At 57.1% G+C, this 57671-nt stretch carries 55 protein-coding genes and 2 tRNA genes (2 of these 57 cut by a window edge); 32 read left to right on the forward strand and 25 right to left on the reverse strand.

Going from position 1 to position 57671, the window contains the following annotated elements; translation table 11 throughout:
• Nucleotides 1–134, forward strand: the 3' portion of a protein-coding gene (gene apaG, locus DSM25558_RS13555) for a Co2+/Mg2+ efflux protein ApaG (protein WP_077105295.1). 259 nt of this gene lie to the left of the window's left edge; the window shows 134 of its 393 coding nt (coding positions 260–393); its start codon lies off the left edge, out of view; its stop codon occupies nt 132–134.
• 31 nt (nt 135–165) lie between these two features.
• Here the strand turns inward: apaG and DSM25558_RS13560 are convergent, their stop codons facing one another.
• The 3 genes from DSM25558_RS13560 to DSM25558_RS13570 all read right to left on the reverse strand — a co-directional run bounded on the left by DSM25558_RS13560 (nt 166) and on the right by DSM25558_RS13570 (nt 3602).
• The gene (locus tag DSM25558_RS13560; RefSeq protein WP_077105359.1) at nt 166–1158 is read right to left on the reverse strand and encodes an Hsp33 family molecular chaperone; all 993 of its coding nucleotides are present in this window, start codon (nt 1156–1158) and stop codon (nt 166–168) included.
• Between the two features lie 272 nt (nt 1159–1430).
• Nucleotides 1431–2348, reverse strand: a complete 918-nt coding sequence (argF, locus tag DSM25558_RS13565; RefSeq protein ID WP_077105296.1) for an ornithine carbamoyltransferase — start codon at nt 2346–2348, stop codon at nt 1431–1433.
• A gap of 57 nt (nt 2349–2405) precedes the next feature.
• On the reverse strand, nt 2406–3602 hold the full coding sequence (locus DSM25558_RS13570; RefSeq protein ID WP_077105297.1) for an aspartate aminotransferase family protein: 1197 nt from the start codon (nt 3600–3602) through the stop codon (nt 2406–2408).
• A 433-nt stretch (nt 3603–4035) separates the two neighbouring features.
• Between DSM25558_RS13570 and DSM25558_RS13575 the strand changes: the two genes are divergently transcribed.
• Entirely contained in the window at nt 4036–4569 is a 534-nt protein-coding gene (locus DSM25558_RS13575; protein WP_077105298.1) for a GcrA family cell cycle regulator, read from the forward strand.
• A gap of 682 nt (nt 4570–5251) precedes the next feature.
• On the opposite strand, the gene DSM25558_RS13585 is transcribed toward DSM25558_RS13575, so the two are convergent.
• The 10 genes from DSM25558_RS13585 to phoR form a co-directional block, all read right to left on the reverse strand.
• On the reverse strand, nt 5252–5641 hold the full coding sequence (locus DSM25558_RS13585; RefSeq protein WP_077105300.1) for a DUF6481 family protein: 390 nt from the start codon (nt 5639–5641) through the stop codon (nt 5252–5254).
• A 37-nt stretch (nt 5642–5678) separates the two neighbouring features.
• Nucleotides 5679–5900, reverse strand: coding sequence for a hypothetical protein (locus tag DSM25558_RS13590; protein ID WP_077105301.1), 222 nt, complete (start codon nt 5898–5900; stop codon nt 5679–5681).
• A 230-nt stretch (nt 5901–6130) separates the two neighbouring features.
• Nucleotides 6131–6340 carry a cold-shock protein gene (locus tag DSM25558_RS13595; RefSeq protein WP_067648892.1) on the reverse strand — a complete coding sequence of 70 codons (210 nt, stop codon included), beginning with the start codon at nt 6338–6340 and terminating at the stop codon, nt 6131–6133.
• Between the two features lie 380 nt (nt 6341–6720).
• Nucleotides 6721–7404 (reverse strand): phosphate regulon transcriptional regulator PhoB, encoded by a 684-nt coding sequence (phoB, locus tag DSM25558_RS13600; protein WP_045229896.1) that lies wholly within the window; start codon nt 7402–7404, stop codon nt 6721–6723.
• Between the two features lie 31 nt (nt 7405–7435).
• The gene (gene phoU / locus DSM25558_RS13605; protein WP_077105302.1) at nt 7436–8152 is read right to left on the reverse strand and encodes a phosphate signaling complex protein PhoU; all 717 of its coding nucleotides are present in this window, start codon (nt 8150–8152) and stop codon (nt 7436–7438) included.
• A 94-nt stretch (nt 8153–8246) separates the two neighbouring features.
• On the reverse strand, nt 8247–9062 hold the full coding sequence (gene pstB, locus DSM25558_RS13610; RefSeq protein WP_077105303.1) for a phosphate ABC transporter ATP-binding protein PstB: 816 nt from the start codon (nt 9060–9062) through the stop codon (nt 8247–8249).
• Nucleotides 9063–9076: 14 nt separating this feature from the next.
• Nucleotides 9077–10399 carry a phosphate ABC transporter permease PstA gene (gene pstA / locus DSM25558_RS13615; RefSeq protein WP_077105304.1) on the reverse strand — a complete coding sequence of 441 codons (1323 nt, stop codon included), beginning with the start codon at nt 10397–10399 and terminating at the stop codon, nt 9077–9079.
• On the reverse strand, nt 10396–11880 hold the full coding sequence (gene pstC, locus DSM25558_RS13620) for a phosphate ABC transporter permease subunit PstC (RefSeq protein ID WP_077105305.1): 1485 nt from the start codon (nt 11878–11880) through the stop codon (nt 10396–10398). Before pstC ends, pstA begins: the two co-directional genes overlap by 4 nt.
• A 270-nt stretch (nt 11881–12150) precedes the next feature.
• Nucleotides 12151–13185 (reverse strand): substrate-binding domain-containing protein, encoded by a 1035-nt coding sequence (locus DSM25558_RS13625; RefSeq protein WP_077105306.1) that lies wholly within the window; start codon nt 13183–13185, stop codon nt 12151–12153.
• Nucleotides 13186–13397: 212 nt separating this feature from the next.
• On the reverse strand, nt 13398–14669 hold the full coding sequence (phoR, locus tag DSM25558_RS13630) for a phosphate regulon sensor histidine kinase PhoR (protein ID WP_077105307.1): 1272 nt from the start codon (nt 14667–14669) through the stop codon (nt 13398–13400).
• 151 nt (nt 14670–14820) lie between these two features.
• Between phoR and ppk2 the strand changes: the two genes are divergently transcribed.
• Nucleotides 14821–15702, forward strand: coding sequence for a polyphosphate kinase 2 (gene ppk2, locus DSM25558_RS13635; protein WP_077105308.1), 882 nt, complete (start codon nt 14821–14823; stop codon nt 15700–15702).
• Nucleotides 15703–15807: 105 nt separating this feature from the next.
• Here ppk2 and DSM25558_RS13640 read toward each other — a convergent pair whose 3' ends face one another.
• Nucleotides 15808–16971 (reverse strand): hypothetical protein, encoded by a 1164-nt coding sequence (locus DSM25558_RS13640; protein ID WP_077105360.1) that lies wholly within the window; start codon nt 16969–16971, stop codon nt 15808–15810.
• Between the two features lie 287 nt (nt 16972–17258).
• Between DSM25558_RS13640 and DSM25558_RS13645 the strand changes: the two genes are divergently transcribed.
• From DSM25558_RS13645 to DSM25558_RS13655, 3 genes are all read left to right on the forward strand, one after another.
• The gene (locus tag DSM25558_RS13645) at nt 17259–18215 is read left to right on the forward strand and encodes an NAD(P)H-dependent flavin oxidoreductase (RefSeq protein ID WP_077105309.1); all 957 of its coding nucleotides are present in this window, start codon (nt 17259–17261) and stop codon (nt 18213–18215) included.
• Nucleotides 18216–18334: 119 nt separating this feature from the next.
• Nucleotides 18335–18410, forward strand: a tRNA-Thr gene (locus tag DSM25558_RS13650).
• Between the two features lie 245 nt (nt 18411–18655).
• Nucleotides 18656–18937, forward strand: coding sequence for a hypothetical protein (locus DSM25558_RS13655; protein ID WP_077105310.1), 282 nt, complete (start codon nt 18656–18658; stop codon nt 18935–18937).
• 387 nt (nt 18938–19324) lie between these two features.
• Here the strand turns inward: DSM25558_RS13655 and DSM25558_RS28995 are convergent, their stop codons facing one another.
• Both DSM25558_RS28995 and rhaI read right to left on the reverse strand, forming a co-directional pair.
• Entirely contained in the window at nt 19325–19489 is a 165-nt protein-coding gene (locus DSM25558_RS28995) for a hypothetical protein (protein ID WP_200800755.1), read from the reverse strand.
• Nucleotides 19490–19633: 144 nt separating this feature from the next.
• On the reverse strand, nt 19634–20926 hold the full coding sequence (rhaI, locus tag DSM25558_RS13660; protein ID WP_077105311.1) for an L-rhamnose catabolism isomerase: 1293 nt from the start codon (nt 20924–20926) through the stop codon (nt 19634–19636).
• A gap of 91 nt (nt 20927–21017) precedes the next feature.
• On the opposite strand from rhaI, the gene DSM25558_RS13665 reads away from it, so the two are divergent.
• Entirely contained in the window at nt 21018–21176 is a 159-nt protein-coding gene (locus DSM25558_RS13665; RefSeq protein ID WP_077105361.1) for a YqaE/Pmp3 family membrane protein, read from the forward strand.
• Nucleotides 21177–21261: 85 nt separating this feature from the next.
• Here the strand turns inward: DSM25558_RS13665 and DSM25558_RS13670 are convergent, their stop codons facing one another.
• Nucleotides 21262–23355, reverse strand: coding sequence for a bifunctional rhamnulose-1-phosphate aldolase/short-chain dehydrogenase (locus DSM25558_RS13670; RefSeq protein WP_077105312.1), 2094 nt, complete (start codon nt 23353–23355; stop codon nt 21262–21264).
• A gap of 203 nt (nt 23356–23558) precedes the next feature.
• On the opposite strand from DSM25558_RS13670, the gene DSM25558_RS13675 reads away from it, so the two are divergent.
• From DSM25558_RS13675 to DSM25558_RS13710, 7 genes are all read left to right on the forward strand, one after another.
• On the forward strand, nt 23559–24389 hold the full coding sequence (locus DSM25558_RS13675) for a DeoR/GlpR family DNA-binding transcription regulator (RefSeq protein WP_077105313.1): 831 nt from the start codon (nt 23559–23561) through the stop codon (nt 24387–24389).
• Between the two features lie 45 nt (nt 24390–24434).
• Nucleotides 24435–25445 carry a rhamnose ABC transporter substrate-binding protein gene (rhaS, locus tag DSM25558_RS13680; RefSeq protein ID WP_077105314.1) on the forward strand — a complete coding sequence of 337 codons (1011 nt, stop codon included), beginning with the start codon at nt 24435–24437 and terminating at the stop codon, nt 25443–25445.
• A gap of 222 nt (nt 25446–25667) precedes the next feature.
• Nucleotides 25668–27203 carry a sugar ABC transporter ATP-binding protein gene (locus DSM25558_RS13690; protein WP_077105316.1) on the forward strand — a complete coding sequence of 512 codons (1536 nt, stop codon included), beginning with the start codon at nt 25668–25670 and terminating at the stop codon, nt 27201–27203.
• Between the two features lie 28 nt (nt 27204–27231).
• On the forward strand, nt 27232–28233 hold the full coding sequence (locus DSM25558_RS13695) for an ABC transporter permease (RefSeq protein ID WP_077105317.1): 1002 nt from the start codon (nt 27232–27234) through the stop codon (nt 28231–28233).
• Nucleotides 28230–29237: an ABC transporter permease gene (locus DSM25558_RS13700; protein ID WP_077105318.1), complete on the forward strand. Its 1008-nt coding sequence runs from the start codon at nt 28230–28232 to the stop codon at nt 29235–29237. The genes DSM25558_RS13695 and DSM25558_RS13700 overlap by 4 nt, the downstream gene beginning before the upstream one ends.
• 3 nt (nt 29238–29240) lie before the next feature.
• The gene (rhaM, locus tag DSM25558_RS13705; RefSeq protein ID WP_077105319.1) at nt 29241–29564 is read left to right on the forward strand and encodes an L-rhamnose mutarotase; all 324 of its coding nucleotides are present in this window, start codon (nt 29241–29243) and stop codon (nt 29562–29564) included.
• A complete protein-coding gene (locus DSM25558_RS13710) occupies nt 29561–30946 on the forward strand; it encodes an FGGY-family carbohydrate kinase (RefSeq protein ID WP_077105320.1) in 1386 nt (461 codons plus the stop codon). Before rhaM ends, DSM25558_RS13710 begins: the two co-directional genes overlap by 4 nt.
• Here DSM25558_RS13710 and DSM25558_RS13715 read toward each other — a convergent pair.
• Genes DSM25558_RS13715 through DSM25558_RS13725 form a run of 3 tightly spaced genes read right to left on the reverse strand, consistent with a single transcriptional unit; the run spans nt 30931 to nt 32673 of the window.
• Nucleotides 30931–31326: a DUF2177 family protein gene (locus tag DSM25558_RS13715; RefSeq protein ID WP_077105321.1), complete on the reverse strand. Its 396-nt coding sequence runs from the start codon at nt 31324–31326 to the stop codon at nt 30931–30933. The two genes, DSM25558_RS13710 and DSM25558_RS13715, sit on opposite strands and share 16 nt — an antisense overlap.
• A gap of 13 nt (nt 31327–31339) precedes the next feature.
• On the reverse strand, nt 31340–31999 hold the full coding sequence (locus DSM25558_RS13720) for a ChrR family anti-sigma-E factor (RefSeq protein ID WP_077105322.1): 660 nt from the start codon (nt 31997–31999) through the stop codon (nt 31340–31342).
• Entirely contained in the window at nt 31996–32673 is a 678-nt protein-coding gene (locus DSM25558_RS13725) for a sigma-70 family RNA polymerase sigma factor (RefSeq protein WP_083716450.1), read from the reverse strand. Before DSM25558_RS13725 ends, DSM25558_RS13720 begins: the two co-directional genes overlap by 4 nt.
• 119 nt (nt 32674–32792) lie before the next feature.
• On the opposite strand from DSM25558_RS13725, the gene DSM25558_RS13730 reads away from it, so the two are divergent.
• The 4 genes from DSM25558_RS13730 to DSM25558_RS13745 all read left to right on the forward strand — a co-directional run bounded on the left by DSM25558_RS13730 (nt 32793) and on the right by DSM25558_RS13745 (nt 36763).
• The gene (locus DSM25558_RS13730) at nt 32793–34154 is read left to right on the forward strand and encodes an NAD(P)/FAD-dependent oxidoreductase (protein ID WP_077105323.1); all 1362 of its coding nucleotides are present in this window, start codon (nt 32793–32795) and stop codon (nt 34152–34154) included.
• Complete coding sequence (locus tag DSM25558_RS13735) at nt 34151–34969, forward strand: DUF1365 domain-containing protein (RefSeq protein WP_077105324.1); 819 nt, start codon at nt 34151–34153, stop codon at nt 34967–34969. Before DSM25558_RS13730 ends, DSM25558_RS13735 begins: the two co-directional genes overlap by 4 nt.
• Nucleotides 34956–36173 (forward strand): SAM-dependent methyltransferase, encoded by a 1218-nt coding sequence (locus tag DSM25558_RS13740; RefSeq protein WP_077105325.1) that lies wholly within the window; start codon nt 34956–34958, stop codon nt 36171–36173. Before DSM25558_RS13735 ends, DSM25558_RS13740 begins: the two co-directional genes overlap by 14 nt.
• A gap of 344 nt (nt 36174–36517) precedes the next feature.
• Complete coding sequence (locus tag DSM25558_RS13745; protein ID WP_077105326.1) at nt 36518–36763, forward strand: DUF982 domain-containing protein; 246 nt, start codon at nt 36518–36520, stop codon at nt 36761–36763.
• Nucleotides 36764–36926: 163 nt separating this feature from the next.
• Here the strand turns inward: DSM25558_RS13745 and DSM25558_RS13750 are convergent, their stop codons facing one another.
• The 5 genes from DSM25558_RS13750 to DSM25558_RS13770 form a co-directional block, all read right to left on the reverse strand.
• On the reverse strand, nt 36927–37319 hold the full coding sequence (locus tag DSM25558_RS13750; protein WP_077105327.1) for a PRC-barrel domain-containing protein: 393 nt from the start codon (nt 37317–37319) through the stop codon (nt 36927–36929).
• A gap of 123 nt (nt 37320–37442) precedes the next feature.
• Nucleotides 37443–37724, reverse strand: a complete 282-nt coding sequence (locus tag DSM25558_RS13755) for a DUF2218 domain-containing protein (protein WP_077105363.1) — start codon at nt 37722–37724, stop codon at nt 37443–37445.
• Nucleotides 37725–37820: 96 nt separating this feature from the next.
• A complete protein-coding gene (locus tag DSM25558_RS13760; RefSeq protein ID WP_083716452.1) occupies nt 37821–39497 on the reverse strand; it encodes an ABC transporter permease in 1677 nt (558 codons plus the stop codon).
• A 262-nt stretch (nt 39498–39759) separates the two neighbouring features.
• A complete protein-coding gene (locus tag DSM25558_RS13765) occupies nt 39760–40767 on the reverse strand; it encodes a Fe(3+) ABC transporter substrate-binding protein (protein ID WP_077105328.1) in 1008 nt (335 codons plus the stop codon).
• A gap of 148 nt (nt 40768–40915) precedes the next feature.
• The gene (locus DSM25558_RS13770; RefSeq protein ID WP_077105329.1) at nt 40916–41968 is read right to left on the reverse strand and encodes an ABC transporter ATP-binding protein; all 1053 of its coding nucleotides are present in this window, start codon (nt 41966–41968) and stop codon (nt 40916–40918) included.
• A gap of 290 nt (nt 41969–42258) precedes the next feature.
• Between DSM25558_RS13770 and DSM25558_RS13775 the strand changes: the two genes are divergently transcribed.
• From DSM25558_RS13775 to DSM25558_RS13840, 14 genes are all read left to right on the forward strand, one after another.
• Entirely contained in the window at nt 42259–43962 is a 1704-nt protein-coding gene (locus tag DSM25558_RS13775) for a long-chain-fatty-acid--CoA ligase (RefSeq protein ID WP_371479977.1), read from the forward strand.
• A 106-nt stretch (nt 43963–44068) separates the two neighbouring features.
• Nucleotides 44069–45700: a glucose-6-phosphate isomerase gene (gene pgi / locus DSM25558_RS13780; protein WP_077105331.1), complete on the forward strand. Its 1632-nt coding sequence runs from the start codon at nt 44069–44071 to the stop codon at nt 45698–45700.
• A 152-nt stretch (nt 45701–45852) separates the two neighbouring features.
• On the forward strand, nt 45853–47373 hold the full coding sequence (locus tag DSM25558_RS13785; RefSeq protein WP_083716456.1) for a sensor histidine kinase: 1521 nt from the start codon (nt 45853–45855) through the stop codon (nt 47371–47373).
• Nucleotides 47374–47542: 169 nt separating this feature from the next.
• Nucleotides 47543–47619 (forward strand) — tRNA-Arg (locus tag DSM25558_RS13790).
• 682 nt (nt 47620–48301) lie between these two features.
• Nucleotides 48302–48868 (forward strand): PI-PLC domain-containing protein, encoded by a 567-nt coding sequence (locus DSM25558_RS13795; protein WP_200800756.1) that lies wholly within the window; start codon nt 48302–48304, stop codon nt 48866–48868.
• Nucleotides 48865–49566, forward strand: a complete 702-nt coding sequence (locus tag DSM25558_RS13800) for an HAD family hydrolase (RefSeq protein WP_077105333.1) — start codon at nt 48865–48867, stop codon at nt 49564–49566. The genes DSM25558_RS13795 and DSM25558_RS13800 overlap by 4 nt, the downstream gene beginning before the upstream one ends.
• A gap of 18 nt (nt 49567–49584) precedes the next feature.
• Nucleotides 49585–51111 (forward strand): glycosyltransferase family 2 protein, encoded by a 1527-nt coding sequence (locus DSM25558_RS13805; protein ID WP_077105334.1) that lies wholly within the window; start codon nt 49585–49587, stop codon nt 51109–51111.
• 5 nt (nt 51112–51116) lie between these two features.
• Complete coding sequence (locus tag DSM25558_RS13810) at nt 51117–51827, forward strand: glycosyltransferase family protein (protein WP_077105335.1); 711 nt, start codon at nt 51117–51119, stop codon at nt 51825–51827.
• Between the two features lie 105 nt (nt 51828–51932).
• Entirely contained in the window at nt 51933–52640 is a 708-nt protein-coding gene (locus DSM25558_RS13815; protein WP_143240106.1) for a hypothetical protein, read from the forward strand.
• A gap of 191 nt (nt 52641–52831) precedes the next feature.
• The gene (locus tag DSM25558_RS13820; protein ID WP_077105337.1) at nt 52832–54163 is read left to right on the forward strand and encodes an alpha/beta hydrolase; all 1332 of its coding nucleotides are present in this window, start codon (nt 52832–52834) and stop codon (nt 54161–54163) included.
• A gap of 71 nt (nt 54164–54234) precedes the next feature.
• Nucleotides 54235–55272, forward strand: a complete 1038-nt coding sequence (locus DSM25558_RS13825; protein ID WP_077105338.1) for a 4-hydroxyproline epimerase — start codon at nt 54235–54237, stop codon at nt 55270–55272.
• Between the two features lie 96 nt (nt 55273–55368).
• The gene (gene pyrC, locus DSM25558_RS13830; protein ID WP_077105339.1) at nt 55369–56406 is read left to right on the forward strand and encodes a dihydroorotase; all 1038 of its coding nucleotides are present in this window, start codon (nt 55369–55371) and stop codon (nt 56404–56406) included.
• Between the two features lie 70 nt (nt 56407–56476).
• A complete protein-coding gene (locus DSM25558_RS13835; RefSeq protein WP_067648999.1) occupies nt 56477–57175 on the forward strand; it encodes an orotate phosphoribosyltransferase in 699 nt (232 codons plus the stop codon).
• Between the two features lie 95 nt (nt 57176–57270).
• On the forward strand, nt 57271–57671 hold the start of the coding sequence (locus tag DSM25558_RS13840; RefSeq protein WP_077105340.1) for a carbohydrate kinase family protein. 526 nt of this gene lie beyond the right edge of the window; 401 of the gene's 927 nt are visible here — the first part of the coding sequence; the start codon lies at nt 57271–57273; its stop codon lies beyond the right edge, outside the window.

The raw sequence follows: 57671 nt of genomic DNA on the forward strand, positions 1-57671 counted from the left end.
GCTGCCCGCTGGACACGCCCTCGGGCCTGATGTTCGGCCATTATGAGATGCAGGCTGAGACAGGCGAAGTCTTCACCGTGGCGATCCCGGCGTTTTCGCTCGATAGTCCGGGGCTGATGCGGGTTTTGAACTAAAAAAAGGCGGGATCTTACCCCGCCCTCGAGATCACCCTTCGACTGGTAGTTCTTCCACCTGATAGTGATAGGTCGTCGAGCAGAATTCGCAAGTCACGGAAATGACGCCGTCCTCCTGGCTGTCGCGGATTTCATCGGCGGAAAAGCCCGATAATACGCCTTTGATCTTATCACGTGAGCAATTGCAGCGGTCCAAGATCAACTGCGGTTCGTAGACCCGCACGCCCTGTTCGTGGAACAGACGGTAGAGCAGCTTTTCGGACGGCACCTGCGGATCGGTCAGTTCATCCGTATCGACGGTATCGACCAAGGCCACGGCTTCGTTCCATGCGTCGTCATCCGCATAGTCGACATTACCCCCGTCACCATCACCGCCGTGCAAGTCCCGTTGGCGAAGGCGCTCCGGTGCCTGTGGCAGAAACTGCGCAATAAGCCCACCGGCACGCCAGCCGTGGCGTGGCTTGCCTTCCTCATCCCGATCAAACAGTTCGGCAACGCCAAGCCTTACCCGCGTTGGTAGTTGCTCCGACTGGCGGAAATAGACGCCTGCGATCTCTTCCAGCGTAGAGCCGTCCAGCGGGACGATGCCCTGATAGGGCTGCATTCCGACGCCCTGATCGATGGTGAAGGCGAGGATACCAGCACCGAGAAGCTGCTCTGGCGAGGTATTGCCGGCAGTTGTTGCTTCCGCAAGACGCTCTTCATCGAACCGGGCATAGGCACGCATGTTTTCAGGGGCGGTGAAATCCGCGACCAGCAGATCCACAGGGCCATCGCTCTTGGTCTGAAGCGTCAACTTACCGGAGAATTTCAGCGACGTGCCGATCAACGCTGTCAGGACCACAGCTTCCGCCAGAAGACGGGCGACGACCGGCGGATATTCATGCCGTTCCAGAATGGAGTTCAAAAGCGGTCCGACCTGCACGGCGCGGCCGCGCACATCCAGCCCTTCCACCTGAAAGGGAATGACCTTGTCGTCGCCTGCAAATTCTAGAGTGTCCAGATCTACCGTCACATCTGCCATGTCATAAACTCCTTGATGCCCGTCTGGCGCGCAGCCGCACCAGACAATCGACACCGCAAGCAGCATCGATCAACGGGCCTGATATTCGTTCTCGCATAGATAAACCGGCGGAGCGGAAAACGGAACCACGTCCGGGCGGGTATTGCGGCGAACAATTGATGAAAAGCCGCCGTCACGAAATCTGGCAGCATCGACTTGGGCTACAGATGGGAAGCCATGCCGGAAATTCAAGCATCCCGGCACGGCGCATCGCCTCGATAGCGTTTGTCAAATCAGATAACGCCCATGCACCAGGCGATGATGGCTTTTTGCGCATGCAAACGGTTTTCCGCTTCGTCAAAGACAACGGATTGCGGGCCATCGATGACCTCATCCGTCACCTCTTCTCCGCGATGCGCCGGCAGGCAGTGCATGAACAGCGCGTCCTTGTTCGCCTTGCCCATCAAGCCGGCATTGACCTGGTAGGGCTGAAAGACGTTGTGGCCACGTGCCTTGTGCTCCTGGTTCATGGATACCCAAGTATCCGTTACGACACAATCGGCACCTTCGACGGCACGTTCCGCATCGTGATACAGCATGACCTCGCCGCCATTGTTGCGCGCCCAGTTCATGAACCGATCATGCGGCTCAGACCCCATCGGCACCGCCATGTTCATGCGGTAACCGAAGCGCGCCGAGCCCTCGACCAGCGAATGCAGCACGTTGTTACCATCACCCGTCCAGGCAATGGTCTTGCCCTTGATCGGGCCGCGATGCTCTTCGAAGGTCAGGATATCAGCCATGATCTGGCAGGGATGCGTATCATCCGTCAGACCATTGATCACAGGCACAGTCGCGTGTTCGGCAAGCTCCAGCAGGCGAGAATGGTCGGTGGTGCGGATCATGATCGCGTCCACGTAACGCGACAGAACCTTTGCTGTATCGCCGATGGTTTCGGCGCGGCCGAGCTGCATTTCCGTACCGGACAGGAACAGCGTCTCGCCGCCCAGCTGGCGCATGCCGACATCGAAGGAGACACGGGTACGCGTGGAGGGCTTTTCGAAAATCATGGCCAGCATCTTGCCGGCCAGAGGCTTTTCCGCCGTTCCGTTCTTGGTCGCGATTTTGCGCGTGCGGGCGTCATCCATAATAACCCGCAGGTCTTCCGAACCGACGGCCGAAAGGTCTAGAAAATGCTTTGCTGATGCCATTTCAATAAAGTCCCATCAATGCAGGCCGCGCCACGCGCTTGCCTGAACAGTGCGCGTTTAAGCGCTTTTTGCCATTTTCGTGGTGAGTGCATCCGCAGCGCGTTCAAGTCGTGCCAAGCCTTCGCGCGCCTCTTCCACCGTCACGACCAGAGGCGGCAGCAAACGGATGACGTTATCGCCTGCGGGGACACCCAGAAGATGCTCGGCGCGGATGGCATGCAGCAGATCAGACGACGGAACCTTCGCCTTGACGCCGATCAGCAGCCCCTCGCCGCGAATTTCCTCGATCACATCGGGATAGCGATCCTTCAGCGAGGCAAGTCCCTGGCGGAACACCAGCGTGACATCGCGCACCTGCTGGAGAAAGCCATCAGCCAGAACGATATCCAGCACGGCGTTACCGCAGGCCATGGCCAGCGGATTGCCGCCATAGGTCGTGCCGTGAACGCCAGCCGTCATGCCGGATGCCGCCTCTGCCGTAGCAAGGCAGGCACCGAACGGGAAGCCACCGCCGATGCCCTTGGCAATAGCCATGATATCCGGCGTGACGCCCGACCACTCATAGGCAAAGAACTTGCCTGTGCGGCCGACACCCGTCTGCACTTCGTCAAAGATCAGCAACAGGCCGTGCTCTTCGCACAGTGCGCGCAATTCCCGCAGAAACTCCGGCGCAACGGGACGAACGCCGCCCTCACCCTGAATAGGCTCGATCAGCAACGCCGCGGTTTCCGGAACGATCGCTGCTTTCAGCGCTTCCAGATCGTTGAACGGCACCTGATCGAAGCCTTCGACCTTCGGGCCGAAACCTTCGATGTATTTCGGCTGACCGCCGGCGGCGATGGTCGCCAATGTGCGCCCGTGGAACGCACCTTCGAAGGTGATGATGCGGAACTTCTCGGGATTACCGTGGGTATAATGGTAACGACGCGCGGTCTTGATTGCGCATTCCAGCGCCTCTGCACCCGAATTGGTGAAGAAGACCTTGTCCGCAAAAGTTGCATCCGTCAGCCGCTTGGCCAATGTTTCCTGGCCCGGAACCTCATAAAGATTGGACAGGTGCCAGACCTTCTCGGCCTGCCCCTTCAGCGCATCCACCATATGCGGATGGCTGTGACCGACCGACGTGACCGCGACGCCCGCGCCGAAATCCAGATATCGCTCGCCGCTCTCGGTCACGAGCCACACGCCCTCGCCGCGCTCGAAGCGCAAAGGGGCTCTGGAAAACGTATCGAACAATGGCGTGGTGTCGGCCATGGCTGCAGCACTCCCTGCGCAAAAGCGCTATCAATAGGGCTTATCGGTCATCCCGTGCCTGAAAATCAAAAATGCCGCCTCGCGGCGGCTTGGGGTATTCTTGTACGTCGCGCGCACTATTGTCACTTCCCCTGCCGATGTCAACAAATGTCCGCCTATTGCGGCCTTCTCAAGCCATGGTAGAGCCGAATTTGGCACCCACAAGGTGTTGCTTTTCTGACTCACGGATGAAGCAAGTTGGGGAAAACCGGAAAATCGATTCCAGATGATTCTCCCGACTCTTGTCACGGAGTCTGCCGACGATTAGGTTAACTCTCAATTACTAGAACGCAAGCGGCGGAACTAGTCACCTAAAATCTGGCGGATGCTCTGCGCGTGGTTTGCTCCATGGCATAGAGCAGGATTCTGCCTGCGCGACGAGCGGAGAAGCGGTATGAACTGGACTGATGAACGAGTCGAAAGACTGAAGCGCCTGTGGTCCGAAGGACTGAGCGCCAGCCAAATCGCAGCGCAACTCGGCGGTGTCAGCCGCAACGCCGTCATCGGTAAAGTGCACCGCTTGAACCTGCCGGGCCGGGCGAAAGCCGGCGGCACGGTTGCAACGACACGTCCCGCCGCCAAGCGTCCCGCAGCCGCTGCCGCCGCACCGCGCGCAACGAACTTCCAGGCGCGCCCCGCTGCGGCCCGTCCGACCATCCGCACCGCAGGCGCAACGGCACTGAAGGACGAGATGGGCGTCAATACGGCCCAGGTTCTGGAATATGTTCCCGTCAGCAACGCATCGCTGCCGACATCTCTTCGCCTGACGCTGACCGAATTGACCGAACGCACCTGCAAATGGCCGGTCGGCGACCCGCTGAAGGACGACTTCCACTTCTGCGGCTGCGAATCCCACGAGTCCTCGCCTTACTGCAAATTCCACGCGAAGATGGCCTACCAGCCTGTCAGCGAACGCCGTAGAGCCTAAAGATTACAACATTTTAAGAGGAGAGCGGGTCATTGGCCCGCTTTTTTAATGCCTGGAATTTGCCGTGTGCTTTTGATGGCGCAGGCAAGCTTTGCTCAGCGCATCAATGACCCCGCTATCTCTGTGATAAGCCAAGATATCACGCCACTCGTGCACGTCTTGCGCCGTGATAAGCTCCGGCAGGCGGCTTCGCACCTCGTCGTCTTCAGCCAAATGCTCGATAAAGCCGACGGTGACGGCAGTGTTGATCTCGTTATGCGGTGCTGCGAGACAATAGCGTGCGTAATCCAGGATAAGTCGGGGTTTTCTGTGTCTCCGCTTTTCACAGAGTCTTCAAACAACACGCGCAGCTCTATCCACGCCGCCATCGGCGACCAAGCCTGCTCAATATGTTTACGGATATCGGGTGCGGCCTCGATAGCCTTCCGACGCCATGTATTCATGTCATCCATCCAGCACTGTGTCTCACAGTCACATAGCTATTATATTTTGTGAGAGAATGTCACGGCAGATGGAGAGGCATTTCGTTGGAAACGTCCTCGACGATTTCTGCAAGGTGCAAGGCCTGCCTGCGGCATAAGCCGCAGGGCGCAACGTGCTTCAGCAGCACGGCGATGAGATGATCCAACCCGCCGGATCGCAGCCCTTCGCATGAACGGCTGCTGGATCCCGGGTGAATGCTTCAGCCCTGGCGGGCCTTGCGGTTGGCGTAACGACGGTCGCGTTCTGCCTTGCGGGCCGCTTCGTCTTCAACGACGCGGGCGATACGATTTTTTTCAGCCGCCTTGCGGGCGTCTTCTTCAGCGTTTGCTGCAGCTGCAAGCTCGGCTTCGCGTTCTGCGGCCTCTGCCTCAAGGCGACGTTTTTCCTCGCGCTTCTGCGCGTCTCGTTCAGCCTGACGCGCTCTGCGTGCTTCGGCAACAGCAATCTGCTCCGCCTGCTTTGCTTCGAGCGTCGGTGCGGCAGCTTCCTTGGCTTCGCGATAGGCCTTCAACAGAGCGGCCTTGGCTTCCGCGGCAGCGCCGCGACGTTCGGAAACTTCGTTGTTCTTGATATTTCTAGTGTTTCTCAAATCTCTATTCCAGTTGATGCGTCACGCCGACCGGGGGTCAGGATTTTTTGGCGCGTTTCGTTGGGATGATTGCGGGCTTCATGCTGTCGTCCAGTTCTTTCGCAAGCCGCGCTTCGCGCAACCGGATGGTCTTTTCGTCGCGAGCCTGGGCAATGGAGTTGAGTTCATCAACGGCACGGCCGCGCGCAAAAAACTGCGATTGCGTGGCACCGAAGGCGATTTCAGCCTGCTTGCGAGATTTGCTGTGAGCGTCAGACATGGATTTCCCTTCTTACCGCATCGCACTGAAAATCGGAATCGATTTTTTAAAAAGAACGATACGCAGATTTAGTCCCTGAAGCGTATTCGTGCATCTCGACGATGCAATACCTTCAAGCGCTTGGCCGCCGAGCGGCACAAAAAAAGGCCAGGCAACCTGCCTGACCTCGATTGGTCTCATGCTTTCAACAGTGCCAGTACATCCGTGGTCAATGGAAAGCAGATTCCGTATTATACAGCCTGCAGGTTGCAAGCAGACATTTTGCCCGACTTGTTGTCGCGCTCAAGGTCGTAGCTCAACTTCTGGCCTTCAACGATTTCGCGCATACCTGCACGCTCTACAGCGGAGATGTGTACGAATGCGTCTGTGCCGCCGTTGTCAGGCTGAATGAAGCCGAAGCCCTTGGTGGAGTTAAACCATTTTACTGTGCCTGTGGTCATAATGAACCCTTTCAAAGCATATGTTATAGATCGCAGGACAGAAGCCCTACGTGCGAGTACAGCGATTTTTTTGAAAGGAAGGGTTAGTTCAAAGCGCGGTGCTAATCGCGCGGTAACCAAAGCTCAGCAAGCAAAAGATCGATGAGCCATTGATAGACGGTTATCGCCCTATAGTCAAACCTATAATTCCGAAATTTTCAATTTAGGGTTTGACGGGCTTTTCATATCGATCCCAAAAGCCCGACCCGAAAGGGCTTTGTGGTACTTTCACGGGACAAGATAACGCAAGACACCGCCCCTTTCGGAGCGGTGTTATATTTAGATTAGCATGACGTATCTCGGTTTTCTGGTGGGAGCAAACCAATGCTCCCTGCCCCATATCAGGCTTCCATGGAATAACCCGCGCCGCGTACGGTACGGATGACATCCTGCATGTTGGAGAAGTTGAGCGCCTTGCGCAGGCGGCCGACATGGACGTCTACAGTGCGTTCATCCACATAGATATCGTGACCCCATACGCCATCAAGCAGTTGGGAGCGCGAGAAAACTCGACCGGGAGACACCATCAGGAATTCCAGCAGACGGAATTCGGTTGGTCCGAGCCGCACTTCACGGGTCTTGCGGTGAACGCGGTGGGTTTCGCGATCCAGCTCGATGTCACCGCATTTCAGAACCGAAGACAGAACCTCCGGGCGGGCGCGGCGCAACATGGCCTTGACGCGCGCCATCAGTTCCGGCGTGGAGAAGGGCTTGACCACGTAGTCGTCGGCACCGGTGGCCAGACCGCGCACCCGCTCGCTTTCCTCACCGCGTGCCGTCAACATGATGATCGGAAGCCGTTCGGTTTCAGGACGCATTCTCAGACGGCGGCAAAGCTCGATGCCGGAAACGCCCGGCAGCATCCAATCCAGGATCAAAAGATCCGGTGTGCGTTCCTGCAAGCGGATTTCCGCCTCGTCACCACGCGGTATAGTATCCACGTCGTAACCTTCGGATTCCAGATTGTATCGAAGAAGAACGCTCAACGCCTCTTCATCTTCGACAACTGCGATTTTCGGCACCATGGCTAGGGACTCCGCCAGTCTTATAAGGAATTCACTCGGTGACTGCGCCGAGCGTGTTGGAACTATCGTCCTTTGGACGTTCGCCTTCCGGCTGGCTGCCGGTGGCCATGTAGTAGATGGTTTCGGCGATGTTGGTGGCGTGGTCACCGATGCGCTCGATGTTCTTGGCGCAGAAGAGAAGATGCGTGCAGGTGGTGATGTTGCGCGGGTCTTCCATCATATAGGTCAACAGTTCGCGAAACAGCGATGTGTACATCGCGTCGATTTCTTCGTCGCGTTCACGGATGGCCTGGGCCTTTTCTACGGAGCGGGTCGAGTAAACGTCGAGGACTTCCTTGAGCTGGACCAGAGCCAGCTCCGAGAGATGCTCGATGCCACGCGCCAGCTTGCGCGGAACGCCGGTGCCGGAAACGGCCAGAACACGCTTGGCGGTGTTCTTGCCAAGATCGCCCACGCGTTCGAGATCGGCTGCGATGCGCAGCGTCCCGATGACTTCACGCAAGTCTGCGGCCATTGGCTGGCGCTTTGCGATGGTGACAATCGCCTTGTCGCCGATTTCGCGTTCGGCATGGTCCAGAATGGTGTCGTCCGAGATCACCTTCTGCGCCAGGGCGGAGTCCGAATTGACGAGCGCACGCACGGCGTCGGCGCACATCTGTTCGGCAAGGCCACCCATTTCGGCGATCCGGCGGGTGAGGAACTTCAGCTCGTCATCATAGGCGGACATGATGTGGGAATGTGTCGGCATGGTCGAATTCTCCAGTTTCGTGACGCCGCCCCGCAAGCCTGACCAGGCTCAAGCGGGTTGGCGTGGATGTCTCATCACACAACAGACAATGGGATCAGCCGAAGCGACCCATGATGTAGTCCTGCGTGCGCTGATCATCCGGGTTGGTGAACATCTTGTCGGTATCGTTCTCTTCGACCAGATGGCCGAGGTGGAACATGGCGGTACGCTGAGACACGCGGGCCGCCTGCTGCATGGAGTGGGTGACGATGACGATGGTATAGTTTGCGCGCAGTTCGTGGATCAGCTCCTCGACCTTGGCAGTCGCAATCGGGTCCAGCGCCGAGCAAGGCTCATCCATGAGGATGACTTCAGGCGAAACGGCAATGGCGCGGGCGATGCAAAGACGCTGCTGCTGACCGCCGGACAGACCGGTACCGGATTCGTGCAGCCGATCCTTCGCTTCGTTCCAAAGGCCGGCCTTCTGCAGGCTGGCTTCTACGATCTGGTCCATATCCGCCTTGTTGCGGGCGAGACCGTGGATGCGCGGACCATAGGCGATGTTTTCATAGATCGTCTTCGGGAACGGGTTCGGCTTCTGGAACACCATGCCGACGCGGGCCCGCAGTTCCACCACATCGATGATCGGATCGTAAATATCTTCTTCATCGAGCGTGATCTTGCCAGCGACCCGGCAGCCATCGATCGTGTCGTTCATGCGGTTCAAGGTGCGCAGGAACGTCGACTTGCCGCAACCGGACGGACCGATCAGAGCTGTAACGGTGTTTTCGCGAACGTTGAGGTTCACATCGTAAAGGGCACGTTTCTCACTGTAATAGACGGAAACGTCCTTGCCGATCATCTTATACGAAACTTCATTCATTTTCTTGTCCAGCGCCTTTTCAACTGCTGCTTCCGACAACATGTTCATAGCCTTAGCTCCCTCTACCAGCGCCGTTCAAAGCGGCGACGCAACAGAATTGCGCCAACATTCATGACGATGAGGAACATGAGCAGGATGATGATAGCGCCAGATGTTCTTTCGACAAAGGCACGTTCTGCTTCGTTCGCCCACATGTAAATCTGCACCGGCAGGGCCGTAGACGGGTCCATGGGTGTTGTCGGATAATTCGCGACGAAGGCGACCATGCCGATGAGCAGCAGGGGAGCGGTTTCGCCAAGGGCATGCGCCAGGCCGATGATGGTACCGGTGAGAATACCGGGCATGGCAAGCGGCAGGACATGGTGGAAAATCGTCTGCATTTTCGATGCGCCAAGGCCAAGAGCCGCAGCACGGATGGATGGTGGCACGGCTTTCAACGCCGCGCGGGTGGCGATGATGATGGTCGGCAGCGTCATCAATGTCAGCACCAGACCGCCGACCAGCGAGGCCGAGCGCGGGAAACCCAGGAAGTTGATGAAGACAGACAGACCGAGCAGACCATAAACGATCGAAGGAACGGCAGCGAGGTTGTTGATATTGACCTCGATGAGATCCGTCAGACGGTTCTTCGGCGCGAACTCTTCCAGATAGATGGATGCGGCGACACCGATGGGCAGCGACAGCACCAGCACGATCATCATCATATAGAAGGAGCCGATCAGTGCGACGCCCACACCCGATGCTTCCGGACGGCTGGATGCGCCGTTGAAGAAAATGCCGGTGTTGAACTGCTTCGCAAGCTGCCCAGCATCGGTCAGTTGCTTGACCCAGCCGAGTTGCTGATCCGAAATGCGGCGGTTGGCTTCGTTGACGGAGAGATCGATCTGGCCCTTGACGGCGCTATCGAGATCGCCCGACGCCAGAAGGGAAACCGTGCGCGTGGTGCCGATGATGCTCGGATCCTTGACCACGACGTCGCGCAGCTGAGCACGGATGCTATCCGAGATCAGGGCATTGACGGAGCGCAGGGCCGTGCGGTCATCCAGCGACACGCCGAGTGCCTTTGCAACCGCATTGCGAGCGATGACCGGATAGTTGGCCGTCGCCAGCTTTGCCGGGTTCTGGGCGCGGACATTGTCAGGATCGATGATCTGTTCGGAGAACTCGACCGGAACCGTGATCATGGTCTGCTGGAACGCCGTATAGCCCTTGCCGACAACCGACCAAAGCAGAAGAAACAGAAACAGCAGGCCAAAGGTGATGGCGGCAAGACCGTAGGTGCGGAAGCGGCGCTCGGAGGCGTAGCGGCGTTTGATGCCGATATCGCGCCGGACCTTCTTCGTTGCGGCTGGGGCGATGACGCCCGGAGTAACGACGTCGGTCATTCGTACTGCTCCCGGTATTTGCGCACAATGTAGAGCGCGTAGATATTGAGGCATAGCGTGATGGCAAAGAGTGTGATGCCAAGCGCAAAGGCAACCAGTGTTTGCGGCGACGTGAACTCAAGGTCGCCCGTCAACTGGCTGACGATCTTGACGGTAACAGTGGTCATCGGCTCGAACGGATTGAGTTGCAGGCGGGCGGCCACACCGGCAGCCAACACCACGATCATGGTTTCACCGATGGCACGCGATCCGGTCATCAGGATAGCGCCCACGATGCCGGGAAGAGCGGCCGGAAGGATGACCTTCTTGACTGTTTCCGAGCGCGTCGCGCCAAGCCCGAGCGAACCGTCACGCATCGCCCCTGGAACAGCGGTGATAATGTCATCTGACAGCGAAGAGACGTAGGGTATCAGCATGATACCCATGACGAAACCGGCTGTGATGACGCTCTGTGCCTGGATGAAGCTGGCATAGTCGCCGGTGGTGAGGCCGTTGATCTGCGAGGAAATATCGCGAAGAAACGGACCGACTGTGGTCAGGGCGAAAAAGCCATAGACAATGGTCGGGATACCGGCGAGCACTTCCAGCAACGGTTTGACGACGGAGCGGAAGCGCGGCGTGGCGTATTCAGCCATGTAGATCGCTGAAAACAAACCCACAGGAACAGCCACCAGCATGGCCACGAAGCCGATATACAGTGTACCAGCCAACAGCGGTATCAGACCGAACTGGCCGGAACTGTCGGTGGTGCCAGCAGCGGCAAAGCGCGGGTCCCACACGGTTCCGAAAAAGAACTCGTGAGCCGGAACCATGTTGAAGAACTGGATCGCCTCCGTCAGCATCGACAGAACAATGCCGATGGTCGTGAGAATGGCGATGGACGATGCCACCACGAGCGCTCCGAGAATGACCTTCTCCACCATGTTTCGAGCGCGGAACCGGGGAGCAATGCCGCGCATGGCATAGAACGCGCCGGCGATTGCCGCAACCAGCACAACGACCACCATTCCGATCCGGCTGGTTGACGTCATCGTGTTGAGCGTTTCAGCGGCCTCGACCATGTAAGGCTGCGGATCACCCGCAATCGCCACACCCTTGGAGCCAAGCAATGGACGCAAGGTGGCAGGATCGGCTTTCGCCTGCGAAAGTTCATCCGTCGTCAGGCGCTGGAGACCACGCGCAATTGAACCGACCATGCCGTAGTTCAGGCTTTGCTGTGCTTCGGACTGAGCCTTGATGTCATCTGGAAACGCGCCGCGCACCGCCGACGTGATGACAAACGGGCTGACAGCCAGCCAAAGCGCCAGAATAAACGCTGCGGGAAGAACGGCCCAGACGAGAACGTAGCAGCCGTGATAGCCAGGTCGCGAATGCATGGAGGATGGACGGGCACCAGCCAGAGCGATGGCACGGCGTGAACCAAGCATATAGCTGGCTACGCCGATCAGCGCCAATATAAGTAAAAGTATGGATGTGTTCATGGAGACTTTCCTCGGCGCATCATGAGCGGGGATGCGGTATCAGGCAGCTTTGTTATTTGCACATCGGATCATCCGAAAACCGTCTTGGACCTTATGGACCCAGTGGTTTCGCGACAGGTGCCGTATTTCCTTTTGGCTTCGGCATTCCGGGTAGATACGTCGTATTTATCGACATCTTCGCCATACGATAAATAGGATCTATCAACCCACACAGACCTTGCCAGCGGAGATGGGTGGAAGGCGCGACAAATGCCGCGCCCTCCGAGAGGATTACATGATCTTGCCAGCTTCGAACTGCGCGCGGATTTCCTTGCGCTCGGATTCTGGTGCAGCAACCAGGCCGTAGTTGGCCAGTGGAGAGTCAGGGCCGATCATCTCGTCGGATGTGAAGAACTCTACATATTCCTTCAGACCTGGGATAACGCCGACATGTGCCTTCTTGACGTAGAAGAACAGTGGGCGGGAAACAGGGTACTTGCCGCTTGCAACGGTTTCAGTGGAAGGAACAACGCCGCTGACGGTCGCAACCTTCAGCTTGTCCTTGTTGTTTTCGTAGAATGCGAGACCGAAGACGCCGAGGCCGGTCTTGTTGGCGTCGATGCGAGCGAGCGTTTCTGTGTAGTCGCCGTCGATGTCGACAGCAACGCCGTCCTTGCGAACTGCGATGCACTTTGCAGCAGCCTGCTTGGCATCGGGAACAAGGGTCTTGAGAGCGTCGGTTGCCTTAGCTTCCTTGCAGCCGTCAGCCATGATCTTCTCTTCGAAGACTTCGCGTGTGCCGTGCTTAGAACCAGGAATGTAAGCAGCGATCGTTACGTCTGGCAGTTCCTTGTTGATTTCCGACCACTTCTTGTAAGGGTTGGCAACAAGCTTGCCGTCCTTGACGACTTCAGCCGCGAGAGCGAGGTACAGGTCCTTTGGCTCAAGCTTGACGTCCTTGTTGGACTTGTCCATGGCGAAGACGATGCCGTCGTAGCCGATCTTGACTTCCTGAACGTCAGTCACGCCAGCCGTCTTGCAGGCTGCAAGTTCGTCAGCCTTGATTGGACGCGAAGCGTTTGCAATGTCGATGGTGCCTTCACCAACGCCGGAGCAGAATGCCTTCAGACCACCGCCTGTACCGCCGGACTCGACAACTGGAGCCTTGAAGTCAGGGAAGGTTTCAGCAAACGTTTCGGCAACGATCTTTGCGTAAGGCAGAACTGTAGAGGAACCGGCAACCTGGATCTGGTCGCGAGCAGCGGCGGCGCCGGCAAAAGCGACAGAAGCCACCAAGGCAGCTGCGGACAATTTAACGATATTCATGTGAATCTCCCGTAGGGTGCCCGCGGTGGGCATTTGTGGACGCTGCCGGCAGGAGTGTTACCCTCTCACCCAACTTGGGCTGCCCCGGCACCTCTTCTTAATCAGTCTTGCAACACCCTTTTATGTCACTTCGGTGAAGTATTTGTGACAGTCTAAATTATTGATTTTAAATCATTATTTTTAAAGTGTACGTATGACGAAAGCGTTATATGTCAAAATCTGACGGTAAAGTCCGTTCCGACCTCTAGCTCCGATCGGATAATCAGCCGGGCGCGGTGGCGGGTGAGGATATGCTTGACGATTGCGAGGCCCAAACCGGTGCCTTTTTTAGAGCGGCTGTCCGCAACGCTGACGCGGTAAAATCTTTCGGTCAGGCGCGGAACATGCTCTGCGGGAATGCCAGGCCCCTTGTCCACGACGCTGACTTCGACAGGTTTTCCAGCATCGACGCGCAAAAACACGTCAACCACCTTGCCGTCCTGACCGTATTTGCAGGCATTTTCGACAAGATTCTGGAACACCTGCACCAACTCGTCACGATCACCGGTCACTTCGACCTTTTGGTCCGGGACATGGAGATTGATGGTAATGTCGAGGTCCTGCGCCAGAGGCAGAAGCGAGTCCCGCACATGCCCCAGCAACGGCACCAGATCGACCTTCTGATCCGGCGCGATATTGGCGCGCAACTCCAGCCGAGACAACGACATCAGATCATCGACCAGACGGCTCATGCGGGTTGCCTGATCCAGCATGATGCCCAAGAACCGCTCGCGCGCCTTGGGGTCATCACGGGCTGGACCCTGCATGGTTTCGATAAAGCCTCGCAGCGAAGCCAAAGGCGTGCGCAGCTCGTGGCTGGCGTTGGCAACGAAGTCGCTGCGCATGCGGTCGATCCGGCGAAGCTCGGAAACATCGCGGAAAGAGAGAATATAGAGCGGTGCGCTGGCCGGCCCCTGCATTTCAGCCAACGCGATGCTGACGATGAAGACGCGCTCGGAAGGCAATCGCTCGGAATGCTCGACCTGATTGGGTTGCCCCGTGGCAATGGTTTCGCGAATGACATCCAGCAAACCGGGCGAACGGAGGCGACCGGAAATGTGCGAGCCGACGGCAAGCGTTCCGAAGGCCCGGTCCGCGGCGTTGTTTTCAAACAGGACGCTGGCGTTGCGATCCAGAATTAAAACCGGCGTATCGAGGACCGCAAGGCCGGAACGCACACCGGCGATCTGGCTTTCACTGACGGTTGGCTCCTCCTCCGCCGCCACATCAGCGGCATGTTGCCGGGGCAATCTCACGACAGCGCCAGAGCTTATTGCCAGAATGGCGAGCACTGCACCCAACCAGAGAAAGAGAGGAACATAGGGCGAGCGCAATTCCGAAAGCGTCACGGCAGCGAGCATGGTGACGACCAGAATGGGCAGCCAGCTTCTGCGAAGCCTATGCAAATATCGCCCCAATGAGTCTCCACCTTCCATGATTGCCATCGTCGTCCACTTTTCTTCTACGCCGAAATCAACGCATCAAAACCTTTTATCCCTCTTTCATGACAAAGATTCATCACTATGTCTTTTCCACAGCCTGTATCAACGCAATGCCACGACGCCGATCTGAAACACCACACCCCAGGGAGCCATGATGAGCGAAAACGCCAAGGACCGTTCGGTTGAACTTCAAATCGGGGGCAAAACCCGCATTTTCAATATCGACGATCCGGTTCTGCCGGACTGGGTCGAAGACAAGAAGCTCTCCGCCGGCGGCTATCCCTACGACAAGAAGATGAACCGCGACGAGTATGATGAGACGCTGGAAGCACTACAGATCGAGCTGGTGAAAGTGCAGAACTGGTTGCAGGCGACCGGCAAGCGCGTGATGTCGGTGTTCGAAGGACGTGACGCCGCCGGAAAGGGCGGGGTCATTTCGGTTATCAAGGAATATCTTAACCCCCGTACTGCGCGCGTCGTTGCGCTGACCAAACCAACGGAAACCGAACGCGGTCAGTGGTATTTCCAGCGTTACATTTCCCATTTCCCAACCGCTGGCGAATTCGTGATGTTCGACCGCTCGTGGTATAACCGGGCAGGCGTCGAACCGATCATGGGCTTCTGCACCCCGGAGGAGCACAAGCGCTTCCTCAAGGAAACGCCCCGACTTGAAAAGATGGTGGTCCACGAAGGCACCTATCTGTTCAAGTTCTGGCTGGATACGGGCCGAGAAACCCAGCTCGACCGTTTTCATGACCGCCGTCATAGCCCGCTGAAATCCTGGAAGCTTTCCGACATGGACATCGCCGCACTGACCAAGTGGGACGATTACACCGCGATGCGTGATCTGATGCTGGAAAAGACCCACATTGACGACGCCCCCTGGACCGTGATCCACGCCAACGACAAACGTCGCGCCCGCATCAACCTCATCAAACACATCCTGACGTCGCTGGATTATGACGGCAAGGACAAGAAGGTGATTGGCGATATCGATGGCAAGATTCTGGGGTTTGGGCCGGATTTTTTGAAGTAGGCTAACCGGCGGGGAAAGATATTCACTGTCTTGGCTTTGCGGTCGCCACCCGCCCCCTCATTCCTGTGCTTGTCACAGGAATGAGGAAAGACGTTGGGAGTTGTATTACTCCCCAGGCAGAATCCGCACAGAGTAGAGATTGACCGGGCGGCCATTGCCATCGATATCGCTGTTGATGATGATGCGGCCGGGACTGTTGGGGGCCAGCGTCCGGTCAAATGAGACGTTGATCAGCATGTCCGCGCGCTCGGGTGTCGCCGTGAAACGATGACGGGCGCAATCTCCAAGGCTGCCGAAATCGCAGCTGATGGACAGCTGCGTCTGCCGGTCGCTGGAGGACTGCAACGTAATAGCGATGGTCGAGGATTTCCCGGCCATCTCGCGCAGCACGTCTGTCGGCACCGCAATGCTGACGTTGCCGTCTGTCTCCGCCACACGCGACGTCAGCCGCACGGCCTTGCCCGCAGGTGTGGAAATACCCTCGATCGCGGCGAGAGAGCCTGTTTGCAGGCCACTATTGCCTCTGTCAGCGTTGAAAATCTCGTTCCAGGCATCGGAAAAACCACGCCCGGCTTCAAGGCTCGGCTCCGGCTTGGCTTCCGCGCCCGTGAAATCTTCCGACTGAACTTCAGGCGGCGGATTGGGAACACTGGTATCGCGTTCGGAAGGGCTGAGCAGCAGGCCTGAGCTATAGACCCACCACGCGCCGAAACCGAGGAACGCCAGCAGAGTAAAATAAATGAACAGCCGGGCGACCAGCCGCTTTTTGCGCCGCGCTTTGGCTGCGCGCTGTGGCGTGAAGGCAAGAGACCCCATATCCGCGTCCGACGCAGATCGGGCATCCGGCGCGACCACGCCACGCTCGGCACGAAAATCTCCGATGTCGTGATCGGTCGTCGTCTCCTCGGGAACGTCTCCCCTCACCTCCGCCTCAACGGGCAGCACATCGTCCTCACGCTGTGCTGAAGAGGTGGTTGGCGGAACCTGACGAACAGGGGGCGGAGCAGCGGGTGCACGGGCTGCTTCACGCCGAACGTGATCTTCAACCACATTGAGTAGACGATTTCGCTCTTCGCTTTCGATAGCATGGACCAAGGTCTCGAGCCGCTGGCGCTGCTGCGCCACCACCTCGGGGTCTTCTATGCCCTGCTTGCGCAAACCCGCTTCCAGCGCCTGCCGCGACGATTGGTAGATCCGCGCGCGCACTTCGGCGCTCGATCTGTCCGATTTTTCCAGGGCGTTCCTGATTGCCGTTTCCAGTCCGCTCACGACCCGTCCTTTTCTTGCCATGCAAAAAGCGTCTGCGGCATTGCGCCATGTTGTTTACGATTCGGTAACGACTCGCTTGGCCAATCGCAAGCGATGTATTTCACAAACAGCGGAATGGCTTGGGGAAAAGCATGGAAGAGCGCTCGAAATCCGGCGATTCCCCCTACTCGCCCCTGGAACAGGCCCGGGCGATGCACGTGGCGGCGTTCGCATTGTTTTTCTCTTTTCATCCCGCATCGGCTTCGCTACATCTTACGTGCGCGTAAACGTCACTCATGGGAGGAAACATGCTGCCGTCCGTACTCAAGGACAATCTTCGATTGCCGGTTGTCGCATCGCCCTTGTTCATCATCTCTCACCCCGAATTGACGCTGGCGCAATGCAAGGCAGGCATCGTCGGTGCGTTTCCCGCTTTGAACGCCCGCCCCGAAAGCCAGCTAGACGAATGGCTGGCGATGATGACCGAGGATTTGGCCGCTCATAATGCGGCAAACCCGGAGAGACCGGCGGCACCCTTTGCGGTCAACCAGATCGTCCATACCTCCAACAAACGGCTGGAGCATGATCTTGGTCTGTGCGTCAAATACAAGGTGCCGATCGTCATCTCTTCGCTGGGTGCTGTGCCAGAGGTGAATGCCGCCATCCACTCCTATGGCGGGATCGTGCTGCATGATGTCATCAACAACCGCCATGCCAGCTCCGCCATCCGCAAGGGTGCAGACGGGCTGATTGCTGTCGCCACCGGCGCTGGCGGCCATGCCGGCACGCTATCCCCCTTCGCGCTGGTCCAGGAAATCCGTGAATGGTTCGACGGCCCCTTGCTTCTGGCAGGTGCCATCGCCAATGGCGGTGCCATTCTCGCGGCCCAGGCCATGGGTGCAGACATGGCCTATATAGGCTCTCCCTTCATCGCCACGACAGAGGCAAGGGCAAGTGATGCCTACAAGCAAGCCATCGTGGAGGCCCAAGCCAGCAACATCGTCTATTCCAACTACTTCACCGGAATTCACGGCAACTACATGAAGGCGTCGATCCTCGCAGCAGGCATGGACCCCGATAATCTGCCGGTGGCCGACCCCTCCAAGATGGACTTCGGAGCAGCAACCAGCGGCGCGAAAGCGTGGAAAGACATCTGGGGCGCAGGCCAAGGCGTGGGTGCCGTAAAAGCCGTCGAACCCGTCTCCGCTCTGGTAGACCGCCTCGCGTCCGAGTACACGGCGGCAAAATCACGACTTTGCAACTGACATCGAACAGAGACGGCTGATTTTTGAGCCAAGCGATATTCAAGACTTGAAATCCGGGCCCAATGCCTGTATCAGCCCGCCATATTATACAGCGCCGACAGCTTTCCGGCGCTTGGTACGCCGCTTTAGCTCAGGTGGTAGAGCACATCATTCGTAATGATGGGGTCGCAGGTTCGAGTCCTGCAAGCGGCACCAGTTTCCTTGCAAATCAAAGACTTGCTTCCGGCTTCCACAGGTGGAACATTCTTGTTCGCTCCAACGGGCCTTCTCAAGTCTCGGCACGGCTTATTCTACTTTCGTTGGCAACTGCCAAAGCAGCTATACCCACACAGCAAATACGAAACGATCAAGATAACGTTTGCGCGACGGACAGAGGAAACACCTCGTTCTTGCAAGGAACCGCGCTTATGTAATTTGCTTACGTTAGAAAAGGAGTGTGAATGAGCGAGAACTATGGCCCTTACGTCCAGATGGGGACACTTGCAGAGCGAATGGCGGCCCACTATCAGACGGATGCAAACCTGGAACTGGGTCCGCACCTTTCTCACTATATGGAAGAGGTCGAGGTAAATATTGCCGCCCACAGTTTCGACCATGTCGGGTTCATGAACAAGATTCACGACCGGCTGGAAAAGAGTGTGATGGCAGCTTCAAGCCTCCGGCATAACGAGTTCTTGCATGCCGTTATTGCCGCACTTCAAGACCGGATAAACCAGCATTAGATAGTGGGCGCTGGGCTGCGGCAAGAAGACAAATTGTTAAAGCGACAGTCTGGAGATATTCCGTAGATAGCGCCGAGATAACGCCTGGAAGTGCTAAAAATGATGGATGGAGATTGGGTCGATTGGTTCCCTATAGTTCTGTTGCCGCTCAAAATTATCGTTTTGGGTGTGGGAATGTTTTACGCCATTAAGTGGCACCATGATCAGGCGAAGAAGGATAAAGAATCCGGTAAGTAGATATCCGCGATGTGTGATCAGTGTGTAATAGCGTACGGTCAGCTTCGGTCAGTTATTGATGGCGTTGTTGTCATCACGGCACAGGACAAGCATTTAACCGTCATCGACTTCGCGAATTTGGAGCGCATCACCGGACAAAGGGACGGCTCATCACTGCTGCGGCTGGGCCGTCGTTCTCGGTATCAACGTCCCGTCCTGACTTTGCGGTGAAAGCTGTCTGTCGCCGTTCAGGAATGCGATGCTCACCACGATGCCCACGAGCACGCACAGCAGCGCTACGAATATCAGGCCTGATCTGTCTATTGGTTGCTTCATGCGTCCCTAACATAAACGTGAATGTGAAGATGATGGGGCGAAAAACACATTTCTTTAACGACGGACATATTTGGTTATGAAAGCGTGAAGGCACGCTTTGGCGTGCCTTCGTTTGTTAAGGTTTGCTGCGTTACCCGGATGGGATCAGATAATGCCGCCGCTGCCACTTTTGGATTCCGGGCGCTCACCAGCCACCTTGGCGCGGTAGCCGCTGGCGCGGTAGGTTGCGATAGGATCGATTGCCGCGTTTGATCTTCTTCTGGCTTCGGCAAGAATAGGCTCGACGTCGGTGCGGTAGGCACGCTTCAGCGTGTCGGATGCCATCAGCGCATCGTTGTCCTGCTGGAAGCCATCAAGGGCTGCGCGGTCCACCAACAGCGCCTGCGCATAAGCCCGGCGGATTTCGTTGGCGCTTGAGATAAGGCTTTCGATGGGGTCTGTGACATTGTGCGACTGGTCGATCATATGGGCCGGGTGGAAGCCTTTGACGCCGCGATGGTCGGCATCGACCAGCTCGTTGAAGACGAGGAAGAGGCGGTAGGGATCGATAGAGCCTGCATCCAGATCGTCATCGCCATATTTGCTGTCGTTGAAATGGAAGCCGCCGAGTTTGCCGAACTGGATGAGGCGGGCGACGATCATTTCAATGTTGGTGTTGGGCGCGTGATGGCCGAGATCGACAAGGCAAAAGGCCTTTTCGCCCAGCGTGTTGGCGATGAGGTAATTCGTGCCCCAATCCTGCACCACGGTCGAATAGAAGGCCGGCTCGTACATCTTGTGTTCAGAGAAGATGCGCCAGTCATCCGGCAGAGCCTTATAAATCTCGGCCATTCCTGAGAGATAGCGCTCGAAACTCTTGGTGAAATTGCTCTGGCCGGGGAAGTTGGAGCCATCGCCCACCCACACCGTCAGCGCCTTGGATCCCAAAGCATTACCGATTTCGATACATTCGATGTTGTGATCGACCGCCTGTTGGCGCGTTGCCGCATCCGCGTGGCTGAGAGAGCCGTACTTGTAGGAATGCTGCTGTCCCTCGGCGTCCGAAAACGTGTTGGAGTTCATGGCATCGAAGCCGAGGCCGAGGGCATCTGCGTGGGCTTTCACCGCCTTTGGGTCTTGGCTGTCCCAGGGAATATGCAACGAGACGTTGGGCGTGGCCGCCGTCAGTTGGTTGATGACGGCGCAATCGTCCAGCTTATCGAAAATGCCGCGCGGCTCTCCCTTGCCGGGAAAGCGGGCAAAGCGCGTGCCGCCGGTGCCGACGCCCCAGGAGGGAACGGCGACGAAGAATTCAGACACCTGCGCGGTGATCGCCTCGATATCGATGTTGCGGCGCGCTAGATTGGCACCCAGCGCCTCGTAATCCGCCTGATGGGCGCTCGTGCGCTTTTCATTTTCGCGATCAACGATATCTGCCGCTATTTTCAGTTCGGTCATGCTGTCCTCCCGTGCCTCACCTCCCGCGATTGAACCAAATCCGCGCTCCCCACGTTATGTGCTTGGAAACAAACAGACGGGATATTCAATCGTGGACATTATTCGTATTATTCTTGCCATTTTCTTGCCGCCAGTCGGCGTTTTTCTTCAGGTCGGTCTTGGCTTGCAGTTCTGGCTCAACATTTTGCTGACGCTGTGTGGCTATATCCCCGGCATTATTCATGCCATCTGGGTTATTCTGCGCCGATAGTACCGGCTGATCCTCGATAAAGCTTGCAGCAACTTCTCCTTTCCTCATTCCTGTGCTTGTCACAGGAATGAGGGGAGCGGGGCCCTCACCGGGTGAAACTCTGCGCATTGCCAGCGTCAACATTGATGATGTTGCCGGTGGATTTAGCCGAGGCATCCGAAGCGAAAAAGTAGATCGCTTCGGCAATGTCCTCAGGCAAAACATTCAGCTTGAGCATCGAGCGCTTGCGGTAATGCTCTTCCAGATCGGTCACCTCGATCTTGGAAGAAGCCGCACGCTGCTCACGCCATTCCCCATTCCAGATTTTCGAACCACGCAGAACCGCATCCGGGTTGACCGTATTGACGCGGATACCTGCATCCGCACCTTCCAGCGCCAAGCAACGGGCCAGATGAATTTCCGCAGCCTTCGCCGTGCAATAGGCCGATGCATTGGGCGATGAGGCAAGGCCGTTCTTAGAGGCGACGAAGACGACGTTGCCACCGAGATTCTGGCGACGGAACAGGCGGAAGGCTTCGCGCGAGACGAGAAAATAACCGGTGGCGAGAATGTCGATATTCTTGTTCCACATGGCAAGCGTCGTTTCTTCGACCGGTGCCGAGGACGCAATACCTGCATTGGACACCAGAATATCGACGCCGCCGAATTCAACGCTGGCTTGCGTGAAGGCGGAGAGAACCGCGTCTTCCTTCGTCACATCCAGCTTCACGCTACGCACCGCATCCGCGCTGAAACGCTTCTCAAAATCACCCTTGGTGGCGTCCAAAGCGCCTTCATCGATATCCGCCAACACCACGCAGGCACCTTCATTGGCCAGACGTTCCGCCGTCGCGCGGCCAATGCCGCCTGCGCCGCCGGTGATAAAGGCCACGCGGCCTGCCAGGCTCTTGGGTTTCGGCATGCGCTGAAGCTTCGCCTCTTCCAGCAGCCAATATTCGATGTCGAAAGCTTCCTGCTCCGGCAGGCCCTGATATTTCGAAACGGTGGAAGCGCCGCGCATGACATTGATGGCGTTGACGTAGAACTCACCGGCAATGCGGGCTGTCGCCTTGTCCTTGGCGAAGGACAGCAGACCAACGCCGGGAATGAGGAAGATCACTGGGTTCGGGTCACGCATCCTAGGCGAATTGTCGTGTTTGCAGCTTTCGTAATATCTGACGTAATCGGCGCGGTAGTCCTCCAGCGCCTGGTCGAGACCGGCGAGAACAGCCTCCACATCCGGCTTTGCCGTGTCGAGATCGAGGATCAGCGGGCGGATTTTGGTGCGCAGAAAGTGGTCCGGGCAGGATGTGCCGAGCGCGCCCAGCGGCTTCAAATCCCTGGAATTGACGAATTCCAAGACAGCATCCTGATCATCGAAATGGCCGAGCTTGCGCTCTTCGCGGCCAATGCGACCCCGAATTTCCGGCATCAGGCGGGCGGCGATGTCGCGGCGCTCTTCCGGTAAAAGGCTCTTGGCCACCGCGCCACCAAAAATCGTCTTGCCCTCGGTTTCCTTGGCGAACCACTCGATGGCCTTGTTGATGATCTCAAGTGTTAGTTCGTAGCACCGCTTGGCATCATTATCCCAGGTAAACAGGCCATGGCTTTCCAGCACGACGCCCTTGGCAGTCGGGTTGGCCTTGACGAAGGCTTCGAGGTCGAGACCCAGTTGGAAGCCGGGACGACGCCAAGGCAGCCAGCCGATGTCATCGCCGAAAATCTGCTGCGTCAATTCCCTGGAATTCTTCGAGGCGGCAATGGCGATGATCGCATCCGGGTGCATGTGGTCGACATGATCGAATGGCACGAAGCCGTGCAACGGCGTGTCGATGGAGGCGGCGCGCGGGTTGAGATTATAGGTGCAGTGGGGCAGGAAGCCGACCATGCGGTCTTCGTCTTCTACGCCTTTGTAGATGCCCTTTAGCGCTTCCAGCTTGTCGAGATAGAGCGTGGCAAAGCCGTCGAGCTTGATGGTGCCGACATCACCGCCGGAGCCCTTGACCCACATGACGCGGACCTTTTCGCCCGTCAGTGGGTCGGTTTCCAGAACCTTGGCCGATGTGTTGCCACCCCCATAATTGGTGATGCGCTTGTCTGCGCCCAGCAGGTTGGAGCGATAGAGAAGCTTGCCGGGCTCATCGAGCTTTGCGGCGTAAGCATCATCCCAGCGGTTGTCGAGAAGACGGGTCTGTCCCATCGCAATATCCTCCCATATCGGTTATTCGCGGACTCATCGAACCAGCCCGCCTCCCATTGACGGGAGATATCGCGCAATCAAAAGCGCAATGTCAATCATAAACGATCATATATTTTCATTGTGCGATGCAGCATTGTTTATTTTGATTGAACTTGATTGACAACGCAAAAACTTTACGAATAACTGATGTTCAGGAGGACCCCATGCACGAAAGCGAACGACATCGCATTATCCTAAGCGCCATACAGGAAAAGCCTGTGGTGACGGTACAGGATATTGCCGAGTTGACGGACGCTTCCGAAGCGACGATCCGCCGGGATATCGCGTCTTTGCATGTGCAGGGCAAGTTGCGGCGCGTACGTGGCGGGGCCGAAGCGGTGCATCCGCCACAGCTCGGAAATCTCGCCGCACGTCCCTTTCGCGTCTCTGAATCGGTCAACATCGATAAGAAACGCGCAATTGCACGCAAGGCGGTCGATCTCTGCGAAGAGGGTGATGCCATCATTATCAATGGCGGCACCACTACCTTTCAGATGGTGCATTATCTTTCGGCCCGCCGTTTGCAGGTCATGACCAATTCCTTTGCCATTGCAGAGCATCTGGTCAAGCATTCGAAGTGCAATGTCAGTGTGCCCGGCGGCGCGATCTATCGCGACCAGAGCCTGATCTTGTCGCCGTTTGAAAATGACGCGATCCGCAATTTTTATGCGCGGCGCATTTTCATCGGCGCGCAGGGTGTCGGTGCGCTCGGTATCATGGAATCGGATGCTCTGGTCATTCAGAGCGAACAGAAATTGATGCGGCAGGCGGAAGAGCTGATCGTGATGATCGACTCCTCCAAATTCCGCAAACGCTCAAGCCTCATTCTCTGCCCACTGGAAAATGTCTCCACCATCATTACCGATGAGGGCATTTCCGACGAGGCGGCACGGATGGTGGAGGCGGCGGGCGTGACGTTGATCGTGGCCGGGGCAGTTGCGAGTACGCAAGCGCCGCGACCACCGGACGAGGAGGATTCCGCTTCGGTCGCTTGAGGAGCACCGCAGCGGGAATAAGGTTTAATCGGGAGGAGAACCAACATGAAACTGACACGCAGAAAACTCAGCCAGGCACTGGCGCTCAGCGTCGCCATCGGCGTTGCCGGATTTGGCGGCATGGCGCAGGCCAAAGACATCAAGATCGCGCTGGTGGTGAAGTCGCTCGGCAACGGCTTTTTTGAGGCCGCAAATAAGGGCGCGCAGGAAGCCGCCAAGGACCTCGGCGGCGTCGAGATCATCTATACCGGCCCAACGACGACGACAGCCGAAGGCCAGATCGAGGTCATCAATTCCCTGATCGCGCAGGGCGTGGATGCTATCGCCATTTCCGCCAACGACCCTGACGCGGTGGTGCCAGCGCTAAAGAAGGCGGCACAGCGCGGCATCAAGGTTATTTCCTGGGATAGTGGCGTTGCACCGGCAGGCCGCATTCTGCAGCTCAATCCATCCTCCAACGCGCTGATCGGCAAAATGTGCCTGCAGCTGGCAGCCGCGCATCTGGAAGGCGGAAAGGGCGATTTCGCCATCCTCTCTGCCACCACCACCTCCACGAACCAGAATATCTGGATCGATGAGATGAAGAAGCAGCTGAAGGACTTCCCCGGCCTCAACCTCGTGACCACCGTTTATGGTGACGACTTGGCCGACAAGAGTTACCGCGAAGCACAGGGCCTGCTCACATCGCAGCCGAATGTAAAGGTCATCGTCGCACCAACCACGGTCGGCGTGCTGGCCGCATCGCAGGCAGTGAAGGATGCGGGCAAGATCGGTCAGGTCTTCGTGACGGGCCTTGGTCTTCCCTCCGAAATGGCCGGTGCCATCAAGTCCGGTGCCACCAAGGAATTCGCCATCTGGAACCCCATCGACCTCGGCTATTCCGCCACACAGATCGCCTACCACCTTGTGAAGGGTGATGCGGATGGCAAGCCGGGCACCGAGATCGAAGCCGGTCGCATGGGCAAGATCAAGGTTGGTGAGAACAGTGAGGCCGCAATGGCTGATCCGTTTGTGTACGACGCGAAAAATATCGATCAGTTCTCGAAGATATTCTGACGTGATGGAATTGAGGGTGGTGCTTACCCCCCTCTTCCCTGCCGGGCATCTCCCCCTCAAGGGGGGAGATCGGCAAGATGCATGCGCGCCACTTCAAGCTCGACAATCAAGATGTTCGAAAGGTTGCCGCAATCCGATCTCCCCCCTTGAAGGGGAGATGTCCGGCAGGACAGAGGGGGGTGGCCCCACCCACAAACTCCAATAAACTGACTGGCAAGACTGATGATGCACGCTGAAACCAAAATCACGGATGCGACCGAGGCCTCAAACGCCTCGCCCATTCTCGAAATGCGCGGCATCAGCCAGATATTCCCCGGCGTCAAAGCCTTGGATGGCGTCAACATTGCGCTCTATCCCGGCAAGGTCACGGCCCTCATCGGTGAAAACGGCGCAGGCAAATCCACGCTCGTCAAAATCCTCACTGGCATTTACCGCCCCAACGAAGGTGAAATCCTGCTGGATGGCCAACCGGTCACATTCCACAGCGCGCAGGATGCCATCGACGCTGGCGTCACCGCCATTCATCAGGAAACCGTGCTGTTCGATGAACTGTCGGTGGGCGAAAACATATTTCTCGGCCATGCGCCGAAAGCCCGCTTCGGGCTGATCGACTGGAAGACCATCAACGAAAAATCACGCGCTTTGCTGGAGCGGCTGGAGAGCCAGATCGATCCAACCATTCGGCTGAAAGACCTGTCGATTGCGCAGCGGCATCTGGTGGCGATTGCCCGCGCACTGTCAGTTGAAGCCCGCATCGTCATCATGGATGAGCCGACGGCGGCTTTGTCGCGAAAGGAAATCGATGATCTCTTCCGTATCGTGGAAAACCTGAAGCGGCAGGGAAAAGCCATCCTGTTCATCAGCCACAAATTCGATGAGGTCTATGAAATCGCCGAATGCTATGCGGTTTTCCGCGATGGCAAGATGGTCGGTTCGGGTGATCTGGCGCAGACACCGCAGGACGAAATCGTGCGCCTGATGGTGGGGCGCGATGTGAAGGATGCCTTCCCGAAGCAGGCGGTCAATATTGGCGCGACCACGCTTTCGGTGCAGCGCTATTGCCACGACACCGAATTTCGCGACATATCCTTCGATCTGCGCAAGGGCGAAATCCTTGGCCTTTACGGCCTGATCGGCGCGGGGCGCTCGGAGCTGTGCCAGTCGCTGTTCGGCATCACCCGCCCCGCTTCGGGAACGCTCACGCTAAATGGCGAGCCGCTTTCCATCCGCTCACCAGAAGATGCGATCCGGGCTGGCATCGTCTATGTGCCGGAAGAGCGCGGCCGGCACGGGCTGGCGCTGGATTTGCCGATCTATCAGAACATGTCGCTGCCATCACTAGCGCGCACATCGCGCAAAGGCTTTCTGGCAGCGGCCAAAGAATTTGCGCTGGCGCGCAAATATGCGTCGCGGCTGGATTTGCGTGCCGCCGCGCTTTCCGTCCCCGTCGGCACGCTGTCGGGCGGCAACCAGCAGAAGGTGGTCATTGGCAAATGGCTGGCGACGCAGCCGAAGGTCATCATTCTGGATGAACCGACCAAGGGCATCGATATCGGCTCCAAGGCCGCTGTGCACGGTTTCATCAGCGAGCTTGCCGCCTATGGATTGTCGATCATCATGATTTCATCCGAACTGCCGGAAATTCTCGGCATGTCCGATCGCGCCATCGTCATGCGCGAAGGGCTGATGGCTGGCACCTTCGAGCGCTCGGAATTTTCAGCCGAAAAGCTGGTGCGCGCCGCCACGGGAAACGCGTGATTTGGCAATGCGTGAGAGGAGCCACACCATGAAAAGACTGCTCAAAAATCGCGAATGGCTGCTGGCAGGCATCATCATCCTGTTGATCGCAGGTTTCTCGCTGCGCTCCCCCGGCTTCGAGCGCCCGGCCAATCTCGTCAACATCTTCAATGACACGTCGATCCTCATCATTCTGGCGCTCGGCCAGATGGGCGTGATCCTGACGAAATCCATTGATCTTTCGGTTGCGGCCAACCTCGCCTTCACCGGTATGGCGGTGGCCATGACCAATGCAGCCTTTCCCTCGATACCCCTGCCCTTCCTCATTGCCATGGCAGTGGTCATCGGCGCATTTCTGGGGTCGATCAACGGCATTCTCGTCTGGTGGCTCGGCCTGCCCTCCATCGTCGTTACGCTGGGAACGCTGACCATCTATCGCGGCATGGCCTTTGTTCTCTCAGGTGGCGCGTGGGTCAATGCGCATCAGATGTCGCCGACATTTCTCAACGTTCCACGCACACCCGTTCTGGGCATGCCTGTCCTGTCTTGGGTCGCGATCCTGATCATTGCAGGCGCGTGGCTGGTTTTGACGCGTACCTCCTTCGGACGCTCCGCCTATGCCTCGGGCGGCAATCCAGGGGCCGCTGTTTATGCGGGCATCGATGTCGGCCGTACGCGCTTTCTGGCCTTCGTGTTGTCGGGTGCTTTGGCGGGGCTGGCGAGTTATCTCTGGGTATCGCGTTATGCCGTCGCCTATGTCGATATCGCCTCGGGTTTCGAATTGGACAGCGTTGCGGCCAATGTCATCGGCGGCATTTCGATTGCCGGTGGCATCGGCTCGGTGGCAGGGGCGGTGCTGGGCGCGCTGTTCCTCGGCGTCATCAAGAATGCGCTCCCCGTCATCGGCATTTCACCCTTCGCACAGATGGCAATCTCGGGCGTCGTCATCGTTCTGGCGGTGGTCTTCAACGCGCGTGCCGAGGCAAAGAAAGGCCGCATCATTCTGCGTGACAGGGCGGCAAGCGATACCGTCAAGGAGGCCAAGGCATGAGCATGACCGCACCGGAAACTCAAGTACCGCGCGTCATTCCAGACAAGCTCGGCACGCCATTCAAGCGCATCATGGCCAGCTGGGAAGTGCTGCTTCTGGGCGTTGCGATCCTGATTTTCATCGTCAACTCCTTCGCATCGCCCTATTTCCTTGATGCCTATAATCTCTCGGACGCCACCTTCAACTTCACCGAAAAGGCCCTGATCGCCTTCGCCATGGCGCTACTGATCATCGCCGGTGAAATCGATCTGTCGGTTGCGGCCATCATCGCGCTCGCCTCAACCGCCATGGGTTATGCGGTGCAGATGGGCGTGGGCACGCCCGGGCTGGTTGCCATCGGCATCGGCACTGGCCTTGTCTGTGGTGCTTTCAACGGCTTTCTGGTGGCGGGGCTGAAACTGCCCTCCATAGTCGTCACCATCGGCACGATGAGCCTGTTTCGTGGCATTTCCTATCTGGTGCTGGGCGATCAGGCGTTTGGCAAATACCCAGAAAGCTTTGCCTATTTCGGCCAAGGCTATGTGTTCTGGGTCATATCCTTCGAATTCGTGCTGTTCGTGATCATGGCCGTCATCTTCGCCATTTTGCTGCACGCCACGAATTTCGGTCGTCAGGTCTTCGTCATCGGCACCAATCCCTTTGCCGCACGCTTTTCCGGCATTCCGGTGGAGCGGGTGAAGTTCATCCTGTTTCTGTTGACCGGCCTGATGAGCGGCATCGCCGCCGTCTGCCTTACTTCGCGCCTCGGCTCCACCCGCCCCTCCATCGCGCAAGGGTGGGAGCTGGAAGTGGTGACCATGGTGGTGCTGGGAGGGGTCTCCATTCTCGGCGGTTCCGGCACCATTGGCGGCGTGGTGATAGCGGCTTTCGTCATGGGCCTCGTCACCTTCGGGCTTGGCCTTCTCAACGTGCCCGGCATCGTCATGTCGATCTTCGTCGGGCTGCTTCTCATCATCACCATCGCCATTCCCATCGTCGTGCGCCGTCTGCGGGCCATGAGGTAGACCATGTCAGAACTCGAAAAACACGCCTTCAAGATGAAGCTCTTTCCCGGTATGGAGGCCGAATACCGGAAGCGCCATGACGAGATTTGGCCTGAACTGGTCGCGCTGCTGCATGAAGCGGGCGTCAGCGATTATTCCATTCACCTCGACCCGGAAACTAACATCCTGTTTGGCGTTTTGACCCGTCCGAAAAGCCACGACATGGCCGCGCTACCCGACCACCCGGTGATGAAACGCTGGTGGGCGCATATGGCTGATATCATGGACAGCAACCCGGATAATTCCCCGGTTGCGAGCGACCTCGTGACGTTGTTTCACCTGCCATGACCATCAAGAATGTCGCCGTCATCGATATCGGCAAGACGCACGCCAAGCTGATCGTGGTCGATGGCGAGAGCGGCGAGGAAATCGCCTCCCGCAAGATCGCCAACAGGGTGCTGAGCGCCCCGCCCTACCCGCATTACGATATCGAGACGCTGTGGAGTTTCATCATCGATGGGCTGGCGGCGTTTCTCGTGGAGCCGGGATATCAGGCCATTTCGATCACCACCCATGGGGCGAGTGCAGCGCTTCTGAATGGCGAGGGTGATCTGGCGCTGCCGGTTCTCGATTACGAACACAGCTATCCCGACGACATTCAAAAAGCCTATGCCGCACTACGTCCGCCTTTTGAGGAAACCTTCTCCCCCGCGCTACCCATGGGGCTGAATGTCGGGGCGCAGCTGCATTATCAGAAGACGGCGTTTGCCGATGCCTTCACTGATGTCACCGACATCCTGACCTATCCGCAATATTGGGCCTATCGGTTGACCGGCGTGAAAGCCAACGAGGCGACATCGCTGGGCTGCCACACCGATCTTTGGCAACCGGGCAAGTCAACGTTTTCGAGCCTGCCGGAAACGCTTGGCATTGCTGAATTACTGGCACCAGTGCGCTCCGCTTTCGATTCACCTGGGCCGGTCCTGCCGGATGTCGCGGTGAAAATCGGCGTCGACCACGACATGCCTGTTTATTGCGGGCTGCATGATTCCAATGCGTCGCTGCTGCCGCATCTGATGGTGCGCAAGGAGCCGTTTTCGGTGGTTTCCACGGGAACATGGGTCATCTGCTTCGGTGTCGGTGCATCGCTTGAAAAGCTGGACCCGGCCCGCGATACGCTGGTCAATGTCGATGCTTTCGGAAAGCCGGTTCCCTCGGCACGCTTCATGGGCGGGCGGGAATTCGAGATGCTGACGGCGGGTATAAAACCGCCGAGCGAGGCTGAGCGTGAGGCGGCGCTGGACGCGGTGCTGGCTGATGAGATTCTCTATCTGCCAAATGCCGTGGAGGGGTCGGGTCCGTACCCCGGTCGCAAAGGCCAGTGGTTGAACGAACCACGCAGCGACGCGGAACGCCATGTTGCGGCCAGCCTCTATGCCGCAATGATGACGGCGTCCTGCCTTGCGCTGGTTGGCGATGCGCAAACGACCATCGTGGAAGGCCCGTTCGGCAGCAATGGCGTCTATACGCAAGCGCTGGCGGCAATGACCGGATCGGATGTGCTGGTAACGGATAGCAACAGCCCTTCAGGCACGGCACTGGGTGCGGCACTGCTTGCCACCCGCCATGCACCACGCCAATCCTATCACGCGGTGCAGCCGCGACACGGCCTCTCGATCTACTACGACAGATGGCGGGAGATGGTGGAAGCCGATTACGCGATAGCCTGAACCAGCCAGAAACCGCCGGTGGCAGCGAGGCCTGTCAGGAACGTTCCCCAGAGAATATCTGCCACGCACAAACGCCACGACCAGCCCTTCAGGGTGGAAAGATTGGTCATGTCATAGGTGCCATAGGCAAAGCCGCCAAGGATAGCGCCCGCAATGAGAGCCTTGCTCCACCCGCCACCATCGATGGCAGGGACAACGGCAAAATAGACGACGCCGGCGATGTAAAACAGGTAGAAGATACCGGCGGCGGCGAAATTAGGTTTGGGCAACAGAAGCGGGCCGATCTCGCGCTTGTAAAAGCTCGATGACTTCGACAGCCAGACGAAATCCAGACCAAAAAAGACAATGGCCGTGCCGATATAGGCGATTATCAATTCCATCGTCTTATTGTCCTTAAATGCCGAGAACCGGCTGCAACAGGCGGACCAGCCAACTCTTGAATTTCAGTGGTGCGTCCGTCACCGCAAGGCAGATGCAGTCTTCACCCTCACCCGCCACAGGCTGATGTGTCAGATCCTCATCCGCCTCTTCGAAGTCCCCACGGCGAAACACGTCCTTGCCATCCATGAAGCTTCCGGCCAGCACGACCGTCAGTTCCCGTCCACCGTGGCTGTGTTCCGGTACGGGCTTGCCCGCCGGTATGCGCAGCAAGCGGACGATCGCCTCACCATCGCTGGTGGGAATAGGAAAGTGGTAAGCGCCGGGACCAAGCTGTTTCCATTTCAGCACGTCCACATCGCCACCCGCATAGGAGCGCAACGGTTCCGGCAAAACGGCGTTGATGGACTGCTTGGCTGGCAACTCAGAAACCACGGTCTTCATGTTCGGCTGCAACAGCGTGCGTATCTTTTCCCAATCGGCACCGGAAGCATCCCGCGTGGGGCCGATATCATCCAGAAGCGCGCCGCCGGTCATTTCCATCGCGGAAAGTCGCTGGCGGCTCTCGGGACACAGGGCCAGATGGGTCGAGACAGCTAGGCTCCAGCTTTCGCCTAAGCTTCCCGAAGCGTAATCCAACAGCAACTCATCGCTAACGTGGTGCCGTACACTCATGTGCGTGACTCCAGTGCAGTCCGCAGCTTGGCGAAGGCCAGCCGAATGCGTGATTTGACGGTACCCACGGGAAGGCCGAGTTGTTCGGCGATCGCGCTATGGGATACTTCATCGAAAAATGAGCGTTTCAACAGATCAAGCTGTTCCTGTGGCAACTGCGCCAGCGCGCGGTGCAGACGTTGTGCATCCTGCACCTCTTCAAGCTGCGTATCGGCAGCAGGCGCATCGTCCTTCACGAAGGCCGGATCGTTGAAATCGAATTCCGGACGCTTGTTCTTGCGGTGTGCATCTATGCGCAGATTTCTGGCAATTCTGAATATCCAAGCCGAGACGTTGCCGCGGGCGGGGTCGAACAAGGCAGCCTTGTTCCAGACCGTTATCATGGTTTCCTGCATCAGTTCCTCGGCGGCCTGTGCATCGCGCACCTGCCGTAACATATAAGTCCGCACGCGCGGTCCGTAATACCGGAAAAGCGTCTCGAAAGCCTCGACGCTTCGCTCGGAAGCAACTGCCCTTATCAGGGCCGGACATTCGCTTTCGATATTGTTCTTGGCGATATCATTCATGCGGATCGGCTTCACTCCGCTTCCAAACAGCTTGCCCGCAACCGGACTGTTCCGCTCGCGCGTCATATATTGCCATGCAGGGGCAGCTATGGAAACGTTTATTGTCATGAAACGGATTACGCCGGCAGATCATCAGCGGATCACCCCGAACAAAAAAATGCGTGTTCAGCAATCCACTGGCTCGCCCCGCTCGTATTGACTGACATAATAAATGCGGAACCGACATCATGGACGTCACAACAGCCACCAGCAACAAGCCTGCCCGACGCCGCATCGCCGTCATCGGCTCTGGCATATCAGGCCTTTCCGCCGCTTGGTTGCTGGACAAGTCCGCGGATGTGACATTGTTCGAAGCCGAAGGCAGGCTCGGCGGCCATGCCAACACGGTTTCCGTGGACCAGCCCGGCAAGGCGGCGATTGCCGTCGACACCGGCTTTATCGTCTATAACGAGCGCAATTATCCAAACCTTGTGGCATTGCTCGACCATTTGGGCGTCGAGACGTCTGCCTCCGACATGTCCTTTGCCGCATCACTGCGCGGCGGGCAGATGGAATATTCGGGCACTGATATCAACGGCCTTTTCGGACAGCGATCCAACCTACTGCGCCCGCGCTTCTGGTCGATGGTGCGCGATGTGATGCGCTTTTACAAACAGGCCCCCGATCTTCTCAAGGACCCGTCGTTGCAGACGATCAGCCTGGGTGATTACCTCGACGCGAACGGTTATTCCCTAAGCTTCGTTGACGACCACCTGCTGCCGATGGGTGCTGCGATCTGGTCGACGACGGCAGCCGATATGCGCAGCTACGCCTTGCAGGCCTTCATCCGCTTTTTCGTCAACCACGGACTTGTGCAGCTTGCCGATCGCCCGCAATGGCGCACCGTCAAAGGCGGAAGTCGCGAATATGTCTCGCGCCTGATGTCTCAGTTCAGAGGAACGGTTGTTGTCGACAGCCAGATTGCAGGCGTGCAGCGCAGCGGCGATGGTGTGAAGGTGCTGGACCGCGCGGGTCAGCTTTTGACATTTGACGATGTGGTTATCGCCACTCATGCCGATCAGGCTCTGGCCCTGTTGCCGGATGCGGATGAGCAGGAGCGCTCGTTGCTGGGCGCTTTCGACTATACCCGCAACGCCGCCGTGCTGCATTCCGACGAAAGCCTGATGCCGAAACGCCGCAATGTCTGGTCCAGCTGGAACTACCTCAGCGAGCCCAACTCCACCGGCACCGAACAGTTGTGCGTGACCTACTGGATGAACCGGCTTCAGAACATCGATGAGAAAACACCGCTGTTTGTCACACTCAATCCGTCTCGCCCCATCGATCCGGCCAAGCTGATCCGCGCCTTCGATTATACGCATCCGCTGTTTGACACCAAGGCACTCGACGCGCAAAAGCAATTGTGGAGCCTGCAGGGTCGGCGCAATACGTGGTTCTGCGGTGCCCATTTCGGCAGCGGCTTCCATGAGGATGGTCTGCAATCGGGCCTTGCCGTGGCCGAAGCGCTGGGCGGCGTCAGACGTCCGTGGACCGTCGAAAACGAATCCGGCCGCATCTTCCTCGCCCCGGAAAAGGCGCTGGCATCATGACGTTGCGCTCCGCCATCTATGCCGGACACGTCGTGCATGCGCGCCACCGCCCGCACGCCCACAAAATGCGCTACCGCGTATTTTCGCTGCTGCTGGATTTGGATGAGTTGCCGCTGCTGGACAAGGGCTTGCGCTTGTTCGGCTATAACAGATGGTCAGTGTTCAGCTTTCACGACAGCGATCACGGGGTCGGCGAAAAAGGTGGCCTGAAGCGCTGGGTCGCGCACCATTTGGCGGATGCAGATATCGACGTTCCGCAGGACAAGCTGCGTGTGGACATGCTGTGCTACCCGCGCATCTTCGGTTACGTCTTCAATCCTCTGACCGTGTATTTTTGCCATGACGAAGACCGCCTTGTGGCCATTCTCTACGAAGTCAGAAACACCTTTCACGAGCGCCACACCTACATCATTCCAACCGGTGCCAACCAGAACGGCACGGTGCGGCATTCCTGCGCCAAGGAAATGTATGTTTCGCCCTTCGTGCCAATGGAATGCACCTATGATTTCCGCATTCTGCCGCCCTCTGAAAAGGTTCTGGTCGCTATCAACGAGCGCGATCAACAGGGTGATCTGCTGTTCGCCTCCTTTGCTGGCGAGCGTCGTCCATTGACGGGCGTTGCACTGCTGCGCGCCCTGCTGTCATACCCGCTGATGACCTTGAAGATCATGGGCGCAATCCACTGGGAGGCCCTTTTGCTATGGGCAAAAGGCAATCCGATCTATCGCCACAAGGCTGCAAAAAACCGCGTTGCCAGCTCTATCGTCGCGCAACATGCGGGAACCATGGGAGACTTGAAAAATGAGCCACGCTGAGCAGGAGACTGTACCGTTTCTCATGGAAGACGCACCTCTTTGGCAGCGAATGATCTGCCGCCGTTTGAACAACATGACCCAAGGCCGCCTGACTGTCATTTTTCCGGGCGGCTATGAATACGTCGTCAAGGGCAGTGAGCCCGGCGCACACGGTGTGATATCGCTCAACCGCGGCCGCGTCGTGCGCCGGTTGTTGATGGGCGGCAGCCTCGGCTTTGCCCAGGCCTATATCGACGGAGATTGGGATACGCCCGACATCGCGGCGCTTCTGGAAGTCGCTATCGCCAACGAGAAGAACTGGTCTTCAGTCTCCGAGCCATCGAAAATCTTCTCCGCCTTCGCCTATCTCCGCCACCGCCTGCGCCGCAATTCGAAGTCCGGCAGCCGCCGCAACATTTCCTTCCACTATGATCTCGGCAATCGTTTTTATTCGACTTGGCTGGATGAAACGATGACCTATTCCTCGGCCCTGTTTCAGACGCCGGGACAAAGCCTGGCAGATGCGCAGAACGCCAAATATGACCGCATTGTCGAGCAGTTGAAGATCGGTCCTGACGATCACGTTCTGGAAATAGGCTGCGGCTGGGGCGGTTTTGCCGAATACGCCGTTGGCAAGACGGGATGCCGTGTCACCGGCCTTACCCTTTCGCGAGAGCAGGCCGATTTCGCGAAAAACCGTCTCGCAAAGGCCAGCATGTCCGACCGCACCGACATACGCCTCGAGGATTACCGCGATTGCCAAGGCCGTTATTCCAAGATCGTCTCGATCGAGATGTTTGAAGCGGTGGGTGAGGAAAACTGGCCGACGTATTTCCGCCGCGTGCGGGAGTTGCTGGCTCCCGGCGGCGAGGCCATGGTGCAGGTCATCACCATCGATGAAACCCGCTTCGATGACTATCGTCGTAACGCCGACTTCATCCAGACCTACATTTTCCCGGGCGGGATGCTGCCAACCATCACTGCCTTCCGCGAAGCTGCCGCAGTCGAGGGCTTTACTGTGCCGGATATGCTGCGTTTCGGTAAGGATTATGATCACACGCTGATGCTGTGGGACCGTGCCTTCGTCAACAATTGGCAACGCATAGAGCCCCTCGGTTTCGACGAGCGCTTCCGCAGGATGTGGCAATATTACCTTCACTACTGCGCAGCCGGTTTCCGGGCGGGGACAATCGATGTCGTTCAGTTTCAGCTGAAAGCGTTCTGATTTCTGCCTCATGCGACAGGGCACAATATGCTCGTGCACAACGAAAAATAGAAGCTTCATGGAACTTCGCAAAGACACTCACGTTACGATGAGTGTCTTTATTTTAGCATCGAACGTTTCGGAACAGACTTTCCGGCTCGTCCGGTTCTCAACGCGGAGTATGTTCCATGAACCAGATTATCTACATCGTCGGCCTCGTCGTTATTGTTCTCGCCATTCTGTCCTTCTTCGGATTTCGCTAATAACAACTTTAAGATTGTAAATTTGAAAAAGTGAAATATCCTCCCTAACGGGAACCATGTTGACGCTCAGTACGTTGACATGGGCTGTTAGGGAGGCGTCCGATGAAACTGACAAGATGGACAGAGCCTGTCGAAGTGAATTTCGACACAACGAACAAGAACATTATTGCCGGGCCGTTCGATGCCCTGGCACTTCTCACTGAAGATTGGCCGCATACGCGCGGGCTGACGTTCGTTCGAGCCCGTAGCGCCTGCCGCGCAGCGCTTGACGGACGCAAGACACCCGAAGAAGCACGCAAGTGCTTCGAGGATGCCGTCTCGGAAGCGAGAAGCAAAAAGCCTCATTGAGCAGAGATCAAAGCTAATGAGCAAATGGCCCCTTATGGGGCCATTCGTGTTGCTAGAAATTTGTTTTGAGAAACTGTCGTCACCGACAAAACTCTTTGCCGGGCGACATGCCGCCCAAACGTAGTGATGGCCCCGATCGGGGCCATCGTTTCGTCCTCGGATGTTACATCCAGTACGGCGGTACGCCATAATAGTCGTAGACCTTCCGGTCATCATTGCCGAACATGCTATCATCGTCGCGATTGGCATATCTCGGACCGTTCTCGATCTGCTCTTTCGTCAGATCGATGCGATAGCCATCAAGCTCTTCGTCATAGTGCAACTTTTCCCATGGCAGTGGGTAGTAATCGTCACCAATCCCTAGGAATCCGCCGAAGCTAAGAACAGCATAGGCAACGCGACCGCCACGCTTTTCGAGAATAATGCGCTGGATGGAACCAATCTTCTTGCTATCGGCACCGTATACGCTTGTACCCTCGACTTTATCACTGGCGATAAAGCTTGGTGTATCCTTGACGTAAGGGTCCTGACCGGCGCGAGGTTCATGATGTACCATAACGTATTTCCTCCTTAGGTTTTGTATTCGTTATGGTTTGTAAACCCAGCGACGCCGAAATCGTTCCGTTAAAGTGTCCACAACGTGATGTCCGAACGTCGTATCAAGCGTTTGGAATTCTCCTCAATGCCAGTCGAGTTTGTCTACGTTTTCACGAAACGCAAAGCGCAGCAGGTGACTTTCGACGACCGATTTCGCCCGCTCGAGTTTCTCTTCGTCCGGCGCAGTCACGGCAATCTTCAGGCTTGCCGGTTCCGCATCGAGGCTGGCAGTGCCGAAATCGAAGGCGCACTCCCCGTGACTATCGGAGTAGTTGACCTCGATCTTATGCGCGAAATGTTTGAAAAGCTGGACGAGATATTTGCCGCCGCTTTCCGTTACCAGTTCAGATTTTGCTTCCAGCATATCGCTTCCTTCCATATAAACATGATTAATTTTATCATGATTATTCGCAGCGAAAAGATTTGGCAAATGAAAAGACGGTCACAAAGCGCGGATCGTTTACGTCCGCACACGGCCAACACGGGCAAGCAACACCACGGGCAGAATGCCGATCAGCACGATGGCCAGTGCCGCAATGGAGGCTTCTTCGTAGGTGCCACGTGCCGCTTCCCCATAGAGATGGGTGGCGAAGGTTTCGAAATTCAGCGGGCGCAGAAGCAGCGTGGCTGGAAGTTCCTTCACGCAATCTACGAACACCAGCAATGCGGCAGCAGCCATCGCCGCTTTCGACAATGGCAGGTGAACGCTGCGGAAAGTGGCGGTCGCGGTGCGGCCAAGGGTGCGCGACGCCTGATCGAAGGAGAGCGGAATGCGGCTGAGCCCCGCATCGATGCCGCCACCTGCAATCGTCAGAAAACGTGTCACATAGGCAAAGATCAGCGCAGATCCGCTGCCGATCAGCAAGAGACCGGTCGATACGCCGAACCATTGCTGGATTGTTTGATCGACAAACCGGTCGAAACCACCCAGCGCGATCAGCACGCCAATGGCGATGACGGTTCCGGGTGCGGCATAGCCGACCGTCGCCAGGCGGAAGGACCAAAGCGACACCTTGCCGGGTGACAAGCGCATCGCATAGGCAACCACCAGCCCCGCGCCGACAGTTACGACGGTGGCAATTCCGGCAAAGACGATGGTATTCGCCGCCTCTCCGGCAAAGCGCGACGACAGGCCACTGAATTGGAACCGCTTCAAGGCCTCGACCACAAGGTAGGTGGCCGGCGCGACAAAGCCGATCAGGATCGGGACCGTTCCAAGCCCGAAGGCCAGCCAGCCGCGCAGGCCTTGGAGCTGAAGCGGGGCCAGAACGGCGCTTTTCTGGGCTGACGTAGAATAGCGTTGGCTGCGGCGCGCCCATCGTTCCATCGCAACTAGGGCTACGACCAGAAGCAGCATGAACAGGGCAATCTGTGACGCGCCGGGCAGATCCGACTTGGTGACCCAGGTCGTGTAGATCGACACGGTCAGCGTACGCACGCCCAAGAATTCCGATGCACCGATATCGTTCAGCGCTTCCATCAACGCCAGGCTCACACCAACGGCAATGGCAGGCCGGGCAAGTGGCACTGCCACTTTGAGAAACAGGGCGTGTCTTGAGGTGCCGAGCATACGCGCGGCATCCAGAAGATTTCCGGCCTGCGTCAAAAACATCGCCCTGACAGGGATATAGACGTAAGGATAAAGCACGAAACCGAGCAAAAGGATGCAGCCCGTCATCGAGCGGATATCCGGCAGCCGAAATTCGCGTGGGCTGGAATATCCGAGCAGAAATCGCACCGCTCCCTGCACCGGCCCGAGCGGGTGCAGAATATCGAGATAGGTATAGGCGATGATGTAGGTGGGCATCGCCAGTGGCAGTAGCAAAGCCCACTCCAGCAGCTTTCGTCCGCGAAAATCATAGGCGCTGACCAGCCAGGCACTTGTCGTGCCGAGAATGCCCGCCAGTAGGCCAACGCCCAGCAGAAGGATCAGCGTTTCAGGAAGCGCCGTTGCCAGAACGGTGTCGGTCAGATGCTGCCACAGCCCCGATGATCCCTTGATAGCTTCGGATAGCAGCGCCAGAACCGGCAACATGGCGAGTGCGGCGATGATGCAGGATGCCAACAGCCACCAGAATGCGGAGGTTATTCGCACTCTGGGTTTTGACGGAGTCGCCGTGCTGATGTTGGAAACCATGCTGATCGTAAAGTTTTGCCGTTTGGAAACACCGGCTGCTTGAAACAGGCAAGGCACCCGCTTGAAAACGGGTGCCTGACATAGAGATGGGTGAAGAGGCTGCCTTCCCCTCCTCCGTCATACCGGCCTCGAGCCGGTATCCAGTACCGCGCGTCTGCGCGGTGAAAGAGTCTTTCAACCTAATGACTTGGGCTGACTGGACCCCGTATCGAGTACGGTGTGACGGAGCATGAGGAAACGCAATCCCAAAGAAAGAGCGCCCTTAATTGTCGAAGCCGACCTTATCCACCAGCTGGCTGGCTTCCTTGCGGTGGGACACGATTTCCGTCAGCGGCTTGCTGTCGATCTTCAGGTCACCGAAGGATGCGACGATCTTGTCGAGACCAGCGCCCTTTTTGACAGGATATTCGTAGTTGGCTTCGGCATAAATCTTCTGGGCTTCATCAGACACCAGATATTCGAGAAGCTTCACGGCTTCGGCCTTGTTCGGCGCGTTCTTGGCAACAGCTGCACCAGAAACATTCACTTGCGTACCGCCATCCTTGAAGGTTGGCAGAACGACCTTGATGGCCTCGCCCCACTTGACCTGATCTTCGCCACCCTTGCCAGAGCGCATCAGGCCGACATAGTAGGAATTGGCGATGCCGATGTCGCAAATGCCGCCGAGGATGTCCTTGGCAACATCACGGTCGCCACCGCCAGCCTTGCGGGCCAGATTGTCCTTCACGCCTGCCAACCACTTTTCGGTCGCTTCAGCGCCGTGGTGAGCAATGTAATCGGCAAAGAGTGCCGTGTTGTAGGGATGCTGGCCGGCGCGGATGCAAACCTTGCCCTTCCACTTGGCGTCAGCAAGGTCTTCGTAGTTGAACGAGGAGACATCAACATCCTTGGCGGCGTAGAGAACGCGGGCGCGCATGGAAAGCGCAAACCAGTTGCCCTTAGCGTCGCGCAGTTCAGCTGGGATGGCCTTGGTCAGCACGTCGGATTCGACCGGCTGCGTCACACCCTTGTCGACCAGATCAACCAGATTACCGGCATCCACCGTCATCAGAACGTCAGCGGGTGAGCTTGCGCCTTCGCTGAGAACGCGCTCGGCGAGACCGTCCTTCAGGAACACGGTGTTGACCTTGACGCTGCTTTCCTTGGTAAAGGCTTCGAGCAGCGGCTGGATCAGCGCTGGTTCGCGCGTCGTATAGATGTTCAGCTCCGCCGCGTTTGCGGCAACCGTGCTTGCCAGAAGCGCGATCGCGGTAACGGTCAATGATGTCATGTCTATCCCCCTCGTGACGTGAAAATGATGTTGGAGATGCATGCACCATACCTGATCGATTAAATCAAGTTATAACCAGTGGTTTTTAGGGGGATATCATCACTATGAGTTGAATATGATGCCTTTTAAAGGATAGAAAAAACGAAATTCAATCGGAAGTAAACATCAGGACACTGTCCTTCGCGATCGAAATGCTGACATCTCGGACATCCACAGGGCTTCGGCGCATGCTGCGAACCCGCAAATCCTGCGCAAGACCCCCGACGCTGACCGACACCTGCTCGATCTCACCCATGAACACCCGGTTGGTGATCCGCCCGGAAATATCCGTGCCAGTGTCAGGGGTCGAAATGGTGATCGAACTGGGGCGGATATAGGCGAAGGCTTTGGCGCCCTCGCGCAGATCGCCCTTATGAGGAAAGTCACCGATCGGCGTGTTGAGATGACCGTTTCTGACCGTGCCCTCCACCTTGTTGAAGGCGCAGAAGAAATCGGCAGCATAACGGCTGACGGGATTGTCGTGCAGCTCGTAGCCCGTGCCGCTCTGCACGATCCGGCCATTTTGCATGAGGACCACGCGGTCGCCTGCCGAAAGCGCCTCTTCCGGGTCATGCGTTACCATGATGGCGGTGGTTTTCAGGTCACGCAGCAGACCGAGTGTTTCCTCGCGCACACTGTCGCGGAGCCCGCGGTCGAGGTTGGAGAAAGGCTCATCCATGAGCAGGATGTCCGGCTTGGGAGCCAAGGCCCGCGCCAAGGCGACACGCTGCTGCTCGCCACCGGACAATGTGTGTGGGTAACGCTTGGCCAGCTCCGTCAAGCGCACATGCTCGATCATATCGGCAGCTCTTGCCCGGGCTTGCGGCTTCGTCAGACCTTTCAAGCCGAACAGCACGTTCTGCTCGACCGTCAGATGCGGAAACAGCGCGTAATCCTGAAAAACGAAACCGATGCGCCGCTTTTCCGGCTCCATGAAGGTCGTCGGCCCTGCGATTTCCCGCCCGTTCATCATGACGGCACCGACATCCGGCGTCTCGACACCGGCTATGATGCGCAGGAGAGTGGATTTGCCGCAACCGGACCGACCGACCAGACATATGATCTCACCGGGCATGACTGCCAGATCGATATCTTCAAGCACGTCGACGTTGCTAAAACGCTTTCCGATGCTGTTGAGCTGTAGCGCGGCGATATCCGACATTTGCCATTTCCATATGCTTTCCCTGTGGTTTGTTGATTGCGCAAATCAGGATTAAAGTCAAAAGCCAATCCTTTTCCGCACCGCAAGGGATGCCTCCACATCAGCCTTTGGATTTGAAGGAGCGATAGTTGACGTTTACGTCAAAGTTAAATACGCTGATGTGAGTAGATGGTTTTGGAGGCTTCATCTACGATTGCAAAATGAACGAATGCATGACTGTTTGGCTGAGGAGCTCGCAGATAGGATTGCAGATTTTGCAAATGCCGGCATGGGAGGACAGAATGAGCGACATGAATTTGGGATTCGAGGAAACGCGCATTATACCGCGCCCCTGGCTTGCCTCATATCCGCAAGGCGTGCCTGCGGAGCTTCCCGACCCCAGCTATTCTTCTCTTGCAGAACTTCTGGAAAAAAGCTGCACGCTTTATGCGGATCGCAAGGCATTTTCCAGCATGGGCAAGTCGCTGACCTACCGCCAGCTCGAGGAGCAGACACGCAAGGTCGGTGCCTGGCTTCAACAGATCGGCCTGGTAAAAGGCGACCGCGTTGCGGTGATGATGCCCAACATTCTCCAGAACCCCGTTGCGACCTATGCCATCCTTCGGGCGGGGCTGACAGTGGTGAACGTCAACCCGCTTTACACGCCGCGAGAGCTTGCGCATCAGCTCAAGGATTCCGGTGCCAAGGCGCTGTTCGTGCTGGAAAATTTTGCCAATGTGGTTCAGCAGACGCTGCCGCACACCGATGTCAAACACGTCGTGGTCGCCACGATGGGCGATCTGCTCGGCTTGAAGGGTCATATCGTCAACCTCGTGGTGCGCAAGGTCAAGAAGATGGTTCCGGCATATTCCCTGCCGCAGGCCGTCAGCTTCAAGGATGTGCTCAACCAATCCCGCAATCTTCAGCTAAAACCGGCGCAGATCGGCCGGGAAGATGTGGCCTTTCTGCAATATACCGGCGGCACGACGGGCATCTCCAAAGGCGCGGTTCTGACCCACGCCAACCTGTTGGCCAACAAGCAGCAGATTTCGCTGTGGATGGACGCTGTCTTCCTGCACAAAAAGCGGCCCGAGGTGTTGAATTTCATCTGCGCTCTGCCGCTCTACCATATCTTCGCGCTGACCGTGAATTCGCTGATGGGCGTGGCACTTGGCGGGCACAATCTGCTCATCGCCAACCCGCGTGACATTCCCGGCTTCGTCAAGGAGCTCTCCGGCTACACACCGCATGTGTTTCCAGCCATCAACACGCTGTTCAACGCCCTGTTGAACAATGAGGATTTCCGCAAACTCGACCTCTCCTCGCTGGTTTTGGTCATGGGCGGCGGCATGTCCGTGCAGCGGCCCGTCGCAGAACGTTGGGCGTCGGTGACCGGCACCCATATCTGCGAGGGCTACGGTCTTTCGGAAACCTCGCCCGTCGCCACGGTCAACCCTCTGGGCCGAAGCGACTTCAGCGGCACCATCGGTCTGCCAGTCCCATCGACCGACATCGACATTCGCGACGATGACGGCAATAGCCTGGCGCTCGGCGAAGTCGGTGAAATCTGCATTCGCGGCCCGCAGGTCATGGCCGGTTACTGGCAGCGCCCGGACGAAACCGCCAAGGTCATGACACCGGATGGTTTCTTCCGTTCCGGCGACATGGGCTTCATGGATGACGCCGGTTATACCAAGATCGTGGACCGCAAGAAGGACATGATCCTGGTGTCCGGTTTCAACGTCTACCCCAATGAAATCGAAGAGGTGGCGGCTGGCCACCCCGGCGTACAGGAATGTGCAGCCGTTGGTGTCACCGATGAACATTCCGGCGAAGCGGTAAAGCTTTACGTGGTCAAAAAGGACCCTGCCTTGACCGCCGAAGACCTCAAAGCCTTTTGCGCGATCAGCCTGACCAACTACAAGCGCCCCAAGCATATCGAGTTCATCGCGGAATTGCCCAAGACCAATGTCGGCAAGATTCTGCGCCGCGAACTTCGAAAGCTGGCTAACTGATTGGTGTGCTTTGCGATATTTCAATCGATTTGATGATAGCGCCTTGATTTAGCCCGATGAAAAAGAATAGTTTCCTCATCCTTTCCCGGAGCATGAGGAGCATTCCATGCAGGCCATCGTCGAAAACCTGAAATCCACCGCCGCGAAGACCAAGGCCACCGATCTTCGCGCCGCTTTCGCCGCCGACGATAAACGTTTCGAACGGTTCAGCGCCCGCTTCGACGATCTGGTGATGGATTACTCCAAATGCGCGGTGAATGAAGACGTTTTGTCGCTTCTCGAAAAGCTTGCCATCGATGGCGGCGTCGAGACCAAGCGCGAGGAGATGTTCTCCGGCAAGGAGATCAACTTCACCGAGGGCCGCGCCGTGCTGCACACCGCACTTCGCAACCGTTCAAACACGCCTGTCCTCGTTGATGGTAAGGATGTGATGCCTGATGTGAACGGCGTCCTTGCCGCCATGGGCAAATTTGCCGATGCCACCCGCTCCGGTGCGCTCAAGGGTGCGACGGGCAAGAAGATCACCGATATCGTCAATATCGGTATCGGCGGCTCCGATCTCGGCCCGGTCATGGCAACGCTGGCGCTGGCACCGTTTCATGATGGTCCGCGCGCGCATTTCGTCTCCAACATCGATGGCGCACATATTGCCGATACCCTGAAGCTGGTCGATGCAGAAACCACGCTTTTCATCATCGCATCGAAAACCTTCACCACCATCGAGACGATGACCAATGCGGCGACGGCCCGCAAATTCATCGCCGACACGCTGGGCGAAGACGCCGTCAAACATCACTTCTGCGCCGTTTCCACAGCTCTCGACAAGGTTGCCAAGTTCGGCATCGATAGCGAACGCGTCTTCGGTTTCTGGGATTGGGTGGGTGGTCGCTACTCCATCTGGTCGGCCATCGGCCTGCCGCTGATGATCGCCATCGGCCCCGACAATTTCGGCAAGTTCCTGGATGGCGCCCACGCCATGGACACGCATTTCCGTCAGGCACCGGTGCGCCAGAACCTGCCCATGCTGCTCGGCCTCATCGGTTTTTATCACCGCAACGTGCTGGACTATTCGACCCGCGCCATTCTGCCCTATGATCAGCGGCTGTCGCGCTTCCCGGCCTATCTGCAACAGCTCGACATGGAATCAAACGGCAAGGGCGTCACCATCGATGGCACACCCGTCGAAGGCCAGTCCGGCCCGGTTGTCTGGGGGGAGCCTGGCACCAACGGTCAGCACGCTTTCTACCAGCTCATCCATCAGGGCACGAGCGTCATTCCCGCCGAATTCATGATTGCCGCCAATGGTTTTGAGCCGGAACTGCGCCACCAGCACCAATTGCTGATCGCCAATTGCCTTGCGCAATCGGAAGCCCTGATGAAGGGCCGCACGCTGGCAGAAGCGAAAGAACAGCTGACATCCAAGGGCATGGACGACAAAAAAGCCGATTTTATTGCCCCTCACCGCGTCTTCACCGGCAACCGCCCCTCGATCACCTTCGTCTACGACACGCTGACGCCGTTTGCGCTCGGTCGCCTGATCGCGCTTTACGAACATCGTGTGTTTGTTGAAGGTGTTCTGTTCCGCATCAACTCCTTCGACCAATGGGGTGTGGAACTGGGCAAGGAACTCGCAACCGGCCTGCTGCCTGTCGTGGAAGGCAAGGAAAGCGCTGAAGGTCACGACAGCTCGACGCAGGGCCTGGTGAAAACATTGGCCGGACTGGCGAAAAACGGCTGAGTTGCCTTACGCAAAGATGACAGCTTGAGACAACAGACAAACCCGCCGATCTATCCGGCGGGTTTTGTTTTGGTCCATTGCTTCATTGGCCCAACGTTTGAAAATCGAGCGGAAAACCCTATTATCGCTTGGAATTGCGGCTTCGCACCGATATGGAATCAGAGGCCCTCGCATCGACAGGAACAGGCCTGGTGTTTTCGACCGTCATAAACAGGACAGACCGTCAGGATGCGGATGCGCAGAGCGAAGCGCCCGGCCTGACACAAGGCCTGTCCGGCCGCCTGCTTTTGTTGACGGTCATTTTCGTCATGATCGCCGAAGTTTTGATTTTCGTGCCCTCCGTCGCCAATATGCGCCTGTCATGGCTGCGTGACAGACTGAACACGGCTGCCGCCGCTGGCGTCGTGATCGATGGCTTGCAGACCGAATTGCCCCGAACCGTACAGAACGACACGCTGCTGGCGACAGGTGCCAAGCTGATCGCCCTGAAGAAGGACGGAACCTCCACCCTTCTTGCCGCCACCGAGGTGCCGCCCAGCGTCGATGAGCAATATGACCTGTCGGACGTGTCGCAACTGGCGGCGGTGCGCGATGCCTTTTCGGTTCTTCTGTTCGGCGGAAACCGCGTCATTCGCGTCTTCGATGTCATCGGTGACAGCAACATGATCATCGAAATTGTCATCGGAGAACACAAACTCCGCGCGGCGATGATTGCCTATGCCGGCAACGTATTGATGATTTCGGTGGCCCTGTCGCTCATCACCGCGAGCCTGATTTTCGTATCAATCAACCGCATTCTCATCCGCCCCATCCGCCGCCTGACGCTGGGCATGCAGGGTTTTTCCGAACAGCCGGATGATCCGTCACGCGTGTTCAAACCGGAAGAGGGCAGCGACGAACTGGCCGTGGCCGGACGCCATCTGGCCGACATGCAGACGCAACTGCAAAAAACGTTGAAACAGCAGAAGAACCTTGCCGATCTGGGCTTGGCCGTTTCCAAGATCAATCATGACATGCGCAATATTCTGTCTTCAGCACAGCTGATGTCGGACCGTCTTGTGGATGTGGAAGACCCGATGGTGCGCAGTTTCGCGCCAAAACTGCTTCGCACCATAGACCGCGCCGTTGGCTACACCAGCGAGGTTCTGGCCTACGGCCAGGCAACCGAAGGCGCACCGAAGCGACGCTTGATCGAACTTGACGAGCTTGTGCAGGACGTCAAGGACGTGCTGGCGATCGATCCTGTAAGCGGCATCGAGTTCGTTGACAACGTCCCGCCCGATTTGCGCATCGATGCCGACGGCGAACAGCTGTTTCGCGTTCTCTACAATCTCTGCCGTAATTCCGTGCAGGCGCTGCAGCAGGCCAGCGGTGATGACCACGCACATAAACGGCTGACGATCGCCGCACAGCGCAATGCAGACGTCGTCAGCATCGTCATCGATGATAACGGACCCGGCATGCCCCAGCGGGCCAGAGAGAACCTGTTCTCAGCCTTCAAGGGCTCCGCCCGCTCCGGCGGCACCGGCCTCGGCCTTGTCATCGCCCGCGAACTCGTCCTTTCCCATAAGGGCACCATTGCGCTGGTGGAAAAGTCCGGCCAGGGAACCCAATTCCGCATCGAAATCTCAGACCGCCCAGCCAACGAACCTCGTCAGCAAAACGGCGCGTGAGCATCGCTCAAATATGCGCGCTTGTTTGGCCCTTATCAAAAAACCAATTATTTCAATAGCATAGAAAATTCATTGCAGGAAAATGACAAATTCTCAGCGAAATCGCTTGCATTCAACATGAGGACGTTTTAGAGGATCGCCACGCCAACGGAACATGTTTCTGCGGCACGCACCCGTAGCTCAGCTGGATAGAGCACCAGACTACGAATCTGGGGGTCAGGAGTTCGAATCTCTTCGGGTGCGCCATTTCTTTTCCTAAATCAAACAAATGTTTAGCGTGTTTCAAACGGTCGTTTATTCTGACTGACTGGAGCAATTGCTAGGGGCTGACATGCATCGGCTCCCAAAGTGCAACCAGAAACTGGTCGGTACAATTCGACCGTTCACACTGGTTCGATCGATCCGCAAGGAACCACCGAACTAACCATTCGGCACGATGACCGAACGCACGCTATCCTCCCTTTATAAGTCGGATTTTTGATCTCAACGCATTCGGTGGCCCATCTGCCAGCTCGATCAAGGGCTACTGTGGCTCGTGAGCTAAGATTGAATCGCCTCAAGTGGCGGTCAGCCAGCTTGGAGACACCAGACCCGACTTTGAAGTCCTGTCACCGGAAATCCCGCCACTCCTGACGCCTTTAGTCTTGGGACGTCCATCGATTAAGCTAAATTAATTGTCGGACAGGCGCGCAAACATAAGCCAGTCACAGCAACAAGCTTGGCACAAGCTCAGTAACTTTAAATAAAATCCGTAAGTAACTCGAATCAAACGGCGACAAGAGAATGCGGGATAAAACTTCGGTGATACACGAGCTATGGCGAACGCGTTGAGATGAGTGATCTTGCCAGAACCAATATCCTTGCACATCGCGGCAGTTGGAACGACGACATTCCAAAGAATTCGCGCGAAGCACTTTCGCGTGCATTGTTGGCCGGTTTCGGCCTGGAGACGGATATTCGCGACCTCGATGGGACGCTCGTGATCTCCCATGATCCACCAAAGACGTCAGACGATATCATTTCATTTGATTGGCTCCTTGATTTTTACGTCTCCAACAATTGTAGCGGAATGCTCGCACTCAACATCAAGTCCGATGGTCTGGCGGTGATGAGTGAGGCTGCTCTTCGCCATTATGGCGTAACGCAATACTTCGTTTTCGATATGTCCATTCCTGACATGCTTGCTTATCTGAGGGCGGGTATGCCGGCCTATAGCCGCGTCAGCGAATATGAACCGAAACCCGCTTTGGCTGCGGAATGCTCCGGTATCTGGCTAGACAATTTCACGGGTGGTTTTCCCCAGGAAGCGGCTGCCGTTGAGCTCCATGGTCTTGGCAAGCCGATCGCAATTGTTTCCCCGGAACTTCACAAGCGGCCGCACGAAGCTTTTTGGAGTTCACTCAGGAATCAGGCCGGGCTGGATATGTCTTCCATATTGCTCTGCACTGATTTTCCAGATGAAGCGGCGTTATTTTTTGGGAGCCCGACATTATGATCAAAGCAGTTCTTTTCGATATGGATGGCGTCCTCATCGACGCCAAGGACTGGCACTACGAGGCGCTGAATCGCGCACTGGAATTGTTTGGCTACACCATCAGTCGCGAGTCCCATCTGTCGACTTTCGATGGCCTTCCAACACGCCGAAAGCTGGAGATGTTGACGGCGGCGCATGGTTTGCCGAAGGGGCTGGCTGATTTGATCAACAGTCTCAAGCAGAACTATACCATCGAGCTTACGCATTTGCGCTGCAAGCCGGTTTTCCATCATCAGAAAGCCTTGTCGCGTTTGCACAAAAGCGGTCGCAAGATCGCCGTTTGCTCGAATTCGATCCGCAACTCGATCGAAGTCATGATGCAGCTGGCAGCACTCACGCCCTTTATCGACGCAATCATTTCCAATGAAGATGTGGCCAAGGCCAAGCCTGATCCGGAAATGTATCTCTCAGCGATGCAGCGCTTCGGAGTCCAGCCGAATGAGTGCCTTATTCTAGAGGACAACGACCACGGCATCAGAGCGGCACGCGCGAGCGGCGGCCACGTGTTTGTCGTGGGAACACCCGCTGATGTGACGTATGAACGTATCATGGCGCGCATCAACGAGATCGAACTCGCAGAAATGACGCAGCTGCTTGCAGAGGGTGCGCAGTTGGATAGTGCTGCCGACACTCAAACTCTTCCGCGCAAAATAGCGTAACATCAGTCAGGATTCGCTATGCAAATTCTCATGCCGATTGCCAGCCGCTCTCAGTTCTTTCCAGAACAGGAGTATTTCTTTCCAAAGCCGTTGATCGAAATCGCCGGCAAGCCGATGATCGACTCGGTTGTTTCGGCATTGAAAGCATCGATACCTGACGCTCGTTTTTGTTTCATCATCTCGGCGGACGATGCTCGGCAGTTTTCACTCGATGAAACTCTGCGGATTATTGGTGGGCACCATACCAAGGTCGTTCAGCGCGCCGGTGAGACAAAAGGTGGGCTCTGCTCGGCCTTGCTCGCAGGCGATGAGCTGGATCTCGAACAGCCGCTGATCATCTGCAACAGCGATCAGATCATCAATGTTCCGCTGATGGATATACTGACGAAATTTCAGCAGGACGACGTGGCATCCGGCGTTATTACATTTCGTTCCGTGCACCCGCGGTGGTGCTACATCGTTCCGGATGAACATGGTCGTGTTGCCCAGGCAGCGGAAAAGCGCGTCGTCTCCGATATCGCGATCGCCGGGTTCTACTATTTCAAACGCGCAGGCGACTTCTTTGCAGCCGCACGCCGGGCCATTCTGAGCGGGGACGAAGTCGACGGGCAGTATTATTTCTCGGCAGCCCTCAACCAGATCATTCTCCAGGATGTGCCCGTCGCCTACGTGAAAATCGACGCATCGAAATACTACAGTTTCTACTCGCCGGAGAAGATCGCCGAGTTTGCTGCCACCGAACTTGCGACCAGCCTGCGGGATCGATCCGGCAACGAGGCGCAACTCAACGTTATGATACCTGCGGCAGGTGAAGGCAGCCGGTTCGCCAAGCAGAACTGGGGCAAGCCCAAGCCTTTCATCGACGTCAATGGGCGCATGATGCTCGAGCATGTCATCGAAAACGTTTGCACGCCGAACGCCAACACAACCGTTTTGCTGCGTGCCGAACATATAAAGGCCTGTGATGCCGGCGTGCGGCGGCTGAATGAGATCGGCGTTGCCATTCGTCCGGTCGATCGTTTGACCGAAGGCACGGCCTGCACGTTGCTGCTCGCGCGCAGCACCTTCGACAACGACCAGCCGATGCTTGTCGCCAATTCCGATCAGTGGGTGGACTTTGACTGTGACGCATTCGTCAAGGATTGCCTTGATCGCAAGCTCGACGGCTCTATCCTGGTGTTTCGCGATGCCGATATGGACCCGAAATGGTCTTTTGCAAAGGTCGATGAAAATGGCCTCGTGGTCGAAGTCGCAGAGAAAAAGCCGATTTCCGATCTTGCGACGGTGGGTATCTACCTGTTCCGCCGAGGCTCCGAGTTCGTTCGCGCCGCGATCGACATGATCGCCTGCAATGATCGGGTCAACAACGAGTTCTACACCTGCCCGGCCTACAACTACATGATTCGTAACGGTGCCAAGATCGGCGTCTACGAAGTTAGCCGAGATGCCATGAAGGGCCTTGGAACACCAGAAGATCTCACGGCATTTCTGATCGAAACCGGAGCACCTCTCTCGGCAGACGCACCCGTGGCGATGGTGGGCTGACGACGATGGTAGGCGGGGGCGTCAACATCATTGTTCCAATGGCCGGGCCAGATTTCGTCTCGGCGGATGGAGAGTTGAAAGCGCTCAAGGACATCGGCGGTACCGAGCCGTTCCTTCTGGCAACCCTGTCGCAGCGCCCGTGGGCGAAGCTCGCCGCTCCGACAGACTACACCTTCGTTCTGCATGATCGTGAAGAGACCCGCGCATTCGCTCAGAACCAACTGCAGTCCTGGTTTCCCGGCTGTCGAACGACATTCGTCTCTCATTTTACGGCGGGTGCCGCTCTCAGCAGTCTGGCGGGCGCAGCGGTGCAGCTTGGCAGCGACAATCGTCCTCTGCTGATCGACCTTGCCGATATTCTTTACACGACGGAGCTCGATCCAGCCCGCCATTTTGATCAGAACCCTGATGATGGCGGTATCGCGCTGACCTTCGCCAGCTCCAATCCCATGTACAGCTACTTGCGAAGAGACGAACGTGGCGATGTCATCGAGGCTGCTGAAAAGAAAGTGATTTCTGGCGAAGCGTCTGCTGGAACCTACGCATTCAAAAGCGGCTCGGTCTTTTTGAGAGCGATTGCCCACGCTTTGGAGAACGCGCCGACACAAACCTATCGCGATTTGTTCTTCGTCTGCCCGCTGTTCAATGGCGTGATTGCACAATCGCTCAAGGTGGCGGCGCACGGCGTTACGAATGTACGCGATGTGAAATCATGATGGCTTGCCTTGTCGAAAAGACACGCCACCGCAATGGGCTGTGAACGTTAAATAGCCTTCTAATCTTTTTTCTCACTAAGAACCGTCAAATATACAGAGGCACTTATGAAACTAGCTATCTTATTGCGTGGAAACAATTTTCTGGAAAAAGACCGTTACGGCTATTCAATGGATGCACGTGAAAATGCGGCATCGCTACTCGAAAAATTCCTACTGCCGATCCGACTGAAATACCCGGAAACCAAGCTGTATCTCGCGACATATGACAGCCCGATCTTGGAGGAGCTGAAAGAGCTCATCGCGCCCTGCGAGATGGTGATGCTTGATGCTGCGGGAAGTACGCAGATCGAGACGTTCAAGCAGGGGATGAGGCATGTCTTCGAAAACGACGACTGCGATGCGCTACTGGTCACACGCTTCGATCTCGATTTTAAAAAGAATTTTGACGATTGGGACATTCAAATCGATGACTCCTCCGTCTATTTCCCTTTCAAGGAAACAATGATCGGTTGGCGAGATCACCAGCGTGTTGGTGATGCCGTGCACATCATCGGTCGCAAAGCCATGAACGATTTCTTCAGCGCGATGATCATGAACCAACTCGCGCGAAGACCTGACCTGCACATGCTGTATTATTTCATGCGAACGCTGAACGGCAATATCCGGTTCATCACCGGTGGGCATTGGGATTCTAACTCGATGTTTGCCAATCCCGAATGCAATAATCCGCTCTACATGATTTTCAATCGGCCACGCTTGGAAACGCTGGCACCCTATACCGGAACGATGCCACAGGAAATCCGGGGGGAATAGCCCCGGCTACTCAAACGGGAAGGTTGCTCAATCCAAAGCGTTTGAAATCCCCTCTGCCTGAAGTGACCACATATGCCCGTTTCGCGACTGGCTTATGTGGGGCCATTCTGCAATAAGGGAGCAATTGATTGCTGAGGCTCTCGTTCGTCATTCTGACGATAGAACCTCCGCTCTGCTCCCGGAGTATTTGAATGGCCGCAAGGCTCGTCGCTTTCGTCACCCTGCTTGCCGTCCTTGCCAGCTGCGGCGGTCGTCCCATTGGTGTCATGACGCCGACCGGGCAAAGGGTGCAGGGCACGTCTGCGGTCAATCTTCTGGTTGCCACCACGCGGGCACCATCTGATGACAAGGCCATCCTGTTCGGGGGCGAGCGCGGCACGGGGCTGAAGGTTGATGCCATCTCTGTTTCCATTCCGCCAGAGGCCAACCGCAAGGTCGGTCAGGTGCAGTGGCCGAAGAAGCTGCCAGCAGACCCGTTGAAAAGCTTCACCACCGTTTCGGTTGAATCGCTGAAAAGTGATGCCGATAGCCAGAGCTGGATCAAGCGTAACAGCCTGAAAAACAAGCGTGTGCTGGTCTTCGTGCACGGCTTCAACAACCGCTACGAGGAATCCGTCTATCGCTTTGCGCAGATCGTCCACGATTCCGGGTCCGACGTATTGCCGGTGGTGTTTACTTGGCCATCGCGCGCCAGCGTGTTCGATTACAACTACGACAAGGAAAGCACCAACTATTCCCGCGATGCCCTGGAAGAAATGCTGACGCGACTGGCCAAGGACAATGCGGTCAGTGATGTCACCGTCATGGCGCATTCCATGGGGACATGGCTTGCAGTGGAGGCCCTGCGCCAGATGGCAATCCGCCACGGGCGCGTATATCCCAAGATCAACAATGTCATTCTGGCTGCACCCGATCTCGATGTGGATGTGTTTGCGCGCCAGTATGAAAGTCTGGGCAAGGAAAAGCCGAAGTTTACACTGTTCGTCTCTCAAGATGACAGGGCGCTCAGCCTTTCCCGGCGCATTTCCGGCAATGTCGATCGCCTCGGCCAGATCGACCCCGGCGCAGAGCCTTACAGAAGCCAGCTCGAAAGTGCTGGCATTACCGTTCTCGACCTCACCAAGCTGAAATCCGGCGATAGCCTCAACCACGGAAAGTTTGCCGAAAGCCCTGAGGTCGTGCGTCTCATCGGCGGGCGGTTGATCGACGGGCAGACTGTAACGGATTCCGATGTGGGTCTGGGTGAGGCCATCGGTGCCGTGGGCATTGGTGCCGCGCAGACGGTTGGTACGGCGGCAAGCGTCGTTGTCAGTGCGCCGATTGCTGTGTTCGATCCGCGCACGCGGGAAAATTACGGGCGGCAGGTCGAGCGTCTCGGCCGTTCTGTCGGCAACACGGTCGGTTCTGTCGGAGATACTGCAACCAGCGTGGTCGATCCGCAGGCGCTGAACAACGGCACAAGGCGCTCCAGCGATTGCAACCTTTCCGTCAATCGTGGGAATTCCGAATGCCGGGATCGCTGAACGCGTAATATACAAACAGTATTTTATTCGTTATGACCTGCCTGTCCTGATCTTATACCGGAGTGGTTTCCATGCGCTTCAGACGCACAATTCAGCTTCTCGATGTTCATTGCGAAGGTGAAATCGGGCGTGTGGCCACGGGTGGCGTGCCGAAAATTCCGGGCAACACGGTGGCCGAACAGCTGCACTGGCTGAATACGGATCCGAAAGGTGAAGAGCTTCGCCGCTTTCTGACGCTGGAGCCGCGCGGCGCGCCCATCGGCTCCGTCAACCTGCTGTTGCCGCCCAAGCACCCGGATGCGGATACCGCTTTCGTCATTCTCCAGCCGGATCAGGCGCATGCAAGCTCCGGCTCCAACTCCATCTGTGCCACGACAGCGCTGCTGGAAAGCGGCATGGTGGAGATGAAGGAGCCGGAAACCATCGTGATGCTGGAAACGGCAGCCGGTCTGGTGAAGGCCACTGCCACCTGCCGCGATGGCCGCTGCGAGAAGGTCAAGCTGACCATGGTGCCATCCTTCGTTCACGAGCTGGATGTCGAGATCGAAACGCCAGACTGGGGCCGCATCCGCATGGATATCGCCTATGGCGGCATATTCTACGCGCTTGTCGATGTGAGCCAAATCGGGCTCACCATCGACAAAGCCAATGCAGCAAAGCTGGTGGCGGCGGGCATGGTGCTGAAGGATATCGTCAACCGCGAGATACCCGTCGTGCATCCCGAAATCCCAGCCATCTCAGGCGTCGCCTATGTGATGTTCCGCGATACGGAAGCCGATGGCACCATCCGAACCTGCACCACCATGTGGCCTGGCCGGGCGGATCGCTCCCCCTGCGGCACGGGCAATTCCGCCAATCTGGCCACGCTGCACGCACGCGGTAAGGTGCAAGTGGGGGATACCTATACATCCCGCTCCATCATCGGCACGCAGTTCGAAGTCGGCTTATCTGCGGTCACGGAAGTTGCAGGCAAAGCCGCAGTCATTCCCACCATTACCGGGCGTGGTTTCACCTTCGGCCTGCATCAGGTCTGGCTTGATCCAAACGATCCGCTAGCGGACGGTTTTGCCATGACGGATGTCTGGGGTCCGCAGGCGGGCGCGATTTAACATCCGTTTTTGCGTCGGAAAAGTCGCTTAGGGCGCTGTCTTCTCGCGCTAAATGGTGTTAAACGGGCGCAATTCCAGCAAGCTCGAGGTTTCACGATGAAGTCGATCACCCTTCGCCGCCCTGATGACTGGCACCTGCATTTGCGCGATGGTGCAATGCTGGAAGGCGTGATTGGCGATAGCAGCCGCCATTTTGCCCGCGCCATCATTATGCCCAACCTCGTGCCGCCGGTGGTGACGACGGCTGATGCAATTGCCTACAAGGACCGCATCGTCAAGGCCATTCCAGCCGGTGATCGTTTCCAACCGCTGATGACGCTCTACCTCACCGAACATACCAGCCCCGACGACGTGGAAGAAGGCAAGACCAGCGGTCTCATCACTGCTGTCAAGCTCTACCCCGCCGGTGCCACCACCAATTCCCATGGCGGCGTGGGGAATATGGACAAGGCGATGCCGGTGCTGGAGCGCATGGCGAAGATCGGCCTGCCGCTCTGCGTCCACGGCGAAGTGACCACACCGGAAGTCGATATTTTCGACCGCGAAAAGGTCTTCATCGACACGGTTCTCGACCCGTTGCGGCAGCGCCTGCCGGAACTGAAGATCACGATGGAACACGTGACGACACAGGATGGTGTCGATTACATCAAGGCATCCAAGGCCAATCTCGCCGGATCGATCACCACCCACCACCTCATCATAAACCGCAACGCCATTCTGGTGGGCGGCATCAAGCCACATTATTATTGCCTGCCCGTTGCAAAGCGCGAAGAACATCGTCTGGCCCTGCGCGCTGCCGCCACCTCCGGGGACACGCGCTTTTTCCTCGGCACGGATTCCGCCCCGCATGTGGACCCGCTGAAGGAATGCGCCTGCGGTTGCGCTGGCGTCTACACCTCCATCAACACCATGAGCTGCCTTGCCCATGTGTTCGAGCAGGACAATGCGCTGGATAAGCTGGAAGCCTTCACCTCGCTCAACGGCCCGGCCTGGTATGGCCTGGCACCCAACGAAGACACGATCACGTTGGTCAAGCGCGATGAGCCGGTGAACTTCCCCGCCAAGATCGATACCGGCGCAGGCCCGGTCACGGTGTTCGACCCGATGTTCCCGCTGCACTGGGACGTTGCCTGAATTTTTCAATCGCTGCCGGTTTATCCGGCAGTTTTTTTATGCATTCGATGATCAAAAGAGGAAAATGCCGATGTCCCAGTTTACATTCACGGATCGCGCCCTTGTGGCTGAACTTGTTGCGAAGATGTTGTGGGAAATCAAGGCGGTGCATTTCAACTCGGAAAGCCCCTATACCTTCGCATCGGGCATGAAGAGCCCTGTTTATATCGACATGCGCAAGCTGATTTCCTACCCACGCATCCGCTCCGCCGTGATGGATTTTGCCGCAGCCAAGATCGTTGCCGATGCGGGCTTTGAAAAGTTCGATTGCGTGGCGGGTGGTGAAACGGCGGGCATTCCCTTCGCGGCCTTTCTGGCGGAACGCTTGGGCCTGCCGATGATCTATTGCCGCAAGAAGCCCAAGGGCCATGGCCGCAATGCACAAATCGAAGGCCATATGCCGGAGGGCGCGCGCGTGCTTGTCATCGAGGATCTGACGACCGCTGGCGGCTCCATGTTCACCTTCATCGATGCTATCAGGGCTGCTGGCGGCATTGTCGATCACGGCATTGCGCTGTTCTATTACGGCATCTTCCCGGAGGCGGAAGCACGTTTTGCCAACGGAAACGTGAAGCTGCATTACCTCAGCACATGGCGCAATGTTCTGGCCGTTGCCCGCACTGAGAAACTGTTCGACGACAAGACCTTGTCTGAAGTTGAAGCCTTCCTCGACAACCCGCTGCCATGGTCTGCCGCCCAGGGCGGGGTCAGCGAATTGCCGCAATCCTGATCTTGTTTGGCACCGAAGTTTCGATTGGCAAACATCTGGCCAAGTCGGGCGAAGTTGTTTAAATCGATTTAGTTTTTGATATGGAGGAGGACCGGATGATCCTGTGTTGTGGTGAAGCCCTGATCGACATGCTGCCGCGTGAAACCACGAAAGGCGAGCCGGGTTTTGCGCCCTATGCAGGCGGGGCGGTCTTCAACACGGCCATCGCCCTGGGACGTCTCGGCGTTCCCTCCGCCTTCTTCTCCGGCATTGCCGATGACATGATGGGCGAAATTCTGAAAGACACGCTGAAAGCCAGCAATGTCGATTACAGCCTCTGCGCCTTCTCGCACCGCCCCTCGACAATCGCCTTCGTGAAACTGGTAGACGGCCACGCCACCTATGCCTTTTACGATGAAGGCACGGCGCTGCGCATGTTGTCCGAAGCCGATCTTCCCAACATTGGTGCCGATTGCGAAGCCATGCATTTCGGCGCGATCAGCCTCATTCCCGAACC

Source organism: Agrobacterium sp. DSM 25558 (genome assembly GCF_900100825.1).
Classification (GTDB): Bacteria; Pseudomonadota; Alphaproteobacteria; order Rhizobiales; family Rhizobiaceae; genus Agrobacterium.

Coding starts and splice junctions, on each gene's coding strand:
- DSM25558_RS13560 (WP_077105359.1), bottom strand. CDS start 1,158: ATGGCAGATGTGACGGTAGATCTGGACACTCTAGAATTTGCAGGCGAC.
- argF (WP_077105296.1), bottom strand. CDS start 2,348: ATGGCATCAGCAAAGCATTTTCTAGACCTTTCGGCCGTCGGTTCGGAA.
- DSM25558_RS13570 (WP_077105297.1), bottom strand. CDS start 3,602: ATGGCCGACACCACGCCATTGTTCGATACGTTTTCCAGAGCCCCTTTG.
- DSM25558_RS13575 (WP_077105298.1), top strand. CDS start 4,036: ATGAACTGGACTGATGAACGAGTCGAAAGACTGAAGCGCCTGTGGTCC.
- DSM25558_RS13590 (WP_077105301.1), bottom strand. CDS start 5,900: ATGTCTGACGCTCACAGCAAATCTCGCAAGCAGGCTGAAATCGCCTTC.
- DSM25558_RS13595 (WP_067648892.1), bottom strand. CDS start 6,340: ATGACCACAGGCACAGTAAAATGGTTTAACTCCACCAAGGGCTTCGGC.
- phoB (WP_045229896.1), bottom strand. CDS start 7,404: ATGGTGCCGAAAATCGCAGTTGTCGAAGATGAAGAGGCGTTGAGCGTT.
- phoU (WP_077105302.1), bottom strand. CDS start 8,152: ATGCCGACACATTCCCACATCATGTCCGCCTATGATGACGAGCTGAAG.
- pstB (WP_077105303.1), bottom strand. CDS start 9,062: ATGAACATGTTGTCGGAAGCAGCAGTTGAAAAGGCGCTGGACAAGAAA.
- pstA (WP_077105304.1), bottom strand. CDS start 10,399: ATGACCGACGTCGTTACTCCGGGCGTCATCGCCCCAGCCGCAACGAAG.
- pstC (WP_077105305.1), bottom strand. CDS start 11,880: ATGAACACATCCATACTTTTACTTATATTGGCGCTGATCGGCGTAGCC.
- DSM25558_RS13625 (WP_077105306.1), bottom strand. CDS start 13,185: ATGAATATCGTTAAATTGTCCGCAGCTGCCTTGGTGGCTTCTGTCGCT.
- phoR (WP_077105307.1), bottom strand. CDS start 14,669: ATGGCAATCATGGAAGGTGGAGACTCATTGGGGCGATATTTGCATAGG.
- ppk2 (WP_077105308.1), top strand. CDS start 14,821: ATGAGCGAAAACGCCAAGGACCGTTCGGTTGAACTTCAAATCGGGGGC.
- DSM25558_RS13645 (WP_077105309.1), top strand. CDS start 17,259: ATGCTGCCGTCCGTACTCAAGGACAATCTTCGATTGCCGGTTGTCGCA.
- DSM25558_RS13655 (WP_077105310.1), top strand. CDS start 18,656: ATGAGCGAGAACTATGGCCCTTACGTCCAGATGGGGACACTTGCAGAG.
- DSM25558_RS28995 (WP_200800755.1), bottom strand. CDS start 19,489: ATGAAGCAACCAATAGACAGATCAGGCCTGATATTCGTAGCGCTGCTG.
- rhaI (WP_077105311.1), bottom strand. CDS start 20,926: ATGACCGAACTGAAAATAGCGGCAGATATCGTTGATCGCGAAAATGAA.
- DSM25558_RS13670 (WP_077105312.1), bottom strand. CDS start 23,355: ATGGGACAGACCCGTCTTCTCGACAACCGCTGGGATGATGCTTACGCC.
- DSM25558_RS13675 (WP_077105313.1), top strand. CDS start 23,559: ATGCACGAAAGCGAACGACATCGCATTATCCTAAGCGCCATACAGGAA.
- rhaS (WP_077105314.1), top strand. CDS start 24,435: ATGAAACTGACACGCAGAAAACTCAGCCAGGCACTGGCGCTCAGCGTC.
- DSM25558_RS13690 (WP_077105316.1), top strand. CDS start 25,668: ATGATGCACGCTGAAACCAAAATCACGGATGCGACCGAGGCCTCAAAC.
- DSM25558_RS13695 (WP_077105317.1), top strand. CDS start 27,232: ATGAAAAGACTGCTCAAAAATCGCGAATGGCTGCTGGCAGGCATCATC.
- DSM25558_RS13700 (WP_077105318.1), top strand. CDS start 28,230: ATGAGCATGACCGCACCGGAAACTCAAGTACCGCGCGTCATTCCAGAC.
- rhaM (WP_077105319.1), top strand. CDS start 29,241: ATGTCAGAACTCGAAAAACACGCCTTCAAGATGAAGCTCTTTCCCGGT.
- DSM25558_RS13710 (WP_077105320.1), top strand. CDS start 29,561: ATGACCATCAAGAATGTCGCCGTCATCGATATCGGCAAGACGCACGCC.
- DSM25558_RS13715 (WP_077105321.1), bottom strand. CDS start 31,326: ATGGAATTGATAATCGCCTATATCGGCACGGCCATTGTCTTTTTTGGT.
- DSM25558_RS13720 (WP_077105322.1), bottom strand. CDS start 31,999: ATGAGTGTACGGCACCACGTTAGCGATGAGTTGCTGTTGGATTACGCT.
- DSM25558_RS13725 (WP_083716450.1), bottom strand. CDS start 32,673: ATGACAATAAACGTTTCCATAGCTGCCCCTGCATGGCAATATATGACG.
- DSM25558_RS13730 (WP_077105323.1), top strand. CDS start 32,793: ATGGACGTCACAACAGCCACCAGCAACAAGCCTGCCCGACGCCGCATC.
- DSM25558_RS13735 (WP_077105324.1), top strand. CDS start 34,151: ATGACGTTGCGCTCCGCCATCTATGCCGGACACGTCGTGCATGCGCGC.
- DSM25558_RS13740 (WP_077105325.1), top strand. CDS start 34,956: ATGAGCCACGCTGAGCAGGAGACTGTACCGTTTCTCATGGAAGACGCA.
- DSM25558_RS13745 (WP_077105326.1), top strand. CDS start 36,518: ATGAAACTGACAAGATGGACAGAGCCTGTCGAAGTGAATTTCGACACA.
- DSM25558_RS13750 (WP_077105327.1), bottom strand. CDS start 37,319: ATGGTACATCATGAACCTCGCGCCGGTCAGGACCCTTACGTCAAGGAT.
- DSM25558_RS13755 (WP_077105363.1), bottom strand. CDS start 37,724: ATGCTGGAAGCAAAATCTGAACTGGTAACGGAAAGCGGCGGCAAATAT.
- DSM25558_RS13760 (WP_083716452.1), bottom strand. CDS start 39,497: ATGGTTTCCAACATCAGCACGGCGACTCCGTCAAAACCCAGAGTGCGA.
- DSM25558_RS13765 (WP_077105328.1), bottom strand. CDS start 40,767: ATGACATCATTGACCGTTACCGCGATCGCGCTTCTGGCAAGCACGGTT.
- DSM25558_RS13770 (WP_077105329.1), bottom strand. CDS start 41,968: ATGTCGGATATCGCCGCGCTACAGCTCAACAGCATCGGAAAGCGTTTT.
- DSM25558_RS13775 (WP_371479977.1), top strand. CDS start 42,259: ATGAATTTGGGATTCGAGGAAACGCGCATTATACCGCGCCCCTGGCTT.
- pgi (WP_077105331.1), top strand. CDS start 44,069: ATGCAGGCCATCGTCGAAAACCTGAAATCCACCGCCGCGAAGACCAAG.
- DSM25558_RS13785 (WP_083716456.1), top strand. CDS start 45,853: ATGGAATCAGAGGCCCTCGCATCGACAGGAACAGGCCTGGTGTTTTCG.
- DSM25558_RS13800 (WP_077105333.1), top strand. CDS start 48,865: ATGATCAAAGCAGTTCTTTTCGATATGGATGGCGTCCTCATCGACGCC.
- DSM25558_RS13805 (WP_077105334.1), top strand. CDS start 49,585: ATGCAAATTCTCATGCCGATTGCCAGCCGCTCTCAGTTCTTTCCAGAA.
- DSM25558_RS13810 (WP_077105335.1), top strand. CDS start 51,117: ATGGTAGGCGGGGGCGTCAACATCATTGTTCCAATGGCCGGGCCAGAT.
- DSM25558_RS13815 (WP_143240106.1), top strand. CDS start 51,933: ATGAAACTAGCTATCTTATTGCGTGGAAACAATTTTCTGGAAAAAGAC.
- DSM25558_RS13820 (WP_077105337.1), top strand. CDS start 52,832: ATGGCCGCAAGGCTCGTCGCTTTCGTCACCCTGCTTGCCGTCCTTGCC.
- DSM25558_RS13825 (WP_077105338.1), top strand. CDS start 54,235: ATGCGCTTCAGACGCACAATTCAGCTTCTCGATGTTCATTGCGAAGGT.
- pyrC (WP_077105339.1), top strand. CDS start 55,369: ATGAAGTCGATCACCCTTCGCCGCCCTGATGACTGGCACCTGCATTTG.
- DSM25558_RS13835 (WP_067648999.1), top strand. CDS start 56,477: ATGTCCCAGTTTACATTCACGGATCGCGCCCTTGTGGCTGAACTTGTT.